50 protein-coding genes and 1 pseudogene (1 of these 51 only partly in view) are annotated in these 56,406 nt (G+C 70.3%); 17 read left to right on the top strand and 34 right to left on the bottom strand.

Translation table 11 applies throughout. The annotated features are described in order from the left end of the window. From ACFQ7F_RS11030 to ACFQ7F_RS10985, 10 genes are all read right to left on the bottom strand, one after another. On the bottom strand, positions 1–466 hold the 5' portion of the coding sequence (locus ACFQ7F_RS11030; protein WP_383269170.1) for a phosphatidylinositol-specific phospholipase C/glycerophosphodiester phosphodiesterase family protein. It extends 407 nt beyond the left edge of the window; only the first 466 of its 873 coding nucleotides appear in the window; it begins with the start codon at positions 464–466; its stop codon lies off the left edge, out of view. Positions 467–622: 156 nt separating this feature from the next. Further along, positions 623–1,294, bottom strand: a complete 672-nt coding sequence (locus ACFQ7F_RS11025) for an ABC transporter ATP-binding protein (protein WP_383269168.1) — start codon at positions 1,292–1,294, stop codon at positions 623–625. Further along, the gene (locus tag ACFQ7F_RS11020; RefSeq protein WP_383269235.1) at positions 1,287–2,201 is read right to left on the bottom strand and encodes an ABC transporter ATP-binding protein; all 915 of its coding nucleotides are present in this window, start codon (positions 2,199–2,201) and stop codon (positions 1,287–1,289) included. The genes ACFQ7F_RS11025 and ACFQ7F_RS11020 overlap by 8 nt, the downstream gene beginning before the upstream one ends. 74 nt (positions 2,202–2,275) lie before the next feature. Continuing rightward, a complete protein-coding gene (locus ACFQ7F_RS11015) occupies positions 2,276–3,154 on the bottom strand; it encodes an ABC transporter permease (RefSeq protein WP_383269166.1) in 879 nt (292 codons plus the stop codon). Then, positions 3,147–4,112: an ABC transporter permease gene (locus ACFQ7F_RS11010; protein WP_383269233.1), complete on the bottom strand. Its 966-nt coding sequence runs from the start codon at positions 4,110–4,112 to the stop codon at positions 3,147–3,149. Before ACFQ7F_RS11010 ends, ACFQ7F_RS11015 begins: the two co-directional genes overlap by 8 nt. Before the next feature lie 32 nt (positions 4,113–4,144). Beyond that, positions 4,145–5,740, bottom strand: a complete 1,596-nt coding sequence (locus ACFQ7F_RS11005; RefSeq protein ID WP_383269164.1) for an ABC transporter substrate-binding protein — start codon at positions 5,738–5,740, stop codon at positions 4,145–4,147. 94 nt (positions 5,741–5,834) lie between these two features. Beyond that, positions 5,835–6,962, bottom strand: coding sequence for an acyl-CoA dehydrogenase family protein (locus ACFQ7F_RS11000; protein WP_383269162.1), 1,128 nt, complete (start codon positions 6,960–6,962; stop codon positions 5,835–5,837). Then, the gene (locus ACFQ7F_RS10995) at positions 6,959–8,176 is read right to left on the bottom strand and encodes an acyl-CoA dehydrogenase family protein (protein WP_383269231.1); all 1,218 of its coding nucleotides are present in this window, start codon (positions 8,174–8,176) and stop codon (positions 6,959–6,961) included. The genes ACFQ7F_RS11000 and ACFQ7F_RS10995 overlap by 4 nt, the downstream gene beginning before the upstream one ends. 8 nt (positions 8,177–8,184) lie before the next feature. After that, a complete protein-coding gene (locus ACFQ7F_RS10990) occupies positions 8,185–9,153 on the bottom strand; it encodes an NADPH:quinone oxidoreductase family protein (RefSeq protein WP_383269160.1) in 969 nt (322 codons plus the stop codon). A gap of 79 nt (positions 9,154–9,232) precedes the next feature. Beyond that, a complete protein-coding gene (locus ACFQ7F_RS10985) occupies positions 9,233–9,865 on the bottom strand; it encodes a helix-turn-helix domain-containing protein (RefSeq protein WP_383269229.1) in 633 nt (210 codons plus the stop codon). Positions 9,866–10,129: 264 nt separating this feature from the next. Between ACFQ7F_RS10985 and ACFQ7F_RS10980 the strand changes: the two genes are divergently transcribed. Continuing rightward, on the top strand, positions 10,130–11,053 hold the full coding sequence (locus ACFQ7F_RS10980) for an SDR family oxidoreductase (protein WP_383269159.1): 924 nt from the start codon (positions 10,130–10,132) through the stop codon (positions 11,051–11,053). A gap of 36 nt (positions 11,054–11,089) precedes the next feature. Here the strand turns inward: ACFQ7F_RS10980 and ACFQ7F_RS10975 are convergent, their stop codons facing one another. The 8 genes from ACFQ7F_RS10975 to ACFQ7F_RS10940 all read right to left on the bottom strand — a co-directional run bounded on the left by ACFQ7F_RS10975 (position 11,090) and on the right by ACFQ7F_RS10940 (position 19,967). Beyond that, complete coding sequence (locus ACFQ7F_RS10975) at positions 11,090–11,929, bottom strand: enoyl-CoA hydratase/isomerase family protein (RefSeq protein WP_383269157.1); 840 nt, start codon at positions 11,927–11,929, stop codon at positions 11,090–11,092. A gap of 74 nt (positions 11,930–12,003) precedes the next feature. Then, the gene (locus ACFQ7F_RS10970; RefSeq protein WP_383269156.1) at positions 12,004–12,756 is read right to left on the bottom strand and encodes a PIG-L deacetylase family protein; all 753 of its coding nucleotides are present in this window, start codon (positions 12,754–12,756) and stop codon (positions 12,004–12,006) included. Positions 12,757–12,797: 41 nt separating this feature from the next. Next, positions 12,798–14,123, bottom strand: coding sequence for an alpha/beta fold hydrolase (locus tag ACFQ7F_RS10965; protein WP_383269154.1), 1,326 nt, complete (start codon positions 14,121–14,123; stop codon positions 12,798–12,800). A gap of 72 nt (positions 14,124–14,195) precedes the next feature. Further along, entirely contained in the window at positions 14,196–15,212 is a 1,017-nt protein-coding gene (locus ACFQ7F_RS10960; protein ID WP_383269152.1) for a LacI family DNA-binding transcriptional regulator, read from the bottom strand. A gap of 57 nt (positions 15,213–15,269) precedes the next feature. Further along, a complete protein-coding gene (rhaS, locus tag ACFQ7F_RS10955) occupies positions 15,270–16,385 on the bottom strand; it encodes a rhamnose ABC transporter substrate-binding protein (protein WP_383269151.1) in 1,116 nt (371 codons plus the stop codon). Between the two features lie 45 nt (positions 16,386–16,430). Beyond that, on the bottom strand, positions 16,431–17,441 hold the full coding sequence (locus ACFQ7F_RS10950) for an ABC transporter permease (protein WP_383269150.1): 1,011 nt from the start codon (positions 17,439–17,441) through the stop codon (positions 16,431–16,433). Next, a complete protein-coding gene (locus ACFQ7F_RS10945) occupies positions 17,434–18,474 on the bottom strand; it encodes an ABC transporter permease (RefSeq protein ID WP_383269149.1) in 1,041 nt (346 codons plus the stop codon). Before ACFQ7F_RS10945 ends, ACFQ7F_RS10950 begins: the two co-directional genes overlap by 8 nt. Beyond that, positions 18,471–19,967 (bottom strand): sugar ABC transporter ATP-binding protein, encoded by a 1,497-nt coding sequence (locus ACFQ7F_RS10940; RefSeq protein WP_383269147.1) that lies wholly within the window; start codon positions 19,965–19,967, stop codon positions 18,471–18,473. The genes ACFQ7F_RS10945 and ACFQ7F_RS10940 overlap by 4 nt, the downstream gene beginning before the upstream one ends. A 335-nt stretch (positions 19,968–20,302) precedes the next feature. On the opposite strand from ACFQ7F_RS10940, the gene ACFQ7F_RS10935 reads away from it, so the two are divergent. The 8 genes from ACFQ7F_RS10935 to ACFQ7F_RS10900 all read left to right on the top strand — a co-directional run bounded on the left by ACFQ7F_RS10935 (position 20,303) and on the right by ACFQ7F_RS10900 (position 32,799). After that, a complete protein-coding gene (locus ACFQ7F_RS10935; protein WP_383269145.1) occupies positions 20,303–23,509 on the top strand; it encodes an alpha-L-rhamnosidase in 3,207 nt (1,068 codons plus the stop codon). A 33-nt stretch (positions 23,510–23,542) separates the two neighbouring features. Next, on the top strand, positions 23,543–24,712 hold the full coding sequence (rhaI, locus tag ACFQ7F_RS10930) for an L-rhamnose isomerase (RefSeq protein ID WP_383269144.1): 1,170 nt from the start codon (positions 23,543–23,545) through the stop codon (positions 24,710–24,712). Between the two features lie 5 nt (positions 24,713–24,717). Further along, a complete protein-coding gene (locus tag ACFQ7F_RS10925; protein WP_383269227.1) occupies positions 24,718–26,757 on the top strand; it encodes a bifunctional aldolase/short-chain dehydrogenase in 2,040 nt (679 codons plus the stop codon). Positions 26,758–27,110: 353 nt separating this feature from the next. Continuing rightward, positions 27,111–28,643, top strand: a complete 1,533-nt coding sequence (locus tag ACFQ7F_RS10920) for a rhamnulokinase family protein (protein ID WP_383269143.1) — start codon at positions 27,111–27,113, stop codon at positions 28,641–28,643. Positions 28,644–28,708: 65 nt separating this feature from the next. Further along, positions 28,709–29,470: a (Fe-S)-binding protein gene (locus ACFQ7F_RS10915; protein ID WP_383269142.1), complete on the top strand. Its 762-nt coding sequence runs from the start codon at positions 28,709–28,711 to the stop codon at positions 29,468–29,470. A gap of 5 nt (positions 29,471–29,475) precedes the next feature. Beyond that, positions 29,476–30,963 (top strand): lactate utilization protein B, encoded by a 1,488-nt coding sequence (locus ACFQ7F_RS10910; RefSeq protein ID WP_383269141.1) that lies wholly within the window; start codon positions 29,476–29,478, stop codon positions 30,961–30,963. Then, entirely contained in the window at positions 30,960–31,613 is a 654-nt protein-coding gene (locus tag ACFQ7F_RS10905) for a lactate utilization protein C (protein ID WP_383269139.1), read from the top strand. The genes ACFQ7F_RS10910 and ACFQ7F_RS10905 overlap by 4 nt, the downstream gene beginning before the upstream one ends. Positions 31,614–31,635: 22 nt before the next feature. Further along, a complete protein-coding gene (locus ACFQ7F_RS10900; RefSeq protein WP_383269138.1) occupies positions 31,636–32,799 on the top strand; it encodes a betaine/proline/choline family ABC transporter ATP-binding protein in 1,164 nt (387 codons plus the stop codon). 25 nt (positions 32,800–32,824) lie between these two features. Here ACFQ7F_RS10900 and ACFQ7F_RS10895 read toward each other — a convergent pair whose 3' ends face one another. The 5 genes from ACFQ7F_RS10895 to ACFQ7F_RS10875 all read right to left on the bottom strand — a co-directional run bounded on the left by ACFQ7F_RS10895 (position 32,825) and on the right by ACFQ7F_RS10875 (position 36,926). Then, complete coding sequence (locus ACFQ7F_RS10895) at positions 32,825–33,775, bottom strand: ABC transporter substrate-binding protein (RefSeq protein WP_383269137.1); 951 nt, start codon at positions 33,773–33,775, stop codon at positions 32,825–32,827. After that, positions 33,772–34,452, bottom strand: coding sequence for an ABC transporter permease (locus ACFQ7F_RS10890; protein ID WP_383269136.1), 681 nt, complete (start codon positions 34,450–34,452; stop codon positions 33,772–33,774). Before ACFQ7F_RS10890 ends, ACFQ7F_RS10895 begins: the two co-directional genes overlap by 4 nt. Continuing rightward, positions 34,449–35,129 carry an ABC transporter permease gene (locus tag ACFQ7F_RS10885; protein ID WP_249591883.1) on the bottom strand — a complete coding sequence of 227 codons (681 nt, stop codon included), beginning with the start codon at positions 35,127–35,129 and terminating at the stop codon, positions 34,449–34,451. The genes ACFQ7F_RS10890 and ACFQ7F_RS10885 overlap by 4 nt, the downstream gene beginning before the upstream one ends. 117 nt (positions 35,130–35,246) lie before the next feature. Beyond that, the gene (locus ACFQ7F_RS10880; RefSeq protein WP_383269134.1) at positions 35,247–36,119 is read right to left on the bottom strand and encodes a SigB/SigF/SigG family RNA polymerase sigma factor; all 873 of its coding nucleotides are present in this window, start codon (positions 36,117–36,119) and stop codon (positions 35,247–35,249) included. Positions 36,120–36,122: 3 nt separating this feature from the next. Continuing rightward, a complete protein-coding gene (locus ACFQ7F_RS10875; protein ID WP_383269133.1) occupies positions 36,123–36,926 on the bottom strand; it encodes a VOC family protein in 804 nt (267 codons plus the stop codon). Positions 36,927–37,176: 250 nt separating this feature from the next. On the opposite strand from ACFQ7F_RS10875, the gene ACFQ7F_RS10870 reads away from it, so the two are divergent. Continuing rightward, on the top strand, positions 37,177–37,629 hold the full coding sequence (locus ACFQ7F_RS10870; protein WP_383269131.1) for an SPW repeat protein: 453 nt from the start codon (positions 37,177–37,179) through the stop codon (positions 37,627–37,629). 76 nt (positions 37,630–37,705) lie between these two features. On the opposite strand, the gene ACFQ7F_RS10865 is transcribed toward ACFQ7F_RS10870, so the two are convergent. The 4 genes from ACFQ7F_RS10865 to ACFQ7F_RS10850 are packed head-to-tail and all read right to left on the bottom strand — an operon-like array spanning position 37,706 to position 42,354. Further along, entirely contained in the window at positions 37,706–39,070 is a 1,365-nt protein-coding gene (locus tag ACFQ7F_RS10865) for a GH1 family beta-glucosidase (RefSeq protein ID WP_383269129.1), read from the bottom strand. Between the two features lie 53 nt (positions 39,071–39,123). Further along, on the bottom strand, positions 39,124–40,020 hold the full coding sequence (locus ACFQ7F_RS10860) for a carbohydrate ABC transporter permease (protein WP_383269128.1): 897 nt from the start codon (positions 40,018–40,020) through the stop codon (positions 39,124–39,126). Next, positions 40,013–41,023, bottom strand: coding sequence for a carbohydrate ABC transporter permease (locus ACFQ7F_RS10855; protein ID WP_383269126.1), 1,011 nt, complete (start codon positions 41,021–41,023; stop codon positions 40,013–40,015). The genes ACFQ7F_RS10860 and ACFQ7F_RS10855 overlap by 8 nt, the downstream gene beginning before the upstream one ends. A gap of 11 nt (positions 41,024–41,034) precedes the next feature. Next, on the bottom strand, positions 41,035–42,354 hold the full coding sequence (locus ACFQ7F_RS10850) for an ABC transporter substrate-binding protein (protein ID WP_383269124.1): 1,320 nt from the start codon (positions 42,352–42,354) through the stop codon (positions 41,035–41,037). 188 nt (positions 42,355–42,542) lie between these two features. Here ACFQ7F_RS10850 and ACFQ7F_RS10845 point away from each other — a divergent pair, with 188 nt between their 5' ends. Beyond that, positions 42,543–43,847, top strand: a complete 1,305-nt coding sequence (locus ACFQ7F_RS10845) for an ROK family protein (protein WP_383269122.1) — start codon at positions 42,543–42,545, stop codon at positions 43,845–43,847. On the opposite strand, the gene ACFQ7F_RS10840 is transcribed toward ACFQ7F_RS10845, so the two are convergent. Further along, a complete protein-coding gene (locus ACFQ7F_RS10840) occupies positions 43,844–44,752 on the bottom strand; it encodes a helix-turn-helix domain-containing protein (protein ID WP_383269121.1) in 909 nt (302 codons plus the stop codon). The two genes, ACFQ7F_RS10845 and ACFQ7F_RS10840, sit on opposite strands and share 4 nt — an antisense overlap. Before the next feature lie 137 nt (positions 44,753–44,889). Between ACFQ7F_RS10840 and ACFQ7F_RS10835 the strand changes: the two genes are divergently transcribed. The 3 genes from ACFQ7F_RS10835 (at position 44,890) to ACFQ7F_RS10825 (ending at position 48,153) form a co-directional block, all read left to right on the top strand. Beyond that, on the top strand, positions 44,890–45,867 hold the full coding sequence (locus ACFQ7F_RS10835) for an MBL fold metallo-hydrolase (RefSeq protein WP_383269119.1): 978 nt from the start codon (positions 44,890–44,892) through the stop codon (positions 45,865–45,867). Continuing rightward, entirely contained in the window at positions 45,864–47,411 is a 1,548-nt protein-coding gene (locus tag ACFQ7F_RS10830; protein ID WP_383269118.1) for a carboxylesterase/lipase family protein, read from the top strand. The genes ACFQ7F_RS10835 and ACFQ7F_RS10830 overlap by 4 nt, the downstream gene beginning before the upstream one ends. Positions 47,412–47,472: 61 nt before the next feature. After that, the gene (locus ACFQ7F_RS10825; protein WP_383269116.1) at positions 47,473–48,153 is read left to right on the top strand and encodes a YoaK family protein; all 681 of its coding nucleotides are present in this window, start codon (positions 47,473–47,475) and stop codon (positions 48,151–48,153) included. A 31-nt stretch (positions 48,154–48,184) separates the two neighbouring features. Here the strand turns inward: ACFQ7F_RS10825 and ACFQ7F_RS10820 are convergent, their stop codons facing one another. Together ACFQ7F_RS10820 and ACFQ7F_RS10815 are read right to left on the bottom strand one after the other, a co-directional pair. Further along, on the bottom strand, positions 48,185–48,646 hold the full coding sequence (locus tag ACFQ7F_RS10820) for an SRPBCC domain-containing protein (RefSeq protein ID WP_383269114.1): 462 nt from the start codon (positions 48,644–48,646) through the stop codon (positions 48,185–48,187). A 10-nt stretch (positions 48,647–48,656) separates the two neighbouring features. Then, positions 48,657–49,982, bottom strand: coding sequence for an MFS transporter (locus ACFQ7F_RS10815; RefSeq protein WP_383269112.1), 1,326 nt, complete (start codon positions 49,980–49,982; stop codon positions 48,657–48,659). Between the two features lie 209 nt (positions 49,983–50,191). Between ACFQ7F_RS10815 and ACFQ7F_RS10810 the strand changes: the two genes are divergently transcribed. After that, on the top strand, positions 50,192–51,013 hold the full coding sequence (locus tag ACFQ7F_RS10810; RefSeq protein ID WP_383269110.1) for a DUF1963 domain-containing protein: 822 nt from the start codon (positions 50,192–50,194) through the stop codon (positions 51,011–51,013). 27 nt (positions 51,014–51,040) lie between these two features. Here ACFQ7F_RS10810 and ACFQ7F_RS10805 read toward each other — a convergent pair whose 3' ends face one another. Beyond that, the gene (locus tag ACFQ7F_RS10805) at positions 51,041–51,601 is read right to left on the bottom strand and encodes an NAD(P)H-dependent oxidoreductase (protein ID WP_383269109.1); all 561 of its coding nucleotides are present in this window, start codon (positions 51,599–51,601) and stop codon (positions 51,041–51,043) included. A gap of 135 nt (positions 51,602–51,736) precedes the next feature. Between ACFQ7F_RS10805 and ACFQ7F_RS10800 the strand changes: the two genes are divergently transcribed. Continuing rightward, a complete protein-coding gene (locus tag ACFQ7F_RS10800) occupies positions 51,737–52,396 on the top strand; it encodes a TetR/AcrR family transcriptional regulator (RefSeq protein ID WP_383269107.1) in 660 nt (219 codons plus the stop codon). On the opposite strand, the gene ACFQ7F_RS10795 is transcribed toward ACFQ7F_RS10800, so the two are convergent. From ACFQ7F_RS10795 to ACFQ7F_RS10785, 3 genes are read right to left on the bottom strand one after another with little or no spacing between them, the layout of a single operon-like run. Continuing rightward, a complete protein-coding gene (locus ACFQ7F_RS10795; RefSeq protein WP_383269105.1) occupies positions 52,378–53,178 on the bottom strand; it encodes an SAM-dependent methyltransferase in 801 nt (266 codons plus the stop codon). The genes ACFQ7F_RS10800 and ACFQ7F_RS10795 overlap by 19 nt on opposite strands. 48 nt (positions 53,179–53,226) lie before the next feature. Further along, entirely contained in the window at positions 53,227–53,784 is a 558-nt protein-coding gene (locus ACFQ7F_RS10790; RefSeq protein ID WP_383269104.1) for a DinB family protein, read from the bottom strand. A 60-nt stretch (positions 53,785–53,844) separates the two neighbouring features. After that, complete coding sequence (locus ACFQ7F_RS10785) at positions 53,845–55,617, bottom strand: ABC transporter ATP-binding protein (protein ID WP_383269102.1); 1,773 nt, start codon at positions 55,615–55,617, stop codon at positions 53,845–53,847. 371 nt (positions 55,618–55,988) lie between these two features. On the opposite strand from ACFQ7F_RS10785, the pseudogene ACFQ7F_RS10780 reads away from it, so the two are divergent. Then, positions 55,989–56,406 (top strand): annotated as a pseudogene (locus ACFQ7F_RS10780) (hypothetical protein); the annotation flags it as partial.

Genomic DNA, 56,406 nt, shown 5'->3' with positions numbered 1-56,406 from the left:
GGCGCACCTTGCCGTAGGAGTACGTGGTGAACAGGTTCCGGTAGCGGCGGAGGTGGCGGTCGAGTTCGAGGTACGTCGCCGCGCCCTCGGTCTTGATGTCGATCAGGAGCTGAAAGGGGGTGCGGTGGTAACCCCGGTACACGGAACCGCGGTTGGCGCGCACGCGGGCGGCCAGGGGGTCAAGGTAGAGCGATTCGAGGGTGCGGGTGGGGTCGAGGTCGACCGGGTCGTGCGCGACCAGGAGCTGTCCGTCGACGAGATAGATGTCGGCCTCGACGCTGCCGAAGCGGTGGTCGAGCGCGTCGAAAAGGGGCCGGGGGTGGTCGTAGTCGTTGTGCGCGTGGGCGCGGATGAGGGGGCGGGGTCCGTGTCCGCGCTCGCTCGCCTGGGCGTACGCGGGGACGGCGGCGGTGCCTGCCAGCGCGGCACCGATGGTGAGGGCTCTACGACGGGTGACGAGTGCCACGGAGACTCCTGGAAAGGGCGAGGGGAGGACGGGGGGCCTCAGTGAGTATGAGGCCATGCCCGCGTCAAGAAACCCCTTGCAGAACGGAGTTGGCGCTTTCGACGCTCTGCGTTAACTCCGGGAATCTCGCGCCGCCCCGTGCCCCCTCACAGCACCTCAGGCCACGTTCTCGTCGGCGACCAGATCGCCCCAGTGGACGGTCCGCTCGCACCACCGCTCCAGGAGCACGCGGTCGTGGCCCACCGCGAGCAGCCCCGCGCCGCTCCCCCGCCGGTACTCCTCCACGGCGTGCACGAGTGCCGCCGTCGTCGATGCGTCCAGCATCGCCGTCATCTCGTCGCAGATCAGCCAGCGCGGGCGGAGCACCAGGGCGCGGGCCAGACAGGCGCGCTGCAGCTGGCCGTCGCTCACTTCGTGCGGCCTGCGGCCCAGGAGGTCGTCGCCGATGCCGACCGTGGCCGCAAGCTCCCGTACGCGCTCGGTGGCTTCGCTCCCGCGCCCGGCCGCGCGGAGCGGCTCGGCGATCAGGTTCGTGAGGGTGAGACGTGGGTCGGCGGACAGGCGGGGCTGCTGGAAGACGACGCCGAAGGCGGTGCGCTGGGCGCGGGGGGCGCGGTGCCGCCAGCCGCGGGCGGGCTCGCCGTCGATGACGACGCGGCCCGCGTCGGGCTTGTGGAGCAGGGCGGCGACCCGGGCCAGGGTGGACTTGCCGCAGCCGCTGGGGCCGAGCAGGCCGACGGAGGCGCCGGGCGCGAGCGTGAGGTCCACGCCGCGCATGACGGGGGCGCGGCGGTCGTATCCGGCGGTGATGGAACGGAGTTCAAGCACGGGGCGCCTCCAGTACGGCCGCCGGGTCGGGGTGGTGGCAGGCGACACCGTCCACGTTCTCCGGCACGGCTTCGCAGGCTTCGTCCGCCCTGGGGCAGCGCGCCGCGAACGCGCATCCCCGGGGCAGCGCGGAGAGTTCGGGGGGCATGCCGGGGATTGGCGTGAACTCCCGCTCCGGGAGAGCGTTCAGGAGGCCGCGTGCGTAGGGGTGCCGGGGCCCGGGGGTGCCGAAGAAGTCCTCGGCGTCCTCGAGCTCGACGATGCGTCCTGCGTACATCACGGCGACGCGGTCCGCGATGCGCTCGGCGGCGGCCAGATCGTGGGTGATCAGGAGCAGCGCGCGGTCGTCGCCGACGTGCCGTCGCAGCTCGTCCACCGTGCGGTCGACGAGGTCACGGTCGAGGCCCGTCGTCGGCTCGTCGGCGAGCAGCAGCGGCGCGTCGCCGATGAGCGCGAGCGCGGTGGCTGCACGCTGGGCGAGGCCGCCGGAGAGCTCGTGGGGGTAGCGGTCCAGGTGCCCGGCGGGGAACGCGGCACGCTCGGCGGCGGCTTCGGCGGCCTTGCGCAGCTCTGGGCGGCGTACGCCCGTCAGCTCCCGCAGGGTCTCCTCCAGCTGGGCGCGGACCGTTCGCACCGGCGTCAGGTGCGCGGCCGGGCTCTGCGGTACGAGACCGACGCGGCGCCCCCGGACCGTTCGGGCCAGGGTGCGCTCGTCGGCGGTCGGCAGGTCCACGTCGCCGATGAGCGCGGACCCGGCCGTCTCCGCGTTCTGCGGAAGGAGTCCGAGCAGCGCGGATGCGAGCACGGACTTGCCGCAGCCGCTCTCGCCGACGAGGGCAAGACACTCCCCCGCCGCCAGGTCGAAGTGGACGTCGGTGACGGCGGAGACGAAGGTGTCGCCGCGCATACGGAACCGCACGGAGAGACCTCGTACGGAAAGCACCGGGGACGAGAGGGGCGGCTTCGAGGAGACGGGCTCGGTCACAGCATCAGCTCCGATCGGCGCCGGGGATTGATCCGTTCCCGCCAGGCGCCCGCGAGGCCCGCGATCGCCAGGGTGGGCACGATGATGAACAGGCCGGGGAAGAGCGTCGGCCACCAGTCCCCGGCGAGGAGCGAGCCGCGCGCGCTCTGCACGAGGGTGCCGAGGCTCGCCTGGTGGGTGGGGAGTCCGAGGCCCAGGAAGGACAGCGCGGACTCGTGCCAGATGGCGTGCGGCACCATCAGGACGGCGGCGAGTCCGGCCTGCGGAAGGACGCCGGGCAGCAGATGGCGCACGATGACGCGCATCCGCGACGCACCCCCGGAGATGGCGGCGTCGACGTACGGACGGGACCGCAGCGACAGGACTTCGGCGCGCACGATGCGGGCCGTGGACAGCCAGTGCGTGAGCGCGACGGAGACGACCACCGGCCACACACCAGGGCGGAACATCGCCACGATGAAGATGCCGAGCAGCAGATGCGGTACGGACGAGAAGACGTCCACGAGCCGCATCACGACCCGGTCCACCCAGCCGCCCGACGCGGCGGCGAGCGCACCCACTGCCGTGCCGATGACGGTCGCCACGACGGCCGCGACCACGCCCACCAAGAGCGAGACCCGCAGCCCGTACACGCAGCGCAGAAGCAGATCGCGCCCCACGTCGTCAGTGCCGAAGGGGTGCGACCAGGAGGGTGGTTGAAGCTTGGCCGCGAGGTTCACGGCCTGTTCGTCGAGGTTCACGAGCGGCGGCACGAGGAGCACGGCGAGCACGATGGCCGCGACGATCACCGCCGAAGAACGCACCCGCCACGCGCGCGTGGAGCGAGTTCTGGAGGCGCCGCCCGAGGAGGCGCGCCACGTCGTCGTCTCAGCCATCGAATCCCACCCTCGGATCGGCGAGTCCGTACAGCAGGTCGGCGAGGAGGTTGCCGAGGAGCACCGCCGCCGTGGCGAGGACGGTGAGCGCGGCGAGCAGCGGGAAGTCCACGGCGGTCGCGGCCGAGACGGTGGCGGCCGCGATGCCGGGCCAGCTGAAGACGGTCTCCACCAGGAGGGCCCCGGTGATCAGTTCGGGCACGCGTGAGCCGATCAGGGTGAGTACCGGCAGCATCCCCGAGCGCAGTGCGTGCCCGAGGAGCACGGTCCGCTCGGCGAGGCCACGCGCGCGTGCGCCCCGGACGGGGTCGTCACCGAGTGCGTCGCCGACCCCCTGGCGTACGTACAGGACGAACCACGGAAGCTGCGAGATCGCGAGTACGGAGGCGGGCAGCACGAGATGGCTCGCGACCTGACCTGCCGTGACGGCCGAGCTGGCGGTGTCCGTGAGCCCGCCCGACGGCAGCACTCCCAGCTTCAGGGCGAAGAGCCAGACGGCGAGGAGGCCGATCCAGAACGGCGGCGCCGCTTCGAGCGTGTACGCCAGCGAGGTCACGGCGCGGTCGAGCCAGCCGCCGGGGCGGCGTGCGGCGAGGACGCCGAGCGTGGTGCCGACGAGGATCGCGAGCAGGAACGCGGTGGCGGCGAGCAGCACGGACCAGCCGATGCGTTCACCGATGACGTCCGATACGGGCTGGCGCAGGGTGCTGGAGTCCCCGAGGTCGCCGCTCACGGCCGACGTCAGCCAGTCCCACCAGCGCTGTACGAGCGGCTGGTCGACGCCGAGGTTGGCACGCAGCTGGTCGAGGTTCTCCTGGGACGCGGTGAGCCCGGCCGTGCCCGCGTACGCCTTGACGGGGTCGAAGGGGGACGCGGCGGCGATCGCGAAGACGCCGAAGGTCACGGCGAGCAGGACCGGGACGGCGAACAGGGCCCGCCGTCCCGTCATGCGCGCCATCGGCCCCCAGGGGAGCTTGTGGAGCGCGGACTTCACTGCGTCGGCTGCCAGTCCTCGACGTTCCACCACGGCCCGGACGCGAGGCCGTGGTCGTGCGGCTCGATCTGGGTGCTCAGGTCGCCGAAGCGCTTGTCGACGACGTACAGGTGGTCGATGTGGGTGAGGAAGGTGTAGCCCGGGTTCTTCACGAGCTCACGCTGGACGGTGTCGTACGCGGCCTGCCGCTCGGCGTGGTCGCCGCTCTCGCGGGCCTCGTCGAGCGCCTTGTCGATCTTGGGGTTGTCGTAGTGGGCCATGTTGTTGAAGCCGTCACCGGCGAGCGTGGACTTCAGGAGCGTGTACTGGTCGAAGTCCGGGTCGGCCGGGGAGCCGCCGCCCGCGAGGACCGCGTCCTTGGGCATGCGCGGCTGGATGACCTCCCACGTGCCGGCCTGCACCTCGACCTTGATGCCGAGCTTCTTGGCGTCGGAGGCGTACGCGAGTGCGTGGTCCTGGCGGAGCTTGTCGCCGGAGAGGTACCAGAGCGGGAACGCGGCCTGGACGCCGTCCTTCGCGCGGACGCCGCCCTTGCCCGGCTTCCAGCCCGCCTTGTCGAGGATCTTCTTGGCCGCGGCGAGGTCGTGCTTCCGCTCGGTGCCCTTGGTGAACCAGGGGCTGTCGGTGGGGACCGGGCCGTAGGCCTCCTTGCCCGCGCCGTCCAGGATCGAGTCGACCATCGCCTTGCGGTCGACGCCGGCGTCGAGCGCGCGCCGGACGTCGGTGTCGCCCGTGACCTTGTTGCCGGTGGGCAGGGTCACCACGCGGTAGTCGAAGGTTTTGGCGGCGTACGAGTTCTTGTTGCCGTCGTTCTTGTACTTCTTCGCGAGGTTGGGCGGCAGGATCGCGCCGTCGAGCTCACCCGCGTCGAGCCGGGTGGCCCGGATGTCGTCGTCCTTGATGATCGCCATGGTGAAGTTCTTGACCTTCGGGGCCCCGCCCCAGTAGCCGGGGTTGGCCTTGAAGGTGAGCTTCTCGCCCTTGGACCACTTCACGAGCTTGTACGGGCCCGTGCCGACCGGCTTGGTGGTGAACTCGCCGGTGTTCACGTCCTGCTTGCCCGCTATGTGCTCGGGCGCGATCGGCAGGACGGTGCGCTCGGCGAACGGCGCGTAGGGGTACTTGAGGTGGAAGACGACGGTGTCGTCGCCCTTCGCCTCGACGTTCTTGACGGCGTCGAGCTCGGTCTTGGCGGCGTTGTTCGTCTTCTTGTCGAGGATCGTCTCGTAGGTGAAGACGACGTCCTTGGACGTGAAGGGCTTGCCGTCGCTGAACTTGACGCCCTCGCGCAGCTTGAAGGTGTAGGTCTTGCCGTCGTCGCCGACCTTGGGGAGCTCGGCGGCGAGCGCGGGCTTGAGCTTCATGTCGGCGTCGTGCGTGAGCAGACCGTCGAAGATCTTGGAGTTGCCGTCCTTGCCGTAGCCGAGGAGCGGGCTCAGGGTGTCCGGTTCGTACGCGATGCCGACGACCGCGGAGTCCTTGGCGCCACCCGCGCTCTTGCCGTCGCCCGGCGCCGAACAGGCCGAAGCGGCGACCGCCAGTGAGGCGGCCGCCGCTACCGCGCCCGTACCCCGTATCGATCGGGCCCTCATGCTCCACACCCCTACTGAAGATCAAACGTTATTGCGAACGATTCGCAATTATGCCTGACGTAATGGGTGGGTAAAACGCGCGGGGCCGCCGGGGTCAGGGCGCGGGCAGGTTCACCAGTGCGGCCAGCTCCTCACGGTGCCGCCCCACCGTGCCGAGCGCGATCGAGTCCGCCTTGGCCCGCTTGAGGTAGAGATGGACGGGGTGCTCCCAGGTCATGCCGATCCCGCCGTGCAGCTGGAGCGCCTCCTCGGCGATGTGCACCGTGGCGGGCGACGCGAAGGCCTGGGCGAGAGCCGCCGCGACATCGGCGTCATCGCCCCCGGCTGCGAGGGTGTCGGCCGCGTTGCGGGCGACGGCGCGCATGTTGACCACCTCCAGCCAGAGCTGGGCGAGCCGGTGCTTGAGCGCCTGGAAGGAGCCGACGGGCCGGTTGAACTGATGCCGTTCCTTCGTGTGGCGGACGGTCTCGGTCAAGCACCAGTCGGCGAGGCCCAGTTGCTCGGACGTCAGGAGTCCGGCTCCCGCCCGCAGACCCCGCCGTACGGCGGCTCCGGATTCCGGACCGACCACGCGCGCGCGTGCCCCTTCGAAGGTGACCGTGGCGAGTGGCCGCGTGAGGTCGAGCGAGGTCTGCGGCGCGACGGTCACGCCGTCCTGTGCCGCGTCCACCGCGAAGAGCCCGGCGCTCGTCGGCACGAGGAGCACATCGGCGGCGACCGCGTCGGCGACCCCGGTGACACTGCCGTGCAGGGCCTCACCCTCCGCGCGTACGTCGGGCAGGGCGCCGCCCGGAGCGGTGGCCAGCGGCACGGTGAGCACGCCGATCGTGCGCCCGGTGGCGAGCGCACCCAGGAGCTCCCTCGCCGCGTCACCGTCACAGGCCAGGAGCGTCTCGGTCGCGATGACGGCACTGGTCAGGTAGGGCACGGGCGCGACCGCACGGCCCAACTCCTCAAGGACGACGGCGGCTTCGCGGTGCGTGGCCCCCTGCCCGCCGAGATCCTCGGGCACGAGCAGACCGGCGAGACCCATGCCGTCCGTGAGCGCCTTCCACAGTTCACGGTCGTGCGGCTCTGCGGACTCGGTGCGGGCGAGCACGGAGGTGGTGTCGCAGTGGTCGGCGAGCAGACCGCGCACCACCGGGCGCAGCGCCTCTTCGTCTTCGGAGTACAACAGGTCGCGCTGCGCGCTCTGTGACGGCTGCGTTGTCGGCGTACTCATCGGGCGAGGTCCTTCCACGCGACGTCCTTGTCGGTGCGCGGCTCGGAGGGCAGTCCGAGGACGCGCTCGGCGACGATGTTGAGCAGCACTTCGCTGGTGCCGCCCTCGATGCTGTTGCCCTTGGCCCGCAGATAGCGGTAGCCCGCGTCACGGCCGACGAAGTCGACCTTCTCTGGCCGCCGCATCGTCCAGTCCTCGTACAGCAGCCCTTCCTCGCCGAGGAGTTCCACCTCGAGGCCGCTGATCTCCTGGTTCAGACGCGCGAACCCGAGCTTCATGCCCGAGCCCTCGGGGCCCGGATGCCCCGCCACGAGCTGCTGGCGGAGGCGCTCCCCGGTGACCCGGGCGACCTCGGCCTCGACCCACAGCTTGAGGAGCCGCTGGTGCAGGTCGTGCGTGCGCAGCTCGGGGCGCTCGCGCCAGGCCTCGACCACCGGGCCGATCATGCCGCCCTCGCGCGGGATGCGGGAGCCGCCGATGGACACGCGCTCGTTCATGAGGGTGGTCTGCGCGACCTTCCAGCCGTCGCCGATCTCCCCGAGGCGATGCGCGTCCGGGATGCGTACGTCGCTGAGGAAGACCTCGTTGAACTCGGCCTCGCCGGTGATCTGCCGCAGCGGGCGCACCTCGACACCGGGGTCGGTCATGTCGCAGACGAAGTACGTGATGCCGCGGTGCTTGGGCACATCCGGGTCGGTGCGGGCGATGAGGATGGCCCAGCGGGCGGCGTGCGCGCCGGACGTCCACACCTTCTGCCCGTTGACCACCCAGGTTCCCCCACTCTCGGCTTCGCTCGAGCGGGAGGTGCCCCCATCGTCACGGACGGCGCGGGTCCCCAGGGCCGCGAGGTCGGACCCGGCGCCAGGCTCGCTGAAGAGCTGGCACCACACCTCGTCACCGACCCACAGCGGACGCAGGAAGCTGCGCTTCTGCTCCTCGGTGCCGAAGCGCAGGATGGTCGGCGCCGCCATGCCGAGGCCGATCCCGATGCGGCGCGGGTCGTTGTCGGGAGCGCCCGCGGCCTCCAGCTCGGCGTCCACGACGGCCTGCAAGGACCGCGGGGCCCCGAGCCCGCCGAGCCCCTGCGGGTAGTGCACCCATGCGAGTCCGGCGTCGAAGCGTGCCTTGAGGAACACCGCGCGTTCCGTCGTCGCGGGCGGATGCGCGGCGAGGAACTCCTTGGCGCGGCGGCGCAGTTCGGCGGCATCCGTCATGGCATCCGTCATACGTCGCCTCCCTCGGGGAGTACGGCCACCCGCCCCGTGGTGACACCGTCGGCCACCCGCTGCACGGCCGCTGCCGCGTCGCTCAGGGGCACGCGCTCGCTGATGAGCGGCTTGATCGCGCCCTTGGCCGCGAGCTGGGTGAGCTCCTCGTGGCAACGGAGGATCGCCTGCGGGTCCTTGGCGTTGTACAGGCCCCAGTGCAGGCCGACGACCGAGTAGTTCTTCACCAGGGCGTGGTTGAGGCCGGGCGTCGGGATGACACCGCTCGCGAAGCCGACGACGATGATCCGCCCCTCGAAGGCGACGCATTTGGTCGACTGGAGGTACGCGTCACCGCCGACGGGGTCGTAGATGACGTCGGCGCCACGGCCACCGGTCGCCTCCTTGACGGCGCCGATGACATTCTCCGTACGCCGGTCGATGACCACGTCGCAGCCGAGCTCGCGCGCGACCTCGGCCTTCGCGGCGCCGCCGACGACGCCGATGACCTTGGCGCCCGCCGCCTTGCCGAGCTGGACGGCGGCGGTGCCGACGCCACCGGCGGCAGCGTGCACCAGGAGGGTCTCGCCCTCCTGGAGGTGCGCGCGGCGGTGCAGGCCGAACCAGCCGGTCTGGTAGCCGATGTGCAGCGCGGCGGCTTCCGCGTCGTCCAGGGCGTCGGGCGCGGGCAGTACGGCTGCCGCGTCGGCGATCGCGTACTCGGCGAAGCCGCCGTAGGGAAGAGCGGGGTTGGCGATCACGCGCCGCCCGTCCTCGGTCTCGCCGCAGATCTCCACGCCGGGCGTGAACGGCAGCGGCGGCGTGACCTGGTACTGCCCGCGGCAGAGCAGCGCGTCGGGGAAGTTGATGTTGGCGGCGCGGACCTTGAGGAGCAGCTGCCCCTCGCCCGGCACCGGCCGGTCCACCTCTTCGAGGCGCATCACCGCGCTCGGCTCGCCGTTCTGGTGCACTTGCCATGCCTGCATGCGGGGCCTCCACGGGGCTTTCGTAGACCGGGCTCCGTCGCATACTAAGCGGTCGCTTGCGGACAGGGGAACCGTCTGGTCAGTCCACTTCACGCTTGTGCTGCGCGGACCCCTGAGTGGGCCGCGCCCGTACGTGCATCCGCTCGCCCTGCGGCCCGAACAGACTGAGGAACTCCGCGGGCCCCTCCCCCGTGGACCCGAACCAGTGCGGAAGGCGCGTGTCGAACTCCGCGGCCTCGCCCGCCGTGAGGATCACGTCATGATCGGCGAGCACGAGCCGCAGCCGCCCGGACAGGACGTACAGCCACTCGTACCCCTCATGGGTCTGCGGATCGGGCTGGACGGAGCGGGTGGGCTCGACCACCTTGTACGCCTGGAGGCCACCGGGCTGCCGGGTCAGCGGGACCATCGTGCGGCCGTTGCGGACGATCGGCTTGGCCCGCACCCGGGGGTCGTCGACGGGCGGGGCGCCGACGAGCTCGTCCAGGGCGACCCGGTGGGCGCGGGCGATGGGGAGCAGGAGTTCGAGGCTGGGCCTGCGGTGGCCGGACTCCAGGCGCGAGAGGGTGCTCACGGAGATGCCGGTGGCGGCGGCGAGGCCCGCGAGCGTCGCGCCACGCTCCTTGCGGACCCGACGCAGGCGGGGGCCGACCTCGGCAAGCACGCCGTCCAGATTCGTGCCGTCGTCCTGGCCCTCCGCCGTGCCCGCCATCTCGCCCGAGGCGCTGTTGTCTGTCATGCTTCCATTGCAGTATCGGCAAAGTGAATTGTCAATACGGCACTATCGATGCGACGGCTCCCGTGGAAATGGCCACGATGCCCCAGGACCAACCTGACCGCCGTAGTGGGCGAACGACGTGACGGTGCCGTCGTAGTGCATGGCCAGCGGCCGGAAGTCGATCGGGACGGCGTCCTTGGCTCCCGAAGCGCCTTGAGGGCATGGCGCTTTGAGGCGTTCCGCGATATCGATGCGGCCATGACGGACGATGCGAACGACGGGACACTGCCGGGGCTCCCGGCCCCAGCCCCGCCGGGCACGAGCGCCCTGCCGCAGGGGACGTACGACGGGGCGGTCGTCCTGGTGACCGGTGGCGGGTCAGGCCTGGGCAAGGCGATCGCCGCGGAGTTCGCACGCCTGGGCGCCGACCTGGTGATCGCGAGCCGCAAGGAGGAGCGGCTGAAGGCGGCACGGGACGAACTCGCGGGCCTCGGCGGGCGGGTGGCGGCGGTGGCGTGCGACATCCGGGACCCCGAGCGCGTCGCCGAGGTCTTCGACGCGGCGCAGGACGCGTTCGGGCTGCCGGGCGTCCTGGTCAACAACGCGGCGGCGAACTTCCCCGTGCCGGCCGAGGACATGTCCCCGAACGCGTGGCGCTCGGTCGTGGACATCACACTGACCGGGACATTCTTCATGGCGCGCGAGTTCGGCCGCCGCCACCTCGCGGCGGGTACGCCTGGCTCCGTCATCAACATCGGAGCGTCGTACGCGTGGACGGGCGGCCCCGGTTTCGCGCACAGCGCGGCGGCCAAGGCGGGCGTCAAGAGCCTCGTCGAGAGCCTGGCGGTGGAGTGGGGTCCGTACGGAATCCAGGTCAACGGCCTGGTGCCGGGCCTGATGCCGCACGAGGACATGACCGACGACATCCGCGGCAATCTGGACCGGGCGGCACCCGCGCAAGCTTCGGGGGCGGAGCAGTTGGGCGCCCGCCAGCCCGCCCTGCGCGTCGGCGCCCCGCGCGAACTCGGCTGGGCCGCGACCTTCCTCGCCTCGCCCTACGCCCGCTTCATCACCGGGCACACCTTGGTGGTCGACGGCGCGAACTGGCAGCGCCGGGGTCTGGTGAGCCCTCGGGTGGTGACGGTGCGGGAGCAGATGGGGCGAGGCCGTTTCGAGCGATAGCCGCCCGGAGCCTGCTTCCCGGCCCGACGGCCCGGCCTACTTCCCCTCGAAGGTGGCCGTCCGCCGCTCCGCCTTAGCCGCGTACCCCACCTTCGAGTCCTCCGACGTCAGCGTGATCGCCGCGTTCATCGCGACCCGGTCGAGTGCGGCCTCCATCCCCGCGTCCGCGTACGCGTCGATGCCCCGCTTGATGCCCTGCACCGCGAGCGGGCCGTTGGCCGCGATCTCGGCGGCGACATCACGGGACGACTTGGCCAACTCGTCTCCGGGCACGACCAGTTGGAGGAGCCGTAGCCGCTCGGCCGTGGCCGCGTCGATACGGCGCCCGGTGAGCGAGAGCAGCTTGGCCCAGCCCGCGCCCGCGTCCCGCGCGATCCGCAGATCGCCGCCCGCGTCGACCGCCACGCCGATCTGCGCCTCGGGCAGCGCGAACACCGCGTCGTCGGAGGCGATCCGGATGTCCGCCATCAGCGCAAGCTCGAAGCCGAAGCCCAGGCAGTAACCCTGCACGGCGGCGACAATGGGCTGCGGCAAGCCCGCGAAGGCGCGGAAGCGCTCATGGACCCAGCGCAGCCCCTCGTAGTAGTTGCGGGTGCGCTCGGACCCCGAGCGGCCCTCGATCGCACCGAACCCGCCCAGCGAGGTGACATCGATCCCCGCGCAGAACGCCCGCCCCTCGGCCCGCATCAGCACGACCCTGATCGAGTCGTCGAAGCGGATCCGGTCGGCGAAGATGCCGAGTTGGCGCGTGGACTCCCAGCTCCACGCATTGAGCTTCTGCGGGTAGCAGAGGGTGAGGATGCCCAGGCCGTCCTCGATGTCGAGGCGCAGCCGTTCCTCACCCTCCGGGATGTCCGTGCCGATGGTGTCGATCATCAAGGACCAGCTCCTGCCTACGCTTCTGACGGCCCGTCAGGTCATGGACGTGCCGTCAGCGTAGCGGCGGTGGCTCAGCGGCTGAAGACCTCGAAGGACACCGCGGGTTTCCCGCCGAAGCGCGGCGCCACCCGCTCCGCGTTGCCGGTGAGGAACTCACGGCAGTACTTCTCGGGCTCCTCCTGCGTCAACACCTCGATATAAGTGCGGTGTTCGAGGAGCGAGCGCACGGAACGCTCGAGCCCGGCCGTCGCGTCCGCCGCGTGCGTGGGCGACGAGGAACCGGCCACAGCCACCCAGCGCACACCGTTCCAGGGCTCGAGCGCGTCCTCCTCGATCAGCTCGGGGAAGATCCAGCGGTTGCCCGCGTCCGCCACGGCGTCGAGGGTGGCGCGGCCGACGGCCACGTGGTCCGGGGTGTTCCAGGCGACGCCGCCCCAGGTGTCGCGGTGGTTGAGCGTGATCACGAGCTCGGGGCGGTGCCTGCGGACCGCGGCGGCGATGTCGCGGCGCAGCGGCGTCCCGTACTCGATCACTCCGTCCTTGTGGTCGAGGAACTCCACGGTCGACACACCGACGACCGCCGCACTGGCCCGCTGCTCCCGCTCGCGCAGCGGCCCGCACGTGGCGGGGTCGAGGGTGTCGATGCCCGCCTCACCGCGGCTGGCCAGGAGGTAGGCGACCTCGCGTCCGCCGTCCGTCCAGCCGGCGATCGCGGCCGAGCAGCCGTATTCCAGGTCGTCGGGGTGGGCGACCACGGCGAGGGCGCGCTGCCAGTCCTCGGGCATGGGGGTGAGCTGGTCGTTCACATTCAACGGCTCTGTCATGCCCGCAGCCTAGCCTCGCGGAGCCCCCGGACGGGGTGAGCTCAGGCCTCGCCCCGGGTGAGGGCCAGGAGCCGGTCGAGGACGCGCGGCGAACCCACCCGCAGGCCGTCGTGCTCGTACTCGTCGGTGACCCAGGTCCGCAGGCCGCGGATGGAGCGCGCGGTGCGCAGGGAGTGATCGGTGTCCACGTACAGGTCGTCGTGGTAGATCGCGGCGGCGGCGGGCACCTCGTTCGCGGCGAGGCGTGCGGTGTCGTACAGCGGCGCCCAATCGGTGCGCGCGGCAAGGAGTTCGGCGGTCTCGGTCAACGGCCGCAGGGCCGGATCGCAGTCGAACTGCCAGCGCTGGACGGCTTCCCCGGTGAAGAGCAGTGGCGCGTCCCCGGCGAGCGCCTTGCCCGGGTCGAACTGCGGGAACTCGCCGCGCAGCCGCTCGGCCGACCAGTCGGTGGGCCGCTCGCCCTGGCCGTAGATGGTCTCGTGCATCAGCGCGAAGAGCGGGCGGTTCGCGAGCGACAGGTTGGCCTGTACGTCTTCCTGGAACGCGTCGGAGAGCTCGAACCCCGACGGGGTCCGTACGAAGGCGTCCTCGATGAGGTAGTGCAGGCGGTGGCTGCCGTCCTTCGAGCCGAGCAGCATGCCGAGGGACTGGAACGCCTCGACGGTGAGGCGGTAGCCGCCGTTCAGGACCGGCTCGTGCTCGGCCAGGTGCGCGGCGATGCGACGGGCGCGCTCGACGTCCTGGGGGTAGCGGGCGTAGTGGGCGGCGCTCTTGCGCTCCATGCGCGGGTAGGCGGCGCGGTAGACGTCGTCAGCGTGACCGTCGAGCGTGGGCAGGCCGCCGGTGATGATCGCGGTGTGCAGGCCTTCGGGCGCGGCCGACAGGTAGTGGGTCGCGCAGAAGCCGCCGAAGCTCTGGCCGAGGACGGTCCAGGGCGCGCCGCCGGTCAGCTCGCGCCGGATCAGCTCGCAGTCGCGGACGATGGAGTCGGCGCGGAAGTGCGTGAGGTAGTCGGCCTGTTCGCGGGGGCCGCCGCGCAACGGGAGCGTCTGGCGCGTGGCCGGAGTGGAGCTGCCCGTTCCACGCTGGTCGAGGAGCAGCACCCGGTAGTCCTGCAGCGCCCGGCCCAGCCACGCTTCCTTGCCCGCGAACCGGTTGGCCCCGCATCCCGGGCCGCCCTGCAGATACACCAGCCACGGCAGGTCTGTGCCCCCGTGGCCCCCGTGGCCCCCGTGCGCGGCCGCCACGGCCTCGCGGGCGAAGACCTCGATCCGCTCCCCCGCCGGGTCGTCGTGGTCGAGGGGCACGGAGAAGCGGTGGTCGGTGAGGACGACGCCGGGCTGGCGGTAGGAGGCAGTGGCGGTCAAGAGGGCTCCTGGACGTGGGCGAATACGGAACGGGACACTTCGCTCAGTTCAGCACACCCGCCGTGGGAGCGGTCAGCGGGGCGCCAGGCTGGAGCGCCGCACCACGAGTTCCGGCTGGAGCACCACGCGCCGGTGATCATGTTCTTCGGAGTCGGCGTCCGACTCGGACTCCTCCAGGAGAAGTTCCGCGGCCATCGCGCCCATCTTGATGGCGGGCTGGCGCACCGAGGTGAGCGGGACGACGGCCGCGGCGGCGAATTCGATGTCGTCGTAGCCGACGATGGCGATGTCCTCGGGCACACTGACCCCTGCCGCGTACATCGCCTGGAGCACCCCGAGGGCGAGCAGGTCGTTGGCGCAGAAGACGGCGGTCGGCCGTTCGGCGAGTCCGAGTACGCGGGCGCCGGCATCGCGTCCCGCGGCCACGTCGAGGCGTTCGGTGGGCAGTTCCCGCAGCGCCGACGCCGGCAGACCGGCCTCGGCGAGGGCCTGCAGCGCTCCCTGCCTGCGGTCCTTGACCTGGTTGAGCCCGGGCGGCCCGCTCACGTACGCGATGCTGCGGTGCCCCGTGTCGACGAGATGGCGCACCGCGAGCGCACCGCCGAGGACGTCGTCCACGGAGACGGAGCACTCGGTGGCGCCCTCGGCGACCCGGTCGACCAGGACGAACGGGATGGCGTGCCTGCGGAACGCCTCGATGTTGCGCCCCGTCGCGTCGGCCGGGGTCAGCAGGACGCCTCGTACCCGCTGTTCCGCGAAGAGCGCCAGATACTCGGCCTCTTCGGAGGGGCTCTGTCCGCTGTTGCACATCATGACGCGGAGCCCGGCGTCACGCGCGGCCCGCTCGGCACCGCGCGCGACGTCCACGAAGAAGGGGTTGCCCATGTCGAGCACAAGGAGCGCCATGATGCGGCTCTGGCCCGCGCGCAGCTGCCGTGCGGACTCGCTGCGGACGTAGCCGAGCCGCTCGATCACGGACCGCACCCGGTGGCGGGTCTCTTCGGAGACCACGTCCGGACGGTTGATCACGTTCGACACCGTGCCCACCGACACACCGGCGTGCTTCGCCACGTCTTTGATGCCGACCATGCGTCCCCTTGTTCCTCTGCTCGTGCGGCGCCTTGTGCGGCGCCGCATGCGATCCCCTCAGAATTTGTACTGGTCGATGTTCTTCTTGTCGAAAACGGTCGGTTCGCCGAGATCGACGACTCCCTTGTCACCGATGGTGAAGCTGCCGAGGTCGCCCGCCTCGAACTTCTCGCCCTTCTTGCCCGTGATCTGGCCGGACTTCAGGGCGACGGCGGCGTGGGCGGCGAGCGCGCCGAGCTTGGCCGGGTCCCACAGTTCGAAGCCCTCGACGGTGCCGTTCTTCACGTACTGGCGCATGTCGTTGGGCGTGCCGAGGCCGGTGAGCTTCACTTTGCCCTTGTACTTCGATCCCGAAAGGTACTGGGCGGCGGCCTTGATGCCGACCGTCGTCGGCGAAATGATCCCCGCCAGCTTCGGGTGCTCCTGCAGAAGGCCCTGAGTCTGCTGGAAGGACTGCTGGGCGTCGTCGTTGCCGTAGGCGGTCTTCACCAGCTTCATGTTCTTGTACTTGGGCTTCTTCAGCTCCTTCTTCATGTAGCCGATCCAGGTGTTCTGGTTCGTCGCGGTCTGGGCGGCGGAGAGGATCGCGATGTCACCCTTGTAGTCGAGCTGCTTGCCCAGGAGCTCCACCTGGGTGCGGCCGAGCGCCTCGGCGCTGGACTGCGAGACGAAGACGTCACGGCATCCGGGGTTGGTGTCGGAGTCGTACGTGACGACCTTGATGTCGTTCTTCATGGCCTGCTTGAGGGCGGTGCACAGGGCGCCGGGGTCCTGCGCCGAGACGGCCATGGCGTCGACCTGCTGCTGGGTCAGGGTGTTGACGTAGCTGACCTGTCCGCTGGTGTCGGTGGCGCTGTTGGGTCCGGTCTCCTTGTACGAAGAACCGAGCTCCTTGAGCGCCTTCTCGCCGCCCTTGTCGGCGACGGTGAAGTACGGGTTGTTGACCTGCTTGGGCAGGAAGGCAACGGTGAGGCCCTTCTTGGTCGCCGCGTCCGGATCGGCCTTGGCGTTCGATGCCTTGCCCGCGTCGTCGTTCTTGGAGGACTCCTTGGTGGTGCCTCCGCAGGCGGTGGCGGTCAGGGCGAGCGAGGTGACGGCGGCCAGGGTCACGCAGGCGCGGGTGAGGGCGGAGCGGCGGACGGATCGGCGGGGAGATCGGTGAGGAGAGAGCATCGTTGGTCCCTTTCGGACTGATCGACTTGTCGGCGGTACGAGGGGTCAGCGGGCGGGTGCGGCGGCGCGGCGGCCCGCTCTGGCGACGGCGATCTGCCGGGCCACGCGCGGACCGAGCACGGACACCACGAGCAGCACGCCGGTGACGACGATCTGCGACTGAGCGGAGACGTTGAGCAGGCTCATCGCGTTCTGCAGGCCGCCGAGCAGGAAGACTCCGGCGATCGCGCCGCCGAGGGTCCCCTTGCCGCCGTCGAAGTCGATGCCGCCGAGCAGTACGGCGGCGACGACGGACAGTTCGAGGCCGGTGGCGTTGTCGTAGCGGGCGCTCGCGTAGTGCAGGGCCCAGAAGATGCCCGTGAGCGAGGCCATGAGTCCTGTGGCGACGAACAGCCACAGCTTGTGCCGCTTGACGCGGACACCGGCGAACCGCGCCGCCTCCTCGTTGGCCCCGATCGCGAAGAGCGAGCGCCCGAAGGGTGTGGCGTGCAGGACGACGACGGCGATCGCGAGCAGCGCCAGGAAGGGCAGGAAGGCGTACGGCAGGAAGGTGTCGCCGACCTGCCCGGCCGCGAAGTCCAGGTACTGCGAGGGGAAGTCGGTGACGGCGTCCGAGCCGAGGACGATCTGCGCGATACCCCGGTAGGCGGCCATCGTGCCGATGGTCACGGCGAGCGACGGCAGCCCCAGGCGGGTCACCAGGAGGCCGTTGATCAGGCCGCAGACGACTCCGAGGAGAAGCACGAGCGGGATGATCGTCTCGATGGCCATACCGGCGTTCCACAGGGCGCCCATCACGGCGCCGGAGAGCCCCGCCGTCGAGGCGACCGACAGATCGATCTCTCCGGAGACGACGAGGAGCGTCATCGGGAGGGCGATCAGGGCGATGGGCAGCGTGTTGCCGATGAGGAACGACAGGTTGAGGGCGTTCCCGAAACCGTCGACAAAGGAGAACGACATCAGGAGGAGCACGACAAGGAGAGCGCCGACAACGGTGTCCCAGCGGACGGCGCGCGTGAGCGTGAGCCGGTTCGTGAGCCGGTTGGAGTCAGCCATGGCGTGCGTTCCTCTTCTTCAGGGCCTTGGCGACGCGCAGGGCGACGATCCGGTCGACGGCGATGGCCAGGACGAGCAGGACGCCGTTGATGGCGAGCACCCACACGGAGCTGACGCCGAGCGCGGGAAGCACGCTGTTGATGGACGTGAGGAGCAGCGCGCCGAGTGCCGCGCCGTAGACGCTGCCCGAGCCGCCGGTGAAGACGACGCCGCCGACCACGACGGCGCTGACGACAGTGAGTTCGTAGCCGTTGCCGGTGGCGGAGTCGACGTTGCCGAAGCGGGCCAGGTAGAGGGCACCGGCGAGTCCGGCGAGCGCTCCGCACGCGGTGTAGGCGGCCAGGATGCGCTTGCGTACCGGAATTCCCGCGAGGCGCGCGGCCTCGGGGTTGGAGCCGAGCGCGTAGAGCTCGCGTCCGCCGCCGAAGTGCCGCAGGTAGTACGCGACCGCGACCAGGACGGCGAGCGCGATGAGCGCCAGGTACGGCACGGCCGAGATCCCGCCGGAACCGAAGTCGACGAAGCCGTCCGGCAGGTCTGACGCGGTGATCTGCCGGGAGCCGACCCAGATCGAGTCGATGCCCCGGATGGTGTAGAGGGTGCCGAGCGTCACGACGAGGGCGGGCACCTGGCCGAGGCTGACGAGCGCCCCGTTGAGCAGTCCGCAGCCGACGCCCAGCGTGACCGCGAGAAGAATCGCGATGGTCGAGTTGCCTCCGCCCTGGAGGTAGTTCCCTGCGGCGAAGGCGCTGATCCCGAGCGTCGAGCCGACCGACAGGTCGACGTTGCGGGTGATGACGACCAGGGCCTGTCCCGTCGCGACAAGGACGAGGATGGTCGCGTTGAGGAGCAGGTCCTTGATGCCCTGCTCGGACAGGAACTCGCTGTTGCCCGCCTGGGTGATGCCGATCATCACCAGGAAGACAAGCAGGATGGCCAGTTCGCGCATCTTGAAGACGCGGTCGACCAGGCGCGTGCCCGCTGCCTTCTCGGGGTCGACGGCGGGTGCCGGGCTCTGCGTGGTCACGCTCATGCCGTCCTCCCTGTGGCGGCCGCCATCACGGACTCCTCGGTCGCCCGCGCGCGCGGGATCTCGGCGGTGAGCCGTCCTTCGTGCATGACGAGGACCCGGTCGGCCATGCCGAGGATCTCGGGCAGGTCGGAGGAGATCATCAGGACCGCGACCCCCTCGGCGGCGAGTTCGGAGAGCAAGCGGTGCACTTCGGCCTTGGTGCCGACGTCGATGCCACGGGTGGGTTCGTCCACGATCAGGACCTGGGGCTTGGTGGCCAGCCACTTGGCGAGGACGACCTTCTGCTGGTTGCCGCCGGACAGAGTGCCGACGGCGTCGGCGATGCGCGCGTACTTCACCTGAAGTCGCACCGCCCAGTCGAGCGAGCGGCTGCGTTCGGCGCCGCGGTCCATGAGGCCCGCCCGCACCGTCGTACGCAGTCCGGTGAGCCCGATGTTGCGCTCGATGGACATGTCCATCACCAGGCCCTGCGCGCGGCGGTCCTCGGGGACGAGCGCGAGTCCGGCGGCCATGGCGGTACTGGGGGCGCCGTTGGTCAGCGCCTTCCCCTGCACCTCGACCGATCCGGCATCCCACCGGTCGACGCCGAACACGGCCCGCGCGACCTCACTGCGACCGGCTCCGACGAGCCCCGCGAGCCCGACGATCTCGCCGCGCCGCACGTCGAACGAGACGTCGGTGAAGACTCCTTCGCGGGTCAGCCGCCGGACGCTGAGCGCGACTTCGCCCACCTGCGTGTCCTGCTTCGGGTAGAGCTCGTCGAGGTCGCGGCCCACCATGCGGCGTACGAGATCGTCCTCGGCCAGGCCTTCGAGCGGCTCGCTCGCGATCAGGCCGCCGTCCCGCAGCGTGGTGACGCGCTGGCACAGCTCGAAGATCTCCTCCAGGCGGTGCGAGATGAACAGGACCGCGGCGCCCTGTTCGCGCAGGGTGCGGACGACTCCGAAGAGGCGGGCCACTTCGCTGCCGGTGAGGGCCGCGGTGGGCTCGTCCATGATCAGGACCCGGGCGTCGAAGGAGAGCGCCTTGGCGATCTCGACGATCTGCTGGTCGGCGATGGAGAGGCCGCGCGCGGGCTGATCGGGGTCAAGGTCCACGGCCAGGCGCTTGAAGAGCGCGTCGGCCGCCGCGTGCACGGCCTTGTGGTCGACACGGCCGAGCGTGCGGCGGGGCTGGCGCCCCATGAAGATGTTCTCCGCGACGGAGAGGTCGGGGAAGAGCGTCGGCTCCTGGTAGATGACGGCGACGCCCGCGTCCCTGGCGTCACCAGGGCCGTGGAAGACGACCGGGGACCCGTCGAGCGTCAGCTCTCCCGTGTCCGGCCTGTGGACCCCGGCGAGGGTCTTGATGAGGGTGGATTTCCCTGCGCCGTTCTCGCCCGCGAGGGCGTGCGCCTCACCGGCGTACAGCTCCAGGGAGACGTCGTGCAGGGCGCGCACGGCCCCGAAGGACTTGCTCAGGCCCTGCACGGCAAGGACGGGGGGCTCTCTCATAGGTAGCACCGATCGGTCACGAAGGGCGGGCATGCGGCTCTGGCATGGGGAATGAGGTGTCGGGCGTACGGCATCCGACGCGCCGGGGATCGGGTGTCGGGTGCCGGGCGTCATCGGGAGTCACTCGCCGGACACTTGGCGTGAAAGGTTTCAATCAATTTTCAGGGAAGCTAAACCCGCACCAACTCCGGCGTCAATGGTCGTGACTTGAAAATCCTGTCGGCACTCCATGTGCCAAGGGTGAAGCACCCAAGGCCCCTTGACAGGAGTCAGCAGGCTCCCTAGCTTCGCCTCTCGTGAAACGATTCATCGTCGAGTCGTTACGGAGTCGAGTTGTGATCAGCAGAAGACGACTGCTCAGCACCACCGCCACGGCCGCCCTGGGAACGGCCATGGCCGCCGGAGCCGTTTCCCCCGCGCAAGCCGCCCAAGCCGCGCCCTCAGCCGGGGGCCGCGCCCTACGCGTGACCAGACCGACCGTCGAGTACGTGAGAAACCCGCTCGGCCTCGATGTACCGCGCCCCAGGCTGAGTTGGCCCCTGACGGCCGACAAGGAAGGCCAGGCGCAGTCCGCCTACCAGGTGCGCGTTGCCACCTCCTCCGGCCGCCTCACCGAGCCCGACGTCTGGGACAGCGGCAAGGTCGCGTCCAGCGACTCCGTCCTGGTCCCGTACGCGGGCCCCGACCTCAAGTCCCGCACGCGCTACTACTGGTCGGTGCGGGTCTGGGACAGCGGGGGCAAGGTTTCCGCGTGGAGTGAGCCCTCCTGGTGGGAGACCGGTCTCTCCGCGGCGAAGGACTGGTCGGCGCAGTGGATCGGTGCCCCCGCCTCCCTCGTGGGCGCGCCCGCCCTGGACGACGCCTCGTGGATCTGGTTCCCCGAGGGCGACCCCGCGACCAGCGCGCCCGCGGCCACCCGTTGGTTCCGCGGCAGCGTCGATGTCCCCGAAGGGGTAACCCGCGCGCGGCTTGTCATGACCGCCGACGACGGCTACACCGCGTACGTGAACGGCACGCAGGTGGCGCACACCGAGGCGGACAGCGCCGCCGACAACTGGCGCCGCCCCGCGGTCGTCGACGTGACCGCCCGACTGCGCGCCGGCGCCGCGGTCATCGCCGTCTCCGCCACCAATGCCACGACCGGGCCCGCCGGTCTGCTCGGCCTCCTCGAGGTGACGACCGCCGACGGCGTACACACCCTCGCCACCGACGGCGCATGGAAGACCACCGACAAGGAGCCATCGGGCGACTGGCAATCGGCCGGGTACGACGACGGCTCCTGGTCGGCAGCGAAGGTCCTCGCCGCGTGGGGCTCGGGCCCCTGGGGCAAGGTCGCCCCCAACCACTGCCCCGCAGCCCAACTGCGCCACGAGTTCCGCCTGCGGCCGGGCAAGAAGGTCGCGCGGGCCCGGCTGTACTCCACGGCTCTCGGCCTCTACGACGCGTGGCTGAACGGCGAGCGTGTCGGCGACGACCGTCTGGCTCCCGGCTGGACCGACTACAACAAGCGGGTCCAGTACCAGACGTACGACGTGACCAAGCAGCTCAAGTCCGGCGCCAACGCGCTCGGCGTGACGCTCGCGGTCGGCTGGTACGCGGGGAACGTCGGCATGTTCGGTCCGCATCAGTACGGCGAGCGGCCCGCGTTCCTGGGCCAGTTGGAGGTCACGTACACCGACGGCTCGACCGAGCGTGTACTCTCCGGCACCGGCTGGCGCACCGCCACCGGTCCGGTGACCGCAGCCGACCTCCTGTCGGGCGAGGACTACGACGCCCGCCTGGAGACCGCCGGTTGGACACGCGCCGGGTTCGACGACTCGGACTGGATCGCGGCGGACGCCGTCGACAAGGTCAAGGCCGCTGTCGTGGCCCAGATCGACGGGCACGCGCGCGTGGAGAGCGAGATATCCGCCCGGAAGGTGAGCGAGCCGAAGCCCGGCGTGTTCGTCTTCGACCTCGGTCAGAACATGGTCGGCGCGGTACGTCTCAACGTCTCCGGGAAAGCCGGCACAAAGGTCCGGCTGCGCCACGCGGAGGTTCTCAACCCGGACGGCACGATCTACACCACCAACCTGCGGACCGCGGGCGCTACGGACACCTACACGCTCAAGGGTGGCGGCAAGGAGACGTTCGAGCCGCGGTTCACCTTCCACGGCTTCCGCTACGTGGAGGTGACGGGCTATCCGGGCAAGCCACCGCTCGACGCGGTGGTGGGCCGCGTGATCCACACGTCGGCGCCGTTCACCATGGATTTCAAGACGAACGTCCCCATGCTCAACCAACTGCACAGCAACATCACATGGGGCCAGCGCGGCAACTTCCTCTCCATCCCCACCGACACCCCCGCACGCGACGAGCGGCTCGGCTGGACCGGCGACATCAACGTCTTCGCGCCGACCGCCGCCTACACGATGGAGTCGGCGCGCTTCCTCACCAAGTGGCTCGACGACCTGCGCGACGGGCAGCCCGACGACGGCGCCTTCCCCGACGTGGCCCCGTTCATCGGCACGGTGGGCAAGGGCGTGGCCGGCTGGGGCGACGCCGGAGTGACCGTCCCCTGGGCGCTGTACCAGGCGTACGGGGACAAGCGCGTCCTGGAGCAGTCCTGGTCGTCGATGCTCAAGTGGCTCGACTATCTGGAGAAGCACAGCAGCGGATATCTGCGCCCCGCCGAGGGCTACGGGGACTGGCTCAACATCCAGGACGAGACTCCCAAGGACGTCATCGGCACGGCCTACTTCGCGCACAGCGCCGACCTGGTCGCGCGGACCGCCGAAGCGCTCGGCAAGGACCCCGCCCCGTACAAGAAGCTCTTCGGCAGTGTCCGGGACGCCTTCCGCGCGGCGTACGTGACCGGCGGCGGCCGGGTGAAGGGCGACACGCAGACCGCGTACGTCCTGGCCCTGTCCATGGACCTGCTCACGGACGCCGACCGCGCACCGGCGGCCGCCCGCCTGGTGGAGCTCATCAAGTCCAAGGAATGGCACCTGTCGACGGGCTTCCTGGGCACCCCGCGCCTGCTGCCCGTCCTCACCGCCACCGGCCACACCGACGTGGCCTATCGCCTCCTCGTGCAGAAGTCCTTCCCCAGCTGGGGCTACCAGATCGACAAGGGCGCCACGACGATGTGGGAGCGCTGGGACTCCATCAAGCCGGACGGCAGTTTCCAGGACGCCGGCATGAACTCCTTCAACCACTACGCGTACGGCTCGGTGGGTGAGTGGATGTACGCGAACATCGCGGGCATCGCTCCGGCCGATCCGGGTTTCCGCAAGATCCTCGTCCGCCCGCGCCCCGGCGGTGGCGTGACCGAGGCGACGAGCAGCTTCGACGCGCTCTACGGCCCGGTCACGACCCACTGGAAGACGGACTCCGACGGATTCCGTCTCACGCTCACCTTGCCCGCCAACACCACGGCGGAGGTGTGGATCCCCGCCGACAAGCGCTCTCAAGTGACGCACGAAGCGGCGGAGTTCCTGCGGATGGAGGACGGCTGCGCCGTCTTCGCCGCCGCCTCCGGCACCCACCGCTTCTCCAACTGACCGACCCCGACCGCTCTTTCGGAAGGCTGCGCGATGACCGCCGGAACCAGCAAGGACGCCGTGAAAGCGGCACTCACCACCCAGGCCCTGGAGACCCCGTCCTGGGCGTACGGCAACTCCGGTACGCGCTTCAAGGTCTTCGCGCAGCCAGGTGTCCCCCGCACGACCCGGGAGAAGATCGACGACGCCGCCCGGGTGCACGCCCACACGGGCGTGGCGCCCAAGGTCGCCCTGCACATCCCCTGGGACAAGGTCGACGACTACGCGGCCCTCGCGGCCTACGCCACCGAGCGCGGCGTGCAGCTCGGGGCGATCAACACCAATGTCTTCCAGGACGACGACTACAAACTCGGCTCGGTCACCAACCCCGACCCGACGATCCGGCGCAAGGCACTCGACCATCTGCTCGAGTGCGTGGACATCATGGACGCGACGGGTTCACGCGACCTGAAGCTCTGGTTCTCCGACGGCATCAACTACCCCGGCCAGGACGACATCCGCAGCCGCCAGGACCGCCTCTCCGAAGCCCTGCGGGCCACCTACGACCGCCTCGGCGACGACCAGCGCATGCTCATCGAGTACAAGCTCTTCGAGCCGGCCTTCTACGCGACGGACATCCCGGACTGGGGCACGGCGTACGCGCACTGCCTCAAGCTCGGGCCCAAGGCACAGGTCGTCGTCGACACCGGCCACCACGCCCCCGGCACCAACATCGAGTTCATCGTAGCCACACTGCTGCGCGAGGGGCGTCTCGGCGCCTTCGACTTCAACTCGCGCTTCTACGCGGACGACGACCTGATGGCGGGCGCCGCCGACCCCTTCCAGCTCTTCCGGATCATGTACGAGGTCATCCGCGGCGGCGGCCTGAACTCCGACATCGCGTTCATGCTCGACCAGTGCCACAACATCGAGGCGAAGATCCCCGCGATCATCCGCTCGGTGATGAACGTGCAGGAGGCCACGGCGAAGGCGCTCCTCGTCGACGCCGACGCGCTGGCCGAGGCCCAGCGGACCGGCGACGTCCTTGCCGCCAACGCGGCCCTGATGGACGCCTTCAACACGGACGTCCGTCCCCTACTGGCAGAAGTCAGGGAGGACTCGGGGCTCGACCCGGATCCCATGAGGGCCTATCGGGAGTCAGGCTGGCAGGAGCGAATCGTCAAGGACCGCGTGGGCGGCGAGCAGGCCGGATGGGGGGCATGAGCGACATGACACAGCACGCACGGATCAAGGAACTCCTGGAGCGCGCGCACCGCTTGGGCGCCGACCCGCGCAACACGAATTACGCGGGCGGCAACGCCTCGGCGAAGGGCACAGCCCCCGACCCGGTCACCGGCGCGGACACGCAACTGATGTGGGTCAAGGGCTCGGGCGGCGACCTGGGCACCCTCACCGAGGAGGGCCTCGCGGTCCTTCGCCTGGACCGCCTCCACGCGCTCAAGGGGGTGTACGGGGGCGCGGACCGCGAGGACGAGATGGTCGCCGCCTTCGACTACTGCCTGCACGGCAAGGGTGGCGCGGCCCCTTCCATCGACACGGCGATGCACGCCCTGGTGGACGCGCCGCACGTGGACCACCTCCACCCCGACTCAGGCATCGCCCTGGCGTGTGCCGCGGACGGCGAGAAGCTGACGGCCGAGTGCTTCGGCTCCACGGTGACCTGGGTCCCCTGGCGCCGCCCCGGCTTCCAACTGGGCCTGGACATCGCCGCGGTGAAGGCGGCGAACCCCGACGCCATCGGCTGCGTCCTGGGCGGTCACGGCATCACGGCCTGGGGCGCCACTGCGGACGAGTGCGAGCGCAACTCCCTGCACATCATCCGCACGGCGGAGGCGTTCCTCGCCGACCGAGGCAAGCCCGCCCCCTTCGGCGAAGCCCTGCCCGAGTACGCCCCTCTCCCCACCGCCGCACGTCACCGACGCGCGGCCGAACTGGCCCCGCACATCCGTTCACTGGCCTCGCAGGACCGCCCCCAGATCGGCCACTTCACCGACACGGACCCCGTCCTGGACTTCCTGGCCTCCACCGAACACCCGCGCTTGGCGGCCCTTGGCACCTCCTGCCCGGACCACTTCCTGCGCACGAAGATCAGGCCGCTGGTCCTGGACCTCCCGCCCAGCGCCCCACTCCCGGAGGCCATCACCCGCCTCAAGGAGCTCCACACCGCGTACCGAGAGGAGTACGCGGCCTACTACACCCGCCACGCCGACCCGACCTCCCCCGCGATGCGCGGCGCCGACCCGGCGATCGTCCTCGTTCCGGGCGTGGGGATGTTCTCCTTCGGCAAGGACAAGCAGACAGCGCGTGTGGCGGGCGAGTTCTATGTGAATGCCATCAACGTCATGCACGGCGCCGAGGCCGTCTCCACGTACGCCCCGATCGACGAGTCGGAGAAGTTCCGCATCGAGTACTGGCCGCTGGAAGAGGCAAAGCTTCAGCGTCTGCCGAAGCCCAAGCCGCTGGCCACCCGAGTGGCCCTGGTGACCGGCGCGGGCAGCGGCATCGGCAAGGCGATCGCGCACCGCCTGGTGGCGGAGGGCGCCTGCGTCGCGGTGGCGGACCTCAACGCGGAGAACGCCGCAGCCGTGGCAGACGAGTTGGGCGGCCCGGACAAGGCGATCGCCATCCCCATGGACGTCACGTCCGAGGACCAGATCACAGCCGCCTTCACCGCCACAGCCCTGGCGTTCGGCGGAGTGGACCTGGTGGTGAACAACGCGGGCATCTCCATCTCCAAGCCCCTCCTGGACACCACGGCCCGCGACTGGGACCTGCAGCACGACATCATGGCCCGCGGCTCCTTCCTCGTCTCCCGCGAGGCGGCCCGCGTCATGCGGGACCAGGCCCTCGGCGGCGACATCATCTACATCACGTCCAAGAACGCGGTGTTCGCGGGCCCGAACAACATCGCGTACTCCGCCACCAAGGCGGACCAGGCTCACCAGGTCCGCCTCCTGGCCGCCGAGCTGGGCGAGTTCGGCATACGCGTGAACGGCATCAACCCGGACGGCGTGGTCCGCGGCTCGGGCATCTTCGCGGGCGGCTGGGGCGCACAGCGCGCGGCGACGTACGGGATCGAGGAGGAGAACCTGGGTGCGTTCTACGCCCAACGGACCATCCTCAAGCGCGAGGTGCTGCCCGAGCACGTGGCCAACGCGGTCTTCGCCCTGACGGCAGGCGACCTGACCCACACGACAGGCCTGCACATACCCGTGGACGCGGGCGTCGCGGCAGCGTTCCTCAGGTAACCGCAGCCCCCTCCGGTCGGTGCGGCGCACCCGACCGGAGGGACGCACCTGAGGCAGCCTCCAGGCCCCACCTACCCGCAGCCGCGCATCCGGCCGGAGGGGACGTGCCGGTATGTCTGCCCGGAGCACGGCACACAGCACTCCTCAGCCGAAGCAGCCGGCGCCCAGTAGCGGATAGCGAGGACGGACATACCGGCGCGGCCCCGCCCCGAAGAACACCACGCGACCACGACCAACGACCGTCGGACCGCCCATCACCGACCACCGACCGTCGCCCGCACACCACCGGCCACCGGTCGAGGGCCGCCCACCACCGGCCACCCGCACTCGCCCTTCAACCCCTGCGAGCCACCATGCCCAACCTCACCCCCAACCCCGCCCCCGGCGCCCCCGCCAGCCACCGCTTCGCCGCGATCGACCTGGGCGCCTCCAGCGGACGCGTCATGGTGGCCCGGGCAGGACCCGACACCCTCGACCTCCAAGAGGCACACCGCTTCCCCAACCGCCCGGTCCGCGCCGCCGGCACCCTGCACTGGGACGTCCTCTCCCTCTACGCCGGGATCCTCGACGGCCTCCGCGCCGCAGGCTCCGCCGCCCCCCTCACCTCCATCGGCATAGACAGCTGGGCAGTCGACTACGGCCTACTGGACGCCGACGGCGCACTCCTCGGCAACCCGGTGCACTACCGGGACTCCCGCACCGAGGGCATCGCAGCCACAGCGTGGAAGACCGTCCCGGCCACCGAGCTCTACGCCGCGACCGGCATCCAGCACGCCCCCCTCAACACCCTCTACCAACTCATGGCCGCCCAGGGATCAGCTCAACTGGCCGCCGCACAGCATCTGTTGCTCATCCCGGATCTGCTGACGTACTGGCTGACGGGCGAACTCGGCACCGAGCTGACTAACGCCTCCACCACGCAGCTGATGGACCCCGGCACAGGGGACTGGTCCCAGGAGGTGGCGGCGCGCCTCGGCATCGACCTCGGATTGTTCCCTCCCCTGCGGCACCCGGGCGCCCCCGCGGGCCACTTGCTTCCGCAGGTCCTGGAAGACACCGGCCTGAACACGCCCACCCCCGTCACAACGGTCGCCTCCCACGACACCGCGTCAGCGGTAGCCGCCGTCCCCGCCACCACGGAGAACTTCGCCTACATCTGCACCGGCACATGGTCGCTCGCAGGCCTGGAGCTGACGGCGCCCATCCGCACGGAGGAGAGCCGCGAAGCCAACTTCACCAACGAGCTCGGCATCGACGGCACGGTCCGCTATCTGCGCAACATCATGGGCCTGTGGCTCCTCCAGGAGTGCCTGCGCACCTGGGCCACCGGAACGGGCACCGGCCCCGGAACGCGCGCCGGCGCCCCCGACCTGGAAGCACTCCTCCGCGAGGCCGCCACCGCCCCCGCCCTCCGCTCGCTCGTCGACGCGGCCGACCCCGCCTTCCTCTCCCCCGGAGACATGCCGCGCCGCATCGCCGAGGCCTGCCGGGCCACGGGCCAACCCGTCCCCGACACCCCCGCCGAGACGACGCGCTGCATCCTCGACTCCCTGGCGCTGGCCCACCGCCGGGCCGTCAAGGACGCCCAACGCCTCGCGGACCGGGCCGTGGACGTCGTCCACATAGTCGGCGGCGGGGCCCGCAACGCTCTCCTGTGCCAACTGACCGCGGACGCCTGTGGGCTGCCCGTCATCGCGGGCCCGGCAGAGGCCGCCGCCCTCGGCAACGTACTCGTGCAGGCGCGAGCGCAGGGCCTCATGCGCGACCGCCATGAAATGCGTGCCCTGCTGGCCCGCACCCAGCAGCTGACTCGGTACGAGCCGACCGGCGACCCGGCGCGCCGGGCGGCATGGGACGAGGCCGCGCGACGCGTCCCCGCATCATGACTCCCGCAAAGCGCCCGTAGCGCATACGCTGCATCCATCCGATGATCGACGAGGAGGAACCCGCGATGCGTGTCGCTCTGTTCCTGACCTGTGTCAACGACACGCTCTATCCCGACACAGGCCGCGCGGTGGTGAAACTGCTGACCAGACTGGGAGTTGACGTCGAATTCCCGATGGCGCAGACCTGCTGCGGGCAGGCGCACTACAACACGGGTTACCGCCATCAGGCAGAGCCGCTCGCGCGTCATTTCTCCGATGTTTTCGGTTCGGACGAGTACGACGCGATCGTGACGCCCTCCGGCTCGTGCGGCGCGATGGTCCGCGAGCTGTACCCCCGCATGGGAGAACGGGCCCGCTCCGAGGGCCGCGGGAACGGCCTTGCGGCCACGCTGGCCCCCGTCGTCCCCAAGACGTACGAACTCACCGAGTTCCTGGTGGACATCCTCGGTGTGACGGACGTCGGGGCGTACTACCCGCACACGGTGACGTACCACCCGACCTGCCACGGACTGCGCAGTCTCGGCCTGGGCGAGCGTCCCACGCGGCTGCTCCAGGCGGTCAAGGGACTTGAACTGGTCGAGCTTCCGGGCGCGGACGAGTGCTGCGGTTTCGGCGGCACCTTCGCGATGAAGAACTCCGATGTCTCGTCGGCGATGGGCACGGACAAGGTGCGCAACGCCGAGTCGACGGGCGCCGACATCCTGTGCGCGGCGGACAACTCCTGCCTGATGCACATCGGGGGCACGATGACCCGCCTCAGGAGCGGCGTACGCCCGGTCCACATCGCGGAGATCCTGGCGAGCACGGAAGAGGAGTCCCTGTCATGAGCGGCATGAGCAGCACGTTCGTAGGCATGCCCGCCTTCCCGACGGCGGCCCGCGAGGCCGTGGGCAACAAAACCCTGCGCGCCAACCTGCGGCACGCCACGCACACCATCCGCGACAAACGGGCCCGTGCCGTCGCCGAGCTCGACGACTGGGCGCAGCTCCGCGAGGCGGGCAAGCGGATCAAGGACGAGACCCTGCGCCATCTCGACCGCCATCTGATCCGGCTGGAGGAGTCGGTCACCGCGGCGGGCGGCACCGTGCACTGGGCGGCGGACGCCGACGAGGCGAACCGCATCGTGACCGCGCTGGTCAAGGACACCGGCCAGACCGAGGTGGTCAAGGTCAAGTCGATGGCCACCCAGGAGATCGGGCTCAACGAAGCCCTTGAGGCCGAGGGCATCCACGCGTACGAGACCGACCTCGCCGAGCTCATCGTGCAGCTCGGCAAGGATCGCCCGTCCCACATCCTCGTCCCCGCCATCCATCGCAACCGCGGCGAGATCCGCGAGATCTTCGCGCGCGAGATGAGCGAGTGGGGCCGCCCCGCCCCGGACGGACTCACCGACACCCCGGCCGAACTCGCCGAGGCCGCCCGTCTTCACCTCCGGGAGAAGTTCCTGCGTGCCAAGGTCGGCGTCTCGGGAGCGAACTTCATGGTCGCCGAGACGGGCACGCTGGTGGTCGTCGAGTCGGAGGGCAACGGCCGTATGTGCCTCACTCTCCCCGAGACGCTCATCTCGGTCGTCGGCATCGAGAAGATCGTGCCGACCTGGCGGGACCTGGAGGTCTTCCTCCAGACGCTCCCGCGCTCCTCGACGGCCGAGCGCATGAACCCGTACACGTCGATGTGGACCGGCACGACCCAGGAGGACGGCCCGAGCACCTTCCACCTGGTGCTCCTCGACAACGGCCGCACCGACACGCTCGCCGACGAGGTGGGCCGCCAGGCACTGCGCTGCATCCGCTGCTCGGCCTGTCTCAACGTCTGCCCCGTGTACGAACGAGCGGGAGGCCACGCGTACGGCTCGGTCTACCCCGGCCCCATCGGAGCGATCCTCAGCCCCCAGCTCCGCGGCACCCAGAGCGAGATCGACGCCTCGCTGCCCTATGCGTCATCCCTCTGCGGCGCCTGCTATGAGGTGTGTCCGGTGGCCATCGACATCCCCGAAGTCCTCGTCCATCTGCGGGAGCGGGTGGTCCAGGGCGGCGAAGTGGTACGGGACGGCACGAAGGTGACGCTGCGGCCGGCGAAGGGGCACGCCTCCGAGCGGGCCGCGATGCGTGCGGCAGGCTGGGCGTTCGGCCGTCCGGGGGCGCTGCGGGCCGGGCAGCGCCTTGCGTCCGGAACCCGGCGCTTCCATCCGCGCACGCTTCCGGGACCCGGCAGGGCGTGGAGCGCGACGCGGGATCTGCCGAAGGTGCCGGCGGAGCCGTTCCGTGACTGGTGGCGGCGTACGGATGGCGGCCGGGCGGAGAAGGGCGGCACGAAGTGAGCAGCAGGGACCAGATCCTGGGCCGCGTCCGACGGGCACTGGCGGACATCCCGGACGACAAGGAGACGTACGACTACGACCGGTCCTTCCCCCGCGACTATCTGCGCGAGCACGGCGACCGCACCACCGGGCAGACCGTCGAGCTGCTCGCGGAGAATCTCGCCGACTATCGCGCGCGCGTGCACCGCTGCACGGACGAGGAGCTGCCCGCGCTGCTCATGCGCCTGCTCTCGGCACGCGGCGCGCGGACGGTGCTCGTGCCGCCCGGCCTGCCGCCGCACTGGCTCGAGGCCGCCGACGCGACCCTCGTCGCCGACCGCGCCACGAGCACCCCGGGTGATCTCGACGAAGTCAGCAGCGTCGTCACCGGCTGCGCGGTGGCCGTGGCCGAGACCGGCACGATCGTCCTGGACGGCGGCCCCGACCAGGGGCGTCGGCGCATCACGCTCGTCCCCGATCACCACATCTGTGTCGTACGGGTACCGGACCAGGTCGTCTCCTCCGTCCCGCAGGCACTCGAACGGCTCGATCCCGTCCGCCCGCTGACCTGGATCTCCGGACCGTCCGCCACCAGCGACATCGAACTGGACCGGGTGGAGGGCGTGCACGGCCCGCGCACCCTGGAGGTGGTGCTGGTGAGCGGAGTCTGAAGGCCGCGGTTAGCGTGAGTGCATGATCCGGTTCGAGCAGGTGAGCAAGCGCTACCCGGACGGCACGATGGCCGTGGACGAGCTGTCCTTCGAGGTCGCCCAGGGTGAACTGGTCACGCTCGTCGGACCGTCCGGGTGCGGCAAGACGACCACGATGATGATGGTGAACCGCCTCATCGAGCCGACCGCGGGCCGCATCTTCGTGAACGGCGAGAACATCGCGGACGTCGACCCGGTCCGCCTTCGCCGCCGTATCGGCTATGTCATCCAGCAGGTGGGGCTCTTCCCGCACCGGACGGTCCTCGACAACACGGCGACCGTCCCCGCCCTTGTGGGCTGGAAGAAGGCGAAGGCGCGGGCGCGGGCGGCCGAGCTGCTCGACCTGGTGGGCCTCGACCCGAAGACGTACGGCCCCCGCTACCCCGAGCAGTTGTCCGGCGGCCAGCGCCAGCGCGTCGGCGTGGCGCGCGCCCTGGCGGCCGATCCGCCCGTACTCCTCATGGACGAGCCGTTCGGGGCGGTCGACCCGGTGGTGCGCGAGCAGTTGCAGGACGAGTTCCTGCGGATGCAGGCGGCGGTCCGCAAGACGGTTCTCCTGGTCACGCACGACATCGAGGAAGCCGTCAGGCTCGGTGACCGCATCGCGGTGTACGGGCAGGGGCGCATCGAGCAGTTCGACACGCCAGGGGCGGTGCTCGGCACTCCGGCGACGCCGTACGTCGCCGAGTTCGTGGGCGCCGACCGGGGTCTCAAGCGCCTCTCGGTCACCGAGATCCAGGCGGACGATCTGGAGCAGCCGTCGGTGGTGCGCCTGGACGAGTCCGCCGCGCACGCGGCGGCCCGTCTTCGCGAGCAGGACGCACGCTGGGGTGTCGTCCTGGACACGGACGGGGATCTGCACGGCTGGGTCGGCATCGACGAGGTGTCCCTGGCCGGTGCGGGCGGCAGGGTGGGCGATCTGGCCCATCGTATGAAGGCGTGGGTCCCGGTCGGCGCCCCGCTCAAGCAGGCTTTCGGTGTGATGCTCCAGCACGACGCGGGCTGGGTCGCGGTCCTCGACGGGGCACGCTTCCTCGGCGTGTTGACCCCGGCGAAGCTGCACGAGGCACTGCGCCGCTCGGTGGACGCCGACGCGCAGGGCGTGGCCCGGGATCAGGTGGATTTCGACTCGGTGGCAGACGCCTGAACCCGCACGGCCGGCGTCTCGGGCGTCACAGCAGCCGCTTCTCCTCCAGGTAGGTGCGCGCGACGTCCTGCGGCAGTCGCCGCCAGCTGTCCACCTGTTCGTTCATGGACGCCAGGTCCGCCGTCGTCAGTACGGAGTTGAGGCGGCCGAGTGCCTTCGCGACGCCTTCGCTGCCCGCGCGGGAGCGGTTGACGACCGGGACGATGTAGTCGGCGTTCTGGAGCTTCTTGTCGTCCTTCAGGAGCACCAGGCCGAAGTCGTCGAGCGTGGCGTCCGTCGACGTGGTCAGGACCATCTGGTCCTGACCGCTCTGTACGGCCTTCTTGGCCTGGGTCGTACCCACGCCCTTGGGGTCGACGGAGGTGATGTCGATGCCGTAGACCTTCTTCAGACCGGGTTCGCAGTACGGGCGTTGCACGCATTCGTCGCCCGCGGCGAGGCGTACCTTCAGGCCGGATTTTCCGAGGTCGCTCAGGGTCTTCAGGTGGTGCTGCTCCGCGTAGGACGCGGTGACGGCGAACGCGTTCTGGTCGACGGCCTTACCCGCGTCGAGGACGGTGAGGCCGCGCGGCATCGCGAGGCCGCGCAGAGCGCTCATGGTGGCGTCGAGGTCGGGCGATCCGACCGGCTCGGCGTCCGCGCCGTTCTTCTTGGCGTTCAGCCAGTCCGCGAACGTCGCCGCGTACTCGGGGACGACGTCGATCTGCCCGGACTCCAGAGCGGGTTCGTACAGCTCGCGGTTGGCCACGGAGAGGATCTCCGCACCATATCCGGCCTTCGTCAGGAGCAGGGAGTACATCTGGGCGAGCAGATCGCTCTCGGTGAACCCCGCCGAGCCGATGACCAGGTGATGGCTGTCGCCGGGCGGCGCGGTGACCTCGCCCTGGGTCTCCAGGGACGGTCCCGATGAGCAGCCTGCCAGCGACAGGGCGACCCCGGCCGCGACCGCCGCACTCCGTCTCGCGAGGCGCCTCATCCGGTCCGCCCTCTCCCCCGCGCCCATCCGGGGGCGAGCCGTTCGCCGATCTCGAAGAGCCCCTCGACGATCAGCGCGAACACGGCGACAAGGACGGCGCCCGCCACCACCTGCGGGGTGCTCGCGAGGTTGAACCCGGCCGTGATGATCCGGCCGAGTCCCCCGCCGCCCGCGAGCGCCGCGATCGTGGCGGTGGCCACGAGCTGTACGGCGGCGATCCGTACCCCGCTGAGGACCAGCGGCATCGCGAGCGGCAGTTCGACCCGCCAGAGCATCTGCCGACCCGTCATTCCCATGCCGCGCGCGGCTTGTACGACGCTGCGGTCCACCCCCCGCATCCCGACGTACGCGTTGGTGAGCAGCGGTGGCACGGCGAACAGGACGAGCGCGACGACGGTGGGGCCCTCGCCCCAGTTCCCGATCGGCGTGAGGAGCAGCAGGACGAGGACCGCGAAGGTCGGGACCGCGCGGCCGACGTTGGAGATGTTGACCGCCAGGGCGCCGCCCTTGCCGAGATGGCCGAGGACGAGTGCGACCGGAAGCGCGATCAGACAGCTCAGCAGCAGGCAGACAACTGTGAGGACGAGGTGCTGGCTGAGCCGGTGCCAGATGCCGTCGTCGCCCGCCCAGTGCGCCGAGTCGGTGAGCCACTGCCAGGCATCGCTGATGGTGTTCATGAGCGGACCGCCCTCGTCCACGGAGTGAGGATCCGCTGCACGCCGAGGAGCAGCAGATCGGCCAGTACGGCGATGACGACACACAGCACGGAAGCGGTCAGGACCTGCGCCTTGAAGTAGGTGTTCATGCCCGCGTAGATGAGGTTGCCGAGCCCGCCGAAGCCGACGATCGCACCGACCGTGACGAGGGAGACCGCGGAGACGGTGGCGATGCGCAGGCCCGCCATCGCGGCGGGAAGGGCGAGCGGCAGTTCGACGGTGAGCAGGAGCCGGATCGGCCCGTAGCCCATGCCGCGGGCTGCCTGCCGGGTGTCCTCGGGGACGGCGCGCAGGCCGGCCAGGATGTTGCGGACGAGCAGCGTCAGTGAGTACAGGACGAGTCCCGCGACGACGAGGGACGCGGAGAGTCCGTACACGGGAAGCAGCAGCGAGAACATCGCGAGCGAGGGGATCGTGTAGAGGACCGTGGTCAGCGCGAGGACGGGACCGGCCGCCAGGGCCCAGCGGCGTGCGACGACGGCCAGCGGGACGGCGATGACGAGCGCGATGAGGACGGAGACCGCGGTCAGCTCCAGATGCTGGAGGACCGCGTCGACGATGATCTGGCGGCGGGTGCTCAGATACTCACCGCAGATCCACTCGTTGCGCGCGAGGCAGTCGTCCGGGGGCGCGGTCACTCGTTCATTCCAGCGGGCGGGGCGGGGGACGGCGCGTTCTGGTCCCCCGTACGGGCGTCGGGGCGATGCGCCCGTACGAGCGCCGGGCAGTCCCCCGCCCCCGTCCCGCCCCCTTACCTATTCGCGCGTCCGCAGTCCCCTGCGCAGGCGGTCGAGGGTCTGGGAGAGCAACCGCGACACATGCACCTGCGAAAGGCCGAGGGCCGTGCCGATCTCGGCCTGTGTCATCTCCTGGCCGAAGCGCATCTCGATGATGCGGCGCTCGCGCTCGTCGAGCTCCGCCAGGAGCGGAGCCAGGGCGTGCAGGTGCTCGAAGACCTCCATGGCGGGGTCCGGGGCGCCCATGGCCTCGGCGAGCGAGCGGCCGCCTTTGTACGTGTCGCCGGCCTCGCCCGGGTCCTGCGGGGCGTCCAGGGAGCCTGCCGCGTAGCCGTTGGCGGCCACGACCGCCTCCAGGACCTGCTCCTCGGCCACCGCCAAGTCGGCCGACAGCTCCTTGACCGTAGGTTCACGACCGAGCACGGAAGCAAGCCGCTCCTGGGACTTGACCAGTTCGCCCCGGAGCTCCTGCAGCCTGCGCGGGACGTGCACGGCCCAGCTGGTGTCACGGAAGTGGCGTTTGATCTCGCCGAGGATGCAGGGCACGGCGAACGAGACGAACTCGCACCCTCGGCTCACGTCGAACCGGTCGATCGCCTTGATGAGGCCGATGATCCCGACCTGGACGAGATCCTCCAGCTGCCCGTTGCCGCGATTGCGGTAGCGGCCCGCGACGTAGTGCACCAGGGCGAGGTTCATCTCGATCAGGGTGTCGCGCGTGTACGTGTGGTCGGGCGAGCCGCTCTCCAGCGTCCGGAGCCGTTCGAAGAAGAGCTTCGACAGTTCCCGCGCGTCCGCAGGCGCGACCTGGTCGGCTTCCTCGATCCAGGGCAGCCCGACGGCCTCACCCCGCGACCGCTCCTGATCGCCCTTCATGCTCTCGACTGGCATGCCTCACTCCGCCACGACAGCGAAGGGAATCCCTTCGCGATCCGCCAGCACGGCCTCCCGCAGGGCATGGGACCCCCGCGGTGGTGAGATGACACGTCCGCCCCAGACCGCGGCCGCGTCGGCGGCCTCGTCGACATCGGCCACGCGGAAGCATGTGTGCCAGTGGCGGCGCCCCTCGAAGCCCGGCACCGCTCCCTCCTTGAGCGCGGCGACCTGGCGCGGTCCGTCACGCACCAGGATGTCCCCGCCGGAGTACTCCACCTGGCAGCTGTCGCCGAGCTCGTCCGCCCAGCCGAGCACACCACCGTAGAAGAGGGCCGCCGCGAAGACGTCCCCCGTGTGCAGTTCGAGCCGGGCCACCGGACCCTCCGCCGGCGTCCAGCGGCGGTCGGGGGCCCGGTGCCGCAGACCGAACACCACGTCGTGGGGCCCCGCCGCCACGGCGGCTCGTCCGGCCGCTGTGGTCAGCGGCCCGACCGCCACGGTGGCGCCCCGGTCGCGGAGCCGTCCCACCGCGTGGTCCAGGTCGTCGACGGCGAAATGCGGCATCCAGCCCGCGTGGACGCCCAGGTCGCAGGAGGCCTCACTGATGGTCCCCACCGGCACTCCGGCCTTCAGGGCCAGGGAGCGTGCGGTGCCCGCCGAGCCGAGCAGCGGCACATGACACCAGCCCAGGACCCGCTCGTAGAACTCCTTGGCGGCCTTGGTGTCACGCGAGGCCAGACTCAGCCAGCACGGCGCACCCCCCGCCTTCCGCAGGGCGCGCGGCCCGCGGCTTCCCGCGAGCACTCCGATGTCCCTTGTCACAGCGCCTTCTCCTCACCCGAGTTTCTGCGGTCCTGCCTGTGGTTCCGCAGATCACGGGTTCGGATACGGGACCTTCTTCACTGATCCCGGGGACCAAGGCCATCTCCCCGCCGGACCGAAAGTCACGCACGCCGCATGGAATAAATCACCTATAACTACACATAAGGAAAAAATAAGAGCAGAATGGATGTGCGCGACATCCCGCCGCGCGATGTGATCAGGCCTGCACGAACCAGAGGAGACGAGTCTCATGGCCGACGTCTCACACAGGGGAGACATAGCCGCTCACCCTGACGTATCCGAGATGCGGGATCGGTACGCCCGCGTACTCGGTGGACGCGATGTGGCACTCGTGGACGGGCCCGTGTTTCTCACGGGTCTCTTCTGTGCCATCTCCCCCTGGGTGGTCCACTTCACCACCAGCCAGCCCGTCCTCGCGACGCACAACCTCATCATGGGCATCGCGATCGGCCTGCTGGGTCTTGGATTCACCGTCGCACCGGCCAGGATGTACGGCCTGAGCTGGGCCATGTGCGCCATGGGCGTATGGATGATCGTGTCGCCGTGGATCGTCGGCACGAGCCCCGACATGGGCGTCATCCTCACCAACGTCATCATCGGCGGCCTCACCCTCCTCCTTGGCCTCGTGTGCACGGGCGCGGCGGCGAAGGAGAGCCGAAAGGCCACCCCGAACTCCACCTGAAGAAGGGGCAAGGACGCCGCAGCGGCCCCCGGATCGGCGGAGAGCCGGGAGCCGCTGTCGGCACGCGCGGGCCCTGTCAGGCGGCGCGGCTCACGCTCCCCTGGTGGCCGCGGATGATGTCGGCATAGCGTCGGCCGCTGCCCTTGACGGTGCGGCGCTGCGTCTCGTAGTCGACGTGCACCAGGCCGAACCGCTTGTCGTAGCCGTAGGCCCACTCGAAGTTGTCGAGCAGCGACCACGCGTAGTACCCGGCAAGGGGCGCTCCCTTGCGGGCGGCGCTCGCACAGGCCGCGAGATGGCGGACCAGGTAGTCGGTGCGCTCCGGGTCGTCGATCGTTCCGTCGGGGCGTACGACGTCGGGGTAGGACGAGCCGTTCTCGGTGACGTACAGCTTGCGCGCCCCGTACTCGTTCGTGAGGCGCAGCAGGAGCGTCTCGATGCCGCTCGCGTCGATCTCCCAGTCCATGCCGGTGCGGGGCACTCCCTCGCGGCGCACTTGGTGGGCGTAGGGCGCGGGACCCGTGGGGTCGTCGGAGACGACGGCCGGGAAATAGTAGTTCAGCCCCAGCCAGTCGAGCGGCTGCGCGATGTTCGCCAAGTCGCCCGCACGCTCGGGAAGTTCGACGCCGTAGACCTCTTGCATGTCGGCGGGGAAGCCGCGGCCGTGGATCGGGTCGAGCCACCAGCGGTTGGTGTGGCCGTCCACCCGGCGGGCGGCGGCGACATCCTCGGGGCTCTCGCTCGCGGGCTCGACCGTGGAGAGGTTGTTGACGATGCCGATCTGCGCGCCGGGCGCCGCGGCGCGGATCGCCTGGGTGGCCAGGCCGTGCCCGAGCAGCAGGTGGTACGAGGCGCGCACGGCGGCGGTCAGGTCGGTCAGGCCCGGTGCCATCCGGCCTTCGAGGTGGCCGATCCAGGCCGAGCAGAGGGGTTCGTTGAGCGTGGTCCACTGGGTGACGCGGTCACCGAAGCGCTCGGCGGCGATGGACGCGTACGCGGCGAAGTGCTCGGCCGTCTCGCGCTCGGGCCAGCCGCCGCGGTCCTGGAGGACCTGCGGCAGGTCCCAGTGGTAGAGGGTCACCGACGGCGTGATGCCCGCGTCGAGCAGTCCGTCGATCAACTGGTCGTAGAAGTCGAGGCCCTTGGCGTTGGGCGGCCCGTCACCGCCGGGCACGACGCGCGGCCAGGCGAGGGACAACCGGTAGGCGTTGGTGCCCAGTTGCTTCATCAGCGCGATGTCCTCGCGCCAGCGGTTGTAGTGGTCGCAGGCCACGTCACCGTGATCGTCGTTGTCGATCTTTCCGGGGGTGTGCGAGAAGGTGTCCCAGATCGAAGGAGACCGGCCGTCCTGGGTGACGGCCCCCTCGATCTGGTACGCCGATGTGGCCGTGCCCCACGCGAAGTCGTGCGGGAGTGCGGCAAGGTCGATGAGCTCGGACACAGACGTCCTCTCAGACGGGTTTGTTGCCAGGCGATGAGACGGAAGGGAAGAGGTCACTTGACAGCTCCGGCGGTCAGGCCGGCGACCAGATAGCGCTGGAGAAGGAGGAAGCCCGCCACCACCGGGATGCTCACGACCAGCGACGCGGCCATGATCTGGTTCCAGTAGACGTCGTTCTGGGTGGAGTAGCCCTGCAGACCGATGGCGAGGGTGCGGGTGGCATCGTTCGTCATGACGGAGGCGAAGAGCACTTCTCCCCATGCGGTCATGAAGGCGTAGACGCCGACCGCGACGATGCCGGGGATCGCGGCCGGTACGACGACCCGGAAGAGCGCGCCGATCGGGCCGCAGCCGTCGACGAGCGCCGCCTCGTCCAGGTCGCGCGGCACCGAGTCGAAGTACCCGATCAGCATCCAGATCGAGAAGGGCAGCGAGAAGGTCAGATAGGTGAGGATGAGCCCGGCCCGCGAGCCGAACAGGGCGATCCCCGTGGCGTTGCCGATATTGACGTACATCAGGAACAGCGGCAGCAGGAACAGGATGCCGGGGAACATCTGGGTGGACAGGACCGTCACCGTGAAGACGCGCTTGCCGCGGAACTGGTAGCGGCTGACGGCGTAGGCCGCGAAGACCGCGATCACCACCGAGCAGACGGTGGCCGCGCCCGCCACGATCAGCGAGTTCATGAAGTACTTCGCCAGCGGAACGGTCTTCCAGATGTCGATGTACGGGCGGATCGTGAGCCCGCTCGGAATCCAGCGGAACTTGCCCGACACGTCCTCGAGGGGCTTGAGCGAGCTGGACACCATCACGAAGACCGGGAGCAGCACGAAGCCCGTGAGCAGCGTCAGGAAGATCCGTCGCGACCAGAGGAAGGACCGGGGAGCCGCCATCGGCGACCGGGGCTTCGCCGCCCCGCGGGGCCGCGTGGCCATGCGGACGCTAGACATGCACGGACTTCCTCTCGCGCGAGGTGATCCACAGATAGACGCCCGTCACCGCGAGCAGGAACAGGAGCAGCAGGACGGACATGGCGGAGCCTGTGCCGAAGTTCCAGGTGGCGAACGAGGACTGATAGATGTGGATCGAGATCAGGTCCGCGGCCTCGGGCGCCGACCTGCCGAACAGGACGTACGGCGTGTTGAAGTCGTTGAACGTCCACAGGAACAGGACGAGCACGAGGACCTGGTTGACGGAGCGCAGGGACGGCAGCGTGATGCGGCGGATCTGCTGCCACATTCCGGCGCCGTCGAGCGCCGCCGCCTCGTACATCTCCCTGGGGATGTTCTGCAGCCCGGCCATCATGATGAGGAAGGCGAACGGCCAGCCCTTCCACACCGACACGGTGAGCAGCGCGACGAAGCTGTTGTCGCCGATCAGCCAGAACGGGGCGCTGTCGGTGAGGCCCAACTGGTCGTGAAGGACGTGGTTGATGAGGCCGTTGTCACGCTGGAACATGAAGCCCCAGGTGATCACCGCGGCATACACGGGCAGTGCGTACGGGACGAGGAAGAGCGCCCTGAGGAAGCCCCGTCCCTTGAACGACTCCTGCAGATAGATCGCGGCGGTCGTCCCGATCAGCCAGCAGAGGCCGACGGACAGGAGCGTGAACGCGCAGGTGACGAAGAACGAGTGCAGCAGCGCCTCGCCCACCGGCGCGTCGAAGTCCACCGACACCTTGTAGTTGTCCAGGCCCGACCAGGGCGCGGCGCCCCAGTCGCGGATGAAGAACTGGGTGAGCTCCTTGAAGCTCATCACGGCGCCGATGACGATCGGCAGCAGATGGACGAGGAGTTCGAGCAGGAGGGCGGGGAGCAGCAGGAGGTACGGGAGGCCGATGCGGCGGAGCCGTCCGGGGCGGCGGCGCGGGCTGCGCTGCTTCTCCGGGGCGTTCTCGGACGGCTCCTTGGCATCCTGAACGACGGTCGTGGTCCCAGTGGTCCCAGTAGTCACGGTCGTATCACTCACTGCTGGGACATCTGCTGCTGAGCCTTGACCAGTTCGGCCTTCACCGACGCGGTGGTCACCGCACCGCCGTCGGCGGCCTTCGCGAAGAGATTCTTGACCGCGGTGCCGACCGCGGTCTCGAACTGCGACTCGTTGGCCACCTGGGGCAGGGGCGCGGCGCTCTTGGCGAGGGTGTCGCGCAGGACCTTCAGTTCGGGGCGGTCGAAGGCGGCGTCCTCCTGTGCCGCCTTGACGGGCGGCACGGAGCCGTAGGACTTGCAGAGGAGCTTCTGCTCCGCGTCGCTCGTCATGAACTTCACGAACTTCAGCGAGCCGTCGATGTTCTTGGTGTTCTTGAAGACGGCCATGTTGATGCCGGCGACCATCGAGTTGGTGGCCTTGCCCTGGCCCGGAGTGCCGGACTGGACGGGCACGGGCGCCACGCCCCACTCGTCGTCGCTCATGCCCTGCGACTTGAAGGTGGTGGCCGCGGCCTGCCACAGCACCATCGCGGTCTTGCCCTTGGAGAAGTCGCTCAGGGACTGGTTCTGCGCGTACTCGGCGTTGCCCGGGGCGACGATCTTGTCCTTCCCCATCATGTCGACGTACTGCTTCACGGCCGCGACCGCGCCGTCGGAGGTGAAGTCGGGCTTGCCGTCCGGGGTGAAGAAGTCGGCGCCGTGCTGCTTGCCGAGGGCGAAGACCTGGTGGATGTTGTTGGAGAGGTTCGCCCCCTCCGCGCCGAGGGCCCACTTGCCGCCCTTGGAGATCTTCTTGCCGTCCTCGACCATCTCGTCCCAGGTGGCGGGCGCCTTGTCTATGCCTGCCTCCTTGAACATCTTTTTGTTGTAGTAGAGGGCGTAGGCCATGGAGTACAGCGGGACGGCGGCCGGATCCTTGCCCGACGCCCCGGCCGAACTGAGCGCGGACTCCACGAAGCGGTCCTTGCCGCCGATCTTGGCGAAGTTCTTCTTGTCCCAGGGCAGCAGGGCTCCGCTGGCCTGCAGCGACGCGCTCCAGGTGTTGCCGATGTTCAGGACGTCGGGCCCCTGGCCGGACGTCGTCGCGGTCAGGATCCGGTTGAGCAGCTCCGACCAGGGGATGACCTCGAGCTTCACCTTGATCCCCGTCTGCTTCTCGAACTTGGCGAGTTCGGGCTTGAGGATCTTCTTGTCCGCCTCGAGGTTGGGTCCTTGGTTCGACGCCCAGTAGGTCAGCGTCTTCGGCGAGTCGTTGGACCCCTCGCCGCCCGTGGTCGAACCGCCGCCACAGGCGGACGCGGTGAGGGCGAGCGAGAGAGTGGCGGCGCCTACGGCGGCGGCTCGGATTCTGCGCATGGCTCCAGGTGTCCCTTCCGGAGGGAGTCACGGGGCGGATGGCTCAGCGCCGGCTGGAGGCAGCGCTGCGTTCAACTCTTGAATGGCCTCATGACTTAATTTAGGACGTGAGTTAAACCGGCAGGGAAGATACCGTCAAGGGGTCACACAGAACCAACTTCGAGGCAGAGCAGGCCGGAAGGAACCACATGGCTGGGCAGCGCAACGGGCGCACGGTGCACGACCTGCGGCGGGAGAACCGCGCCGCCGTACTGCAGCGGTTGTACTTCGAGGGACCGATGAGCCGCTTCACGCTCGGCCCCGCCACCGGGCTGAGTTCAGGTTCCATCAGCAACGTCGTGGCCGAGCTGGTGACGGAGGGGTGGGTGGAGGAGGCGGGCAGCGTGGAGTCGGACGGCGGACGCCCGCGTACGCTCCTTCGGGTCGCACCGGGGCGCGGTCAGCTGATCGGCGTGGACGTCGGCGAGACCCGCGTACGCGTCGAACTCTTCGATCTCTCCCTCTCCGAACTCGCCCGCGCCGAAAGGCCGTTGACCCTGAAGGGCCATGACGTCGGCGGCATCGCGGAGCATATCCGCGACGGGATCGGCGAGGTGCTCGCCACGGCGGGCGTCACGGACGAGGGACTGCTCGGCGTCGGAATCGGCGTACCCGGAATCGTCGCGCGCGAGGGCGAACTCGGCGCCGTCGTGCACGGTCAGACCATCGGCTGGAACGCGGTACCGCTGGAGTCGCTGCTGCGGGACGCGAGTCGAGGAGCAGCCCAACTCCCGGACTCCGTACCGTACTTCATCGACAACGGGGCCAAGACGCTCGGCCAGGCTGAGATGTGGTTCGGCGCCGGGCGCGGGACGCGCAACGCGGTGGTGGTGCTGTTCGGATCAGGTGTCGGCGCGTGCGTCGTCACCGAGGACGTGGAGCAGGGCCGCGCCGTCGAGTGGGGGCACCTCACGGTGCGGGTGCAGGGCAGACGGTGCCGGTGCGGGTCGCTGGGGTGCCTGGAGGCGTACGCGGGTGCCGAGGCGCTGCTCGAACGGTGGCAGGAGGCCGGCGGGCGCCCACCCGGGGGCACGGACGAGGAACACGCGCTCACCGCCATGCTCAACGCCGCCTACCCTGAGGGCGACGGCGCGGCCGACCCGACGGCCCTGATGGTGCTCGAGGAAACCGCCGAGTACCTCGGCGCGGGCCTTTCCGACCTGATCAACCTCTTCCAGCCGGAGCGGATCCTCGTCGGCGGCTGGGCCGGGCTCCAGCTCGGGCAGCGCTTCCTGACCGCGGTGAAGCGCTACATCCCCACCTACGCCCTCTCCTACCCGGCGGGGCGGGTCACCATCGACCTGGGCCGCCTGGGCCCGGACGCGGTGACGGTCGGCGCGGCGACGCTGCCGCTCGCCGACTTCTTCGCGCGGGGCGGGCGGCGTGCGGCGCCGGTGCGCGAGGCCGAACTGCCGGGCTGGCAGACCGCGTTGCAGGGTCGCGGGCCGTCCTAGGGCTTTCTCGTAGGGGTGGGAGCGGCGGTGGCGGTGGCGGTGTCAGCGGCGGTTTCGGCGGCGGCTTGTCCGAGGAGGGTCACCGCTTCCCTCGACGGTGAGTCGGGATCGGTGACGGCGAGCACCAGGGTCTGGTCCGCCGCCTGGGGGAGATTGAGGCTCTGCTGGGTCACGGTGAGGGTGCCCACGAGGGGGTGGCGCATCTCGTAGCTGGCGAAGTCGCAGGGGTGCACCCCATGGTCGGCCCACATGGCAGCGAACTCGGCGCTCTTGACGGTGAGTTCACCGATGAGTGAAGTGAGCAGCGTGTCGTCGGGGTAGCGTCCTGCGACCATCCGCAGGTTCTCGACGACGGCCTTGGCCTTCGCGGTCCAGTCGGTGTACAACGCGCGGGTGTGGGGGTCGAGGAACAGCATCCTGGCGAGGTTGGGGCGCTCCGCCGCCCGCTCCGGGCTGTCGGGGCTGACGTGCGCCGCGAACAGCGCGTGGCCGAGCCGGTTCCAGGCCAGCACGTCGGCGCGACGGCCGCTGACCAGTGCAGGGACGCCCTCCAGAGTGCTCAGCAGGTGGAGCGTGGTGGTCCCCACGTGCTCAGGCCGCGGTCGACGGGCCGGGGCCCGCCTTCTGCCTGCGTCGGCAAGGTCGTGCAGATGCCCGCGCTCCGGCTCGTCGAGGCCCAGGGCCCGGGCGACGGCGTCCAGGATCTCCGGGGACGCACCTACCGACTGGCCCTGCTCCAGCCTCGTGTAGTACGAGGCACTGACACCGGCGAGCAACGCGAGTTCCTCCCTGCGCAGGCCCGCCACGCGCCGCCGGTCACCGTAATCCTTCAGGCCGACGTCCGCGGGACGCAGCTGGGAGCGTCGCGCGTACAGGAAGTCGCCGAGCCTGCCTCGTTCACCCATGTCCCCCAGTCTGCATCGGCGCGTGCGCGACAGCCTGACCCTGCGCGGGGTAGGCAGCGGCGGGTCTGGATGACCTGCGCGGATGCGACGACGGTGGTGATCCGAAGCCGGCCAACCCCCAGCCATGGAGCACCCCGATGGAACACATGGAACTGACGGAACTGACGGGACAGACGGAACAGATCGAGCTCGGCGACGTCACCGTCACCCGCGTCAAGGAGTACTACGGCCCCGTCGGCATGACGCCCGGCGCCTTCATTCCCACCAGCCGGGAGGACGCCTGGCGCGACAACGACGCCTGGCACGCGCCCGACTTCCTCGACCCGCGGACGAACATCGTCAACGCCGCGGTCCAGAGCTGGCTGCTGCGCAGCGAGGGAAAGACCATCCTCGTCGACACCGGCGCCGGCAATGACAAGGAGCGCCCATACTCCCCGGTGTGGAGTCACCTGCGCACCGACTTCCTGGCCACCCTGGGGCGCGCCGGTGTCGCCCCCGAAGACGTGGACATCGTGATCAACACGCATCTGCACGTGGACCACGTCGGCTGGAACACCTGCCTGGACGGCAGGGACTGGGTCCCCACCTTCCCGAACGCCACCTATCTGCTTCCCAAGGACGACTTCGATTTCTGGAACCCTGACAACGGCCACAAGCCTCTGCTCGGCCGCGGCAACCAGAACGTCTTCGAGGACAGCGTCGCTCCCGTGCACCGGGCGGGACAGGTGCACCTGTGGGAAGGAAGCCACCGGATCGACGACAATCTGCGCCTCGACACCGCCCCCGGACACACCCCCGGCTCCAGCGTCCTCACCCTCGTCAGCGGCACGGACCGTGCGGTCTTCGTCGGCGATCTGCTGCACAGCCCCGTCCAGCTCGTCGACCCGGAGCACAACAGCTGCTTCTGCGAGGACCCCGTCGGTGCCCGCGCCACCCGCCGTCGGATCCTCGGCTGGGCGGCCGACCGCAACGCGCTCGTCGTTCCCGCACACCTGGGAGGCCACGGCGCCGCCGAGGTCGAGCGCTCGGGCGACGCGTTCGCCATCAAGGGGTGGGCGCCCTTCACGCCGTACGTGCGTGCGGAGGAGGACGAGGCGCAGGTGACGAACGCATGACCACCGCGAACCGCACCGCCAACCTCACCACGAACCGCACCACGAACCGCACCGTGACCACAGCGCAGGGCGCGGTCAGCGGCGCCCGGCACGAGAGCTTCACGGTCTTCCGCGGCATCCCGTACGCCGCGCCCCCGGCCCGCACAGGACGCTTCGCCGCACCTGCGCCGCACGCCCCGTGGGACGGCGTCCGGGACACCACCGCCGCGGGCCCGACCGCACCGCAGGCCGAGCGGAACCTGGGCGCCATCGACATGTCCCCCTACTTCGGCCCCGGTTGGGTCCCCGGCGACGACTACCTCACCCTCGACATCTGGACCCCTGACAGCCCCGGCCGCCAGGGGCAGGACCCGGACCTGCCTGTCATGGTCTTCGTGCACGGCGGAGGCTTCGTGGCGGGTTCGACCAGGGCGAGCCTGTACGACGGCACCGCCTTCGCGCGCGACGGCGTCGTCCTGGTGACCGTCAACTACCGCCTAGGGATCGCCGGTTTCCTCGACCTGCCCGGAGCCCCGCGCAACCGTGGTCTGCTCGACATCCTCGCCGCCCTGCGCTGGGTACGGGAGAACATCGCCGCGTTCGGCGGGGACCCCGACCAGGTCACGCTCTTCGGCCAGTCCGCGGGCGCCACTCTTACCGGTGCCGTTATCGCCGCGCCGGAAAGCAGGGGCCTGGTCCGGCGGGCCATCGTGCAGAGCGGCAGCGGCCTTGGCGCCTTCTCGCCAGAGCAGGCCGCCCGGGTGACGGAGGCGGCAGCATCCGCGCTGGGCATCGCGCCGCACGCCGACGCCTTCGACGCCGTCCCCGACGCACGCCTGGTCGAGGCCGCGGCCCGCATCGGCGGGATCGACCTGCGGACCAGAACCGCCTACGACCCGCTGATCGGGCTCAGCCCCTTCAGCGTGGTCGCGGACCGCCAGCCCGCCGACGCCATCGCCGCCGGGCACGGCAGCACCGACATCGATCTCCTCATCGGCACCAACGCCGAGGAAGGCAACCTCTATCTCGTCCCCTCGGGTGCCTACGCCACCTCGGCCATGGCCGATGTGCGGGCCGCCGCCGAACGCTCCCACCCCAGGCCGGACTTGCTCCTCGACACGTACCGCGCGGCGCACCCCGCAGCCACCCCGGGGCAGCTGCGCTCCGCCGTCATGGGCGACGCCCTGTTCGGCGCGGGGAGCTGGGCACTCGCCGATGCGCACGCCGACCGGTCCGCGGGCGCCACCTACAGCTACCGGTTCGACTGGCGCTCCCGCGCCTTCGACGGCACGCTCGGTGCCACCCACACCATGGAGCTCCCCTTCGTCTTCGGCCTCGACCCGGCGCAACTCATCGGTCCCGAGGCGCTGTTCGGCCCCGGCGCCCCTCCTCCCGATCTGGCTCCGCGCATGCACGCCGCCTGGGTCCGCTTCGCCCGCACCGGCGACCCCGGCTGGGCCCCGTACGACACCCTCCGCAGGACCACGACGGTCATCGGCCACCGCTGGACGGCCCGTGAGGACCTCCGTGGCGATGTGCGCCGGGCGTGGGAGGTGGGGAGGTAGCCGGCTGGGGAGACAGGCACACGCGGGTCGGGCCACCGCGTGTCCCTGCCGAAGAAATGGTATGAACTCATTGCTCGTCCGGGCCGCCGCTCTCCTCTTCCCCGACGCCGAGGGCCACCACGGCGTCCTGCCTCCGCTCCTCGTCCTGTTGACCTTTGTCACGGGTCTTGTCGACGCCGTCAGCTATCTGGGCCTCGACCGTGTCTTCGTCGCCAACATGACCGGCAATGTGGTCTTCCTTGGCTTCGCGCTCGCGGGCGACGTGCAGTTGTCCGCGACGGCGTCGCTCCTCGCGGTCGGCGCGTTCGTGGTCGGAGCGTGGGTGGGCGGGCGGCTCTCGCCACGGGTCGCGGAGCCGCACCGGCTGTTCGCGCTCCTTGTCGCGGCGCACGCCGTGCTGGTGGCGGCGGCCCTGGTGCTCGACCTGGCCGCCGGCGCCGGACACGTACTGATCGTGCTGCTCGCGCTCGGCATGGGGCTGCAGAACGCCGTGGTCGGCAAGCTCGCCGTACCCGATCTGAACACCACGGTCCTCACTCGGACCCTGACCGGGCTTGCCGCCGACCGTTTCGGCCCGGCTTCCGTACGCAGGTTCGTGTCGGTCGCCGCGATGTTCGCCGGTGCCCTCGTGGGCGGGCTGCTGCAGCTCCGCCACGGCACGGCCGCCGCGCTGGCGCCCGCGATCGCGCTGCTCGCCGTCGTCGCGCTGGCGGCGACCCTGTCCGGACGTACCCGGAGCTGAGCCACCCCATCCGCTGCGCGGCTCGCGGCTGCTACCGCGCCCCTTCGACGAGCAGGGCCAGATTCGCCAACGCCATACGCGTCCCCGTCTCGTTGTCGGCGGCGGGGACGCTGTCGGGGAGCCCCTCGTGCACGACGAGGACATCGGTTCCGCCGTCCGCGTCGGTGAGTGTGGTCGTCATCGTCATCGTGCCGCGCAGCGCGGGGTCCGCGCTCTCGAAGGCGAGCACTTCGATCACCTGCTCGTTCGGCACGAGCTTCGCGAAGTGGCCGTGGTACGTGTCGGTGTGCGAGGCCGACTTGCCGGTGCCGGACTGCTCGTCGTAGGTGAGCGAGACGCGGAACCGCCCGCCCTCGCACGCGTCGAAGGTGTGCACCTGGCTGCTCATGCCGTCCGGCACCCGCCACCGTGCGATCGCGTCCGCGTCAAGCAGGGCCCGGTACACGGCTGCACGCGGGGCATTCACATGACCGGACACCTGTGTCGAGTACATGAGGGCCAATCTAGGGCGCCCGTCGCCGGACGGCGATGTCGTCCTCGTCCGGGAGCTGATTGCCCAGGCGCGCCAGCGGGGAAAACGCCATGAAAAGCGGGGACAGTGCCAGACAGACGGCGGTGAGCAGCAGACTTGTGCGCAGCCCCCACGCCCCGGCCAGGAAACCGCCGAGCAGCGAACCGAGCGGTGTCAGTCCCATGCCGACGAAGTTGATGGTCGCGACGACACGCCCTTGCATCCGGACGGGCGTGATGGCCTGTCGTACGGCCATGGCCGTGACGTTGACCAGCTGGCTGAAGACGCCGAAGAAGAAGTTGATCGCCATGAGCGAGCCGATGGTCACGGCTGAGGGGCCGTGCAGTGCGGGAACGCAGAGCATCACGCCGTCGGCGAGCACCGCAGAGGCCACAAGGACCCTGCCGTAACCGAACCTCCCCGGCAGCCTCGCCGAGAGCAGGGAGCCCACCACCGCGCCCGGCCCCATGGCGGCGAGCGCCATGCCGACCGCCAGGCCCGACAGGTGCAACTCGCGTGGCAGGAAGAGCAGATAGACGGTCATCACGGCGGCGAACGAGAACTGGAAGAGGGCCGTGGCAACACCCACGGCCCGTAACGACGTATTGCCGACCACCAGGTGGAGACCTTCCAGGATCTGCCGCCGGATGCGCGAGGGCTGCTCGGCGGTCCCCTCGACCGACTCCGGGAGCGACTCGCGTCGGCGGATGCGCCGGATCGACAGGAAGGACAGCGCGAAGAAGAACGCGCCGACCACAGTGGCGATCGGCGCGGAGAACAGCGACACCATCGCGCCGCCGAGCGCGGGCCCGCCGATCTGTGCCGCGGATCGGCTGCCCTCGAGCGCACTGTTGCCCGGCAGCAGCTGATCGCGGTCCAACAGCCGTACGAGCGAGGCCTGGTAGGCCACATCGAAGTAGACGCTGAGGACACCGACGAGGAAGGCGACCACGAGCAGCGCCGGAATCCCGAGCACTCCGAGTACGTACGCGAGAGGGACCGTGGCCAGCGCCAGAGCGCGTCCGAGATCCGCGACGACCATCACGTTGCGGGAGCGCCGACGGTCCACCCACGCACCGGCGAAGAGCGAGAAGAGCAGGATCGGCGCCTGTTCCACCGCACGCAGGGCGCCGAGCTGACCGGCGCCGACGTCGAGTGCCAGCACGGCGATGAGCGGCAGGGTCACCTGCCCGGCCTGCGCTCCGAGTTGCGAGGCGGTCTGCCCCAGCCAGAGCTTGCGGAAGTCGGCGTCACGCCACAGGCTCGAAGGAGGGCGCGCGGAAACAGCACGAGAAACGGCACGAGAAAGGGACGGCACAGGGACCCCTTGAGGCAGAGAAAGGTTCGCCGTGCCGCAGCTCGGGGGCAGCACGCGATGACAGGTCGATGGCGACCTACGACGTCAACGCGTGCTCAGTGACCGGGCATCTCGATCTCGACTCCTCAGGACTCACGTGGTGTCGGCAGGCTAGCCTCCCGGCCGCGTGCCACGAAAGCGCTTTTCCTTCCCCGCATATCCTCTGGCGGGTGACCCGCCACACGCCGCCGCGCCCCGTGAACGTGGAGCAGCTCTTCCCGGAGGTCGTCCGCTTCAAGAAGGAGGCGGTGCGGCTCCATCCCCGCGCGGGTGACCCGACGTACCGCGAGAGTTCGGTCGGTGGCCCACTGCTGTGGCCTGCGCAGGAGCCGTGGCCGGTGTGCGCCGAGCACGGCGGGGCGCCGATGGTGGCCGTCGCGCAGCTCTACCGGGCCCACCTCCCGCACGTCATCCCCTTCCCGGAAGGGTGCGACCTGCTTCAGGTGGTGTGGTGCCCGCGTCGGCACAGCGGCGGCCAGTGGGTGGTCCCTCAGGTCCAATGGCGGAACGCGGGCGCGGTGGGACAGGTGCTCGAGGCGCCGCCGGTACCTGCCGAGCAGCACGAGAAGTACGTGCCGCGGCCCTGCGTCATACATCCGGAACAGGTGACGGAGTACCCCAGTTGGGATCTCGCGGACGACATCTGGGGCGCGCTGGAGGGGCGCTTCGAGCAGGTGGAGAAGGAGACCGGGTGGGACTACCAGTGCCACCTCTCCACTGCTCCGGGCACGAAGCTGGGCGGATATCCCGGCTGGGGCCAGGACCCGCAATGGCCGGCCTGCACAGAGTGCGGCCGGCCGATGGAGCATCTGCTGACGTTCGAGAGCGCCGAGGGCGATGCCGAATCCTCGCGGGCCTGGACTCCGGTCGAGGACCACGAGGTGCGGTACGAACACGCGGGGATGATGTTCGGCGACGTGGGCGGGGTCTACCTCTTCGAGTGCCGCCCCTGTCCCGACCGCCCGAGCACCCACCGCTTCGACTGCGCCTAGCCGTATCGACCCGCCCTTGCGCAAGCCTCAGGCCGCGGCGGGCGTGGCCTGCTCGGTGAGGCGGGTGACGACCTCGGTGAGGGCGGTGGCCACCTCGGTGTCGTCGGCCGGGTGGGTCTCGGCGAAGCGCGTCAGGGAGGCGGGGATGGACAGCTTGACGTCCTCCAGGACCGCGCCACCGGCGAGACCCGCGGCCTTACGGGCCTCGTCCTGCGCCCACACGCCGCCGTACTGGCCGAACGCGGTGCCGACGACGGCGACCGGCTTGCCGGAGAGCGCACCGGCGCCGAACGGGCGGGACAGCCAGTCGATCGCGTTCTTGAGGACGGCGGGCATGGTGCCGTTGTACTCGGGCGAGAACAGGAGGAAGCCGTCGACGCTGCCTGCCACCTCGCGCAGCCGGGCCGCGGCGGCCGGGACGCTGCCTTCGACGTCGATGTCCTCGTTGTAGAAGGGCACGTCCGCGAGGCCCTCGAACAGCTCGACGTCCACGCCCGTGGGCGCGTGCTTGGCGGCGGCCTCGGCGAGCTGGCGGTTGTGGGAGCCGGCGCGGAGGCTGCCGACGAGGGCGAGGATGCGTACAGACATGGCGGAACTCCTGAAAAAGGTGCGGACGGAACTCACCTGCGGGACATGAGAACAAGCGGACCGAGGTCCGTTTAAAGTTGTACCACTTATCCGGACCGCGGTCCACTTAGCTGCTCACGGCGTTACGCTTGACCCATGACCGGCTCCGCTCTCCCGCCCCTCCCCTCGTCGCCCGACCCACCGGGCGGGGCGGCTGAGCTCGGGCTCGCCCCGGTCGGCGGAACGCCGTCGCTCAGGGCCGACGCGGCACGCAACCGCACGCGCCTCCTTGAGGCCGCCTCCCAGCTGATGACCTGCTGCGGGGCCGCGCAGCTGACCATGGACGCGGTGGCCGCGGCGGCCGGAGTCGGCAAAGGAACCGTCTTCCGGCGCTTCGGCGACCGCACCGGGCTCCTCGTCGCCCTGCTCGACCACCACGAGCAGCAGCTCCAGGCCGCCTTCCTCTCGGGCCCCGCCCCGCTGGGCCCCGACGCCCCGCCCCTGGAGCGCCTGCACGCGTTCGGCCCCGCCCTCATCCGCCACGAACGCGACCACCACGAACTGATCCTGTCCTCCCGGACCGATCCGCTGCGCACCTACGACGTCCCGGCGAACCGCCTGCGCTTCACACACGTCGCGATGCTGCTGCGCCAGGCGGGCGTCCCGGGCGATACCGAGCTCCTCGCACACACCCTGCTCGGCTCCATCGACAGCGCGCTGGTCCATCACCTGATCGTCGAGCGCGGCCTGCCGCTCGAACGCGTGGAGACCGGGTGGCACGACCTCGTCACGCTCGTCTATTCCGCCGCCCCGTAGGTGCCCTGCGGCGGTGCTCCGTTCTTGTGCGCGGTCAGCAGGGCGAAGGTGAGGAACTCTCCGTCGTCCGCGGTGAGCATGTCGAGCACCGGCTGGTTCGCCGCGCGGCCGTCCGGGAGGTGCTCGGCGCAGGCCCGCGTCCACCGGAGCCAGTCCTGCCAGCCGTCCTTCTGGAGGCGAGCGGAGGTGACCGTCACCAGCTCGGTCATCGCCCACTGGAAGCGCCACCACTCGGCCGTGTGCCAGGCGAGCGCCTCCCAGCCGACGAGATTCTTGATGTGCGGCGGGATCGCGCCGAGTTCGCGGATCTCCTGGGTCATCGCGGGGGTCGCCATGCCCAACTGGCCGCCCGGGCGCAGGAATCGCAGCAGGTACGGCAGGTAGTTGTCCGCCGTGCCGAAGTACTCGAACGCGTCGACACTGACGACGGCGTCGAAGCTCTCCTCCTCGAACGGCAGGGCGTGCGCCTCCGCCCGCACCGCATCCACCCGGTCCTCCACCCCGGCCTCGGCGAAGACGGCCGCCGCCTCGTCCGCGGCGATCCACCAGTCGGCGGCGACGACCTGTACGCCGTACTCGCGGGCCAGGAACACCGAGGTGGCGCCCCTGCCGGAGCCGAGGTCGAGCACGCGCATCCCGGGGCGCAGATCGAGGTCTTCGGCGAGGTTCTCCAGGAGCCACAGCGGGTGGGGTCCCATGTCGAGGCCGAGCAGCCAGGCCGGGTCGTAGCCGGACGAGCGCGGGTATCGGTCCGGGCGTACGAGGTCGTCCAAGGCGGTCATGGATGCTCTCCGGGCAGTTGGAGGAGGGTGGTTGGGGCGCACGCGCCGCTACACGCCGATCGCGCCGTCGATCCGCTCGCGGAGCAGATCGGCGTGGCCGTTGTGCCTCGCGTACTCCTCGACCATGTGGATGAGCACCCAGCGCAGCGACACCGTTCCGCGCCAGCCGTCGTGGCCCTCGATGTCGAGATCGGGCGCCTCGGCGACGAAGCGGTCGGCGAAGGCCGCCTCGGCGCGCCAGGCCTCCCAGGCGGCGGCCGTCACGGCCGGATCGGGCACGGCGCCGTCGAAGTCCTGGTCAGGGTCCGTGTCCGAGCCGAAGAGGAGCGGCACATCCTGACCGGCTAGGACGCGCCTGAACCAGCGGCGTTCCACATCGGCGAGGTGCCGGACGAGGCCGAGCAGCGAGAGCGTGGAGGGCTCCACGGACCGCCGGGCCAACTGGGCTTCGAGCCCGGCGCACTTCAGCTCGAGCGTCGCACGCTGGGCCGCGAGGAAATCGACGAGCATGTGCCGCTCGTCGCCGGTGGTCCGTGCGCCGAGCCGGCCGTCCCGCTCCTCGTCCACGAACAGTTCCGCTCGCCTGCGCCCACGCCCACTGGTCATGCCCGCCATCCAACCCGGAAGGTCATGTGCGGGGCCAGTAGATATCGGCGGCCGGGACGGTCATGCCGTCGTAGCGAGGAACTGCGTAGCCGCGAGCTCCCCGTACAGCGGATCGGCCGCCACCAACTCCTCATGGGTGCCGGAGGCGCGGACCCGCCCCGCGTCCATCACCACGATCCGGTCGGCCAGCGTCACCGTCGAGAGGCGGTGCGCCACCACGAGGACCGTCACTTCGCGGGAAACCTCGGCGACGACGTCGCGCAGGGCCAGTTCGTTCACCGCGTCGAGCTGTGAGGTCGCCTCGTCGAGGAGCAGGAGGCGCGGCTTGCGCAGCAGCGCCCTGGCGATGGCCACGCGTTGGCGTTCGCCGCCGGACAGCTGGGATCCGCGGTGTCCGACCAGCGTCTCCAAGCCGTCCGGCAACCGTTCGACGAGCGTGGCGAGGCGGGCGCGTACGAGAACGTCCTGGATCTCGTCGCCGGTCGCGCCGGGCGCCCCGAAGAGGAGGTTCTCGCGCAGGGTCCCGGCGAGGACGGGCGCGTCCTGCTCCACGTAGCCGATGACGGAGCGCAGTTCGGCGAGCGGCCACTCGTGCACGTCACGGCCGTCGACGAGTACGCGGCCGCCGGTCGCGTCGTAGAAGCGCTCGATGAGGCCGAAGACGGTGGTCTTGCCCGCGCCCGACGGGCCGACGAAGGCGGTCATGCCGGGGCCCGGGATGTCGAAGCTCACGCCGTGATGGACGTACGGAAGGCCCTCGCGGTAGCGGAAGGTCACGTCTTCGAAGGCGACGGCGGCGGGGCCGTGGCGCCCCGGCTCGTCCGCCTTGCTCGCCTTACCCGTCTTGCCCGCGGGCTCGGTGACGTCCTCCGTCTCCAGGCGTTCCGCCCGTACGATCCGCGCGATGGCCGCCGAGCCGACCTGGTACTGCGTGACGCCCTCGACGAGACGGGACACGGGGTCGATCAGATAGAAGAGGAAGAGCAGGAACGCCACGAGCGTCGAGACCGAGATCGCCCCGGAAGCGACCCGCGCGCCGCCGATGCCGAGGACCGCGAGGAACGAGACCTGCACGGCGAAGCCGACCGAACTCCAGGCCACCGCCTGCCACTTGGCGGACCGCACGCCGTGCCGCCAGGCCTCCTGCGCGGCGGCCTGCACCGCTGCGGTCTCGCGCTCTTCGGCGCCCGAGGCCTTGAGCGTGCGAAACGCACCGAACGCGCGCTCCAGCGCGGTCGAGATGGTGCCGACCGCCTCCTGGGCCCGTTCCGTCGACTGCGCGATCTTGGGCATGACCAGAGCCATCGCGCCGCCGATGAGCACGATCACGCCGAGCGTGACGCCGAGCAGGACGACGTCCATGAGGCCCATCATCACGATCGTCGCGATGAAGGTGAGCCCGCCCGCGACGGTGGACACCACGGACTGTGTGGTGACCGCGCGCAACAGTGTCGTGTCCGACGTGATCCGGGACATGAGGTCGCCGGGCTGCGTGCGCTCCACCTCCGGCAGGCGCAGCCGCAGCAGCCGCCCTATGAGGGTGCGCCTGGCCGCGAGCACCACGGATTCGGCGGTGCGTTCAAGGATGTAGGCGCCGACGGACTCGATGGCGGTGCCGAGCACCACGAGCGCGGTGAGCAGGATGATGATCCCGGTGATCGAGTCGTCGCTGCCGAGCCGGTCCACCAGGGCTTTCGCGGCGAGCGGCTGGGCGAGGCCGGTCGCCGCGCCGATCAGTGTGCACAGGGCACCCAGGGCGACCACCGCGCGGTGCGGGCGGAAGTAGCCGTACAGCGCCCGCCAGGTCTCGGCGGCGGGGAGCCGCTCCTGCATCGGTCTCGCCGGCGCCGGCCTCTCGTGGGCCGGCTGCTCCGGCTCGCTCTTGGTCACGTCAGGCAGGACGCGGATGACGGGCGATCTGCCTGACAGGTGATCCGCTCCCCTCCGTGCGGGTGGGATCGACCGCGAACTTGAGGTACCGGCGACTGCCCTCTGATGGACCACTGCGAAGCCACTGATGGGCCATCACTTCTTACGTTCCGTCACTTCCTGGGCGACACAGGGCCCCAGTCTCCGCATGCCATGACGCACGGTGACCATGGAGGGCAGGTCAAAATCCATAAAAATCACATATTCATCTGATTCGTTTATCTTCCTGCGGTCTACACATGGTGGCGACCAGGAAGCGAGTGAACGGAGTGAGTATGCGCTCGGTCGGCCGAAGGCACGCGCTGGGTCTCGGACTTGCGGTGACAGCGGGTGCGGGCCTTACCGGGTGCGGCGTGAAGGAGTGGGGATCCGAGGATTCCGCTTCCCCGCCGCCGTCCGGACGGGGGCAGGGGCACGGGCGTGAGGGAGAGGGCGGCCAGCACGGCGCGCAGCGGAAGCAGCGTCGGGCGAAGCCGATCGGTGACGGTTCGACGACGTATACGGGGAAACAGCCGAAGCAGCCGGACGCGCCCGTCCCCCTGGAGCCGGGTGAGAAGCCCCCGCAGTTCGTGGTCTTCTCCTGGGACGGGGCGGGCGAGGTCGGCAACGGCCTCTTCGCGCGCTTCCTGAGACTGGCCGAGGAACACGACGCGAAGATGACGTTCTTCCTCTCCGGCCTCTATCTCCTTCCCG

Origin of the sequence: Streptomyces sp. NPDC056486 (assembly GCF_042795295.1) — a bacterium.
GTDB lineage: Bacteria > Actinomycetota > Actinomycetes > Streptomycetales > Streptomycetaceae > Streptomyces.
The sequence above is the reverse complement of the archived record's forward strand: the minus strand, read 5'-3'. Positions and strand labels throughout refer to the sequence as shown.

Bases quoted from the DNA above. Each gene is read 5' to 3' on its own strand.
- ACFQ7F_RS11020 (WP_383269235.1), bottom strand. From the start codon at position 2,201: ATGCGCGGCGACACCTTCGTCTCCGCCGTCACCGACGTCCACTTCGAC.
- ACFQ7F_RS11015 (WP_383269166.1), bottom strand. From the start codon at position 3,154: ATGGCTGAGACGACGACGTGGCGCGCCTCCTCGGGCGGCGCCTCCAGA.
- ACFQ7F_RS11010 (WP_383269233.1), bottom strand. From the start codon at position 4,112: ATGGCGCGCATGACGGGACGGCGGGCCCTGTTCGCCGTCCCGGTCCTG.
- ACFQ7F_RS11005 (WP_383269164.1), bottom strand. From the start codon at position 5,740: ATGAGGGCCCGATCGATACGGGGTACGGGCGCGGTAGCGGCGGCCGCC.
- ACFQ7F_RS11000 (WP_383269162.1), bottom strand. From the start codon at position 6,962: ATGAGTACGCCGACAACGCAGCCGTCACAGAGCGCGCAGCGCGACCTG.
- ACFQ7F_RS10995 (WP_383269231.1), bottom strand. From the start codon at position 8,176: ATGACGGATGCCGCCGAACTGCGCCGCCGCGCCAAGGAGTTCCTCGCC.
- ACFQ7F_RS10990 (WP_383269160.1), bottom strand. From the start codon at position 9,153: ATGCAGGCATGGCAAGTGCACCAGAACGGCGAGCCGAGCGCGGTGATG.
- ACFQ7F_RS10985 (WP_383269229.1), bottom strand. From the start codon at position 9,865: ATGGCGGGCACGGCGGAGGGCCAGGACGACGGCACGAATCTGGACGGC.
- ACFQ7F_RS10980 (WP_383269159.1), top strand. From the start codon at position 10,130: ATGACGGACGATGCGAACGACGGGACACTGCCGGGGCTCCCGGCCCCA.
- ACFQ7F_RS10975 (WP_383269157.1), bottom strand. From the start codon at position 11,929: ATGATCGACACCATCGGCACGGACATCCCGGAGGGTGAGGAACGGCTG.
- ACFQ7F_RS10970 (WP_383269156.1), bottom strand. From the start codon at position 12,756: ATGACAGAGCCGTTGAATGTGAACGACCAGCTCACCCCCATGCCCGAG.
- ACFQ7F_RS10960 (WP_383269152.1), bottom strand. From the start codon at position 15,212: ATGGTCGGCATCAAAGACGTGGCGAAGCACGCCGGTGTGTCGGTGGGC.
- rhaS (WP_383269151.1), bottom strand. From the start codon at position 16,385: ATGCTCTCTCCTCACCGATCTCCCCGCCGATCCGTCCGCCGCTCCGCC.
- ACFQ7F_RS10950 (WP_383269150.1), bottom strand. From the start codon at position 17,441: ATGGCTGACTCCAACCGGCTCACGAACCGGCTCACGCTCACGCGCGCC.
- ACFQ7F_RS10945 (WP_383269149.1), bottom strand. From the start codon at position 18,474: ATGAGCGTGACCACGCAGAGCCCGGCACCCGCCGTCGACCCCGAGAAG.
- ACFQ7F_RS10940 (WP_383269147.1), bottom strand. From the start codon at position 19,967: ATGAGAGAGCCCCCCGTCCTTGCCGTGCAGGGCCTGAGCAAGTCCTTC.
- rhaI (WP_383269144.1), top strand. From the start codon at position 23,543: ATGACCGCCGGAACCAGCAAGGACGCCGTGAAAGCGGCACTCACCACC.
- ACFQ7F_RS10925 (WP_383269227.1), top strand. From the start codon at position 24,718: ATGACACAGCACGCACGGATCAAGGAACTCCTGGAGCGCGCGCACCGC.
- ACFQ7F_RS10920 (WP_383269143.1), top strand. From the start codon at position 27,111: ATGCCCAACCTCACCCCCAACCCCGCCCCCGGCGCCCCCGCCAGCCAC.
- ACFQ7F_RS10915 (WP_383269142.1), top strand. From the start codon at position 28,709: ATGCGTGTCGCTCTGTTCCTGACCTGTGTCAACGACACGCTCTATCCC.
- ACFQ7F_RS10910 (WP_383269141.1), top strand. From the start codon at position 29,476: ATGAGCAGCACGTTCGTAGGCATGCCCGCCTTCCCGACGGCGGCCCGC.
- ACFQ7F_RS10900 (WP_383269138.1), top strand. From the start codon at position 31,636: ATGATCCGGTTCGAGCAGGTGAGCAAGCGCTACCCGGACGGCACGATG.
- ACFQ7F_RS10895 (WP_383269137.1), bottom strand. From the start codon at position 33,775: ATGAGGCGCCTCGCGAGACGGAGTGCGGCGGTCGCGGCCGGGGTCGCC.
- ACFQ7F_RS10890 (WP_383269136.1), bottom strand. From the start codon at position 34,452: ATGAACACCATCAGCGATGCCTGGCAGTGGCTCACCGACTCGGCGCAC.
- ACFQ7F_RS10880 (WP_383269134.1), bottom strand. From the start codon at position 36,119: ATGCCAGTCGAGAGCATGAAGGGCGATCAGGAGCGGTCGCGGGGTGAG.
- ACFQ7F_RS10870 (WP_383269131.1), top strand. From the start codon at position 37,177: ATGGCCGACGTCTCACACAGGGGAGACATAGCCGCTCACCCTGACGTA.
- ACFQ7F_RS10860 (WP_383269128.1), bottom strand. From the start codon at position 40,020: ATGTCTAGCGTCCGCATGGCCACGCGGCCCCGCGGGGCGGCGAAGCCC.
- ACFQ7F_RS10850 (WP_383269124.1), bottom strand. From the start codon at position 42,354: ATGCGCAGAATCCGAGCCGCCGCCGTAGGCGCCGCCACTCTCTCGCTC.
- ACFQ7F_RS10845 (WP_383269122.1), top strand. From the start codon at position 42,543: ATGGCTGGGCAGCGCAACGGGCGCACGGTGCACGACCTGCGGCGGGAG.
- ACFQ7F_RS10840 (WP_383269121.1), bottom strand. From the start codon at position 44,752: ATGGGTGAACGAGGCAGGCTCGGCGACTTCCTGTACGCGCGACGCTCC.
- ACFQ7F_RS10835 (WP_383269119.1), top strand. From the start codon at position 44,890: ATGGAACACATGGAACTGACGGAACTGACGGGACAGACGGAACAGATC.
- ACFQ7F_RS10830 (WP_383269118.1), top strand. From the start codon at position 45,864: ATGACCACCGCGAACCGCACCGCCAACCTCACCACGAACCGCACCACG.
- ACFQ7F_RS10825 (WP_383269116.1), top strand. From the start codon at position 47,473: ATGAACTCATTGCTCGTCCGGGCCGCCGCTCTCCTCTTCCCCGACGCC.
- ACFQ7F_RS10820 (WP_383269114.1), bottom strand. From the start codon at position 48,646: ATGTACTCGACACAGGTGTCCGGTCATGTGAATGCCCCGCGTGCAGCC.
- ACFQ7F_RS10805 (WP_383269109.1), bottom strand. From the start codon at position 51,601: ATGTCTGTACGCATCCTCGCCCTCGTCGGCAGCCTCCGCGCCGGCTCC.
- ACFQ7F_RS10800 (WP_383269107.1), top strand. From the start codon at position 51,737: ATGACCGGCTCCGCTCTCCCGCCCCTCCCCTCGTCGCCCGACCCACCG.
- ACFQ7F_RS10795 (WP_383269105.1), bottom strand. From the start codon at position 53,178: ATGACCGCCTTGGACGACCTCGTACGCCCGGACCGATACCCGCGCTCG.
- ACFQ7F_RS10790 (WP_383269104.1), bottom strand. From the start codon at position 53,784: ATGACCAGTGGGCGTGGGCGCAGGCGAGCGGAACTGTTCGTGGACGAG.
- ACFQ7F_RS10785 (WP_383269102.1), bottom strand. From the start codon at position 55,617: ATGCAGGAGCGGCTCCCCGCCGCCGAGACCTGGCGGGCGCTGTACGGC.